The organism is Burkholderia sp. Nafp2/4-1b (assembly GCF_003635165.1).
GTDB lineage: Bacteria > Pseudomonadota > Gammaproteobacteria > Burkholderiales > Burkholderiaceae > Burkholderia.
This window is the reverse complement of record NZ_ML058599.1, coordinates 227,744-284,030: the sequence shown is the minus strand read 5'-3', so window position 1 is coordinate 284,030 and position 56,287 is coordinate 227,744. Positions and strand designations below refer to the sequence as shown.

The following is a 56,287-nucleotide window of genomic DNA, read 5'->3' as shown; positions in this document are numbered from 1 at the left end:
ACACCGGTCGGCAGGCGCGTCGCGTATGCGCTGATCACGACGTCGTTGTCGCCGTGCTTGCGCACGAGGTACGGCAGCGTGCCGGTCTCGGCGTACGCGACGCGCGTATGGTTGCCCGCATCGGCCGCCGCGCGTGCGAACACGACGCTGCCGAACGTGCCGGGCGGCAGAAACACGACCTGGCCGTCTTCGAGCAGCGGCGCGACCTGCGCGGCGAGCGCGTCGTGCGAGACGGCCGGCAGCGGTACCACGACGAGCCGCGCGCCGCGCAAGGCGGCCGCGAGATCGTCGGTCATGCGGATCGCGCCGCGGGCGTCGCAGAGCGGCACCGCGCGCTTGCCGCGGTAGTCGGTCACGTGCAATGCCCCGAGCTCGCGCAGCCGCGCATGCGGTTCACGGTCGCGCCGCCACCACGTCACGTCGTGGCCCTTCTCGAACAGGTCGATCGCCGCCGCATGGCAGCCGTGGCCGCCGCCCAGTACACATACCTTCATCGTTGCCTCCCGTTGAGTGAGTGGTGTCGAGACTACGCGGCGGCACGCAACACGTCGCTTCAAAACGCGCAACGGCACGCCCGTTCGCGCAACGCAATCGCGGCGGCACGCACGGCGCCGCGCCCCATCAACGCATCCGACACGAGGCCACCGCATGGATATCGCCCTCTCCCGACATGCGCCGAACCGGCTCGGCACGCTGCATGCGCCCGACGAAGTCGAACGCGCGGTCGCGCATCGGCTCGGGCCGCACCGGATGGCCACGCACGGCCGCGCTCCGTTTCATGCGGAGCTATACGAAGTGCCGCTGCATCACGGCGCGCTGCTCGAGCTCTGCTACGGCCGTGAGACACGCATCGATTTCGGCGACGATGCCGGGCATTTCCTGTTCCGGCTGACGCTGGCGGGCGCCTGCGAGCTGCAGGCCGGCCAGACGGTGGCCCGCGCCGGGCCGGGCGAGCTGACCGTGTCGTCGCCGGCGCTCGCGAGCCGCCTGAGCACCAGCCCCGATTGCCGCAACCTGGTGCTGCGGCTCGAGCGCGGCGCACTGGAGCGCAAGCTGCAGGACATGCTGCACGCGACACTCACGCGGCCGCTGCAGTTCGAACTCGCGGCCGGTGGCAATGGCGCAGGCGCCGCGCTAATGCTGCCCACTTTCGAATACCTGTGCCGGCTCGGCGTGCAGCCGCGCATCGGCACGTCGGCGGCGACGTTCGGCGCCGATCTGACCGCGTGGCTGATGTCGCTGCTGCTCACGCATCTGCCGCATTCGTACAGCGACGCGCTCGCGCGCGGCACGCCGCCGCCGCTGCCCGCGCACGTACGCCGCGCCTGCCACCACGTCGACGCGCATCTCGGCGAACCGCTCGCGCTCGATGCGCTCGCAGCCGTTGCAGGCGTCGCGCCGCGCACGCTGCAGCATGCGTTCCGCGCGTTCCTGAACACCACGCCGGCCGCTTACGTGCGCGAACGCCGGCTGGCCGCGGTGCACGCGGCGCTGCAACGCGGCGATGCGCGCAGCGTGACGGACGTGCTGATCGCGCACGGCATCCACGGCTTCGGCCATTTCGCGAAGGCGTATGCGCGGCGTTACGGCCACCCGCCTTCCGTCACCGCGAGGCAAGCACCATGACACACGCCGCCCCCGGCCGAGCGCCGGCTCGCTCCGATCCCGCGCCGCATGATGCGGACGCGCCTGACGGCCTGCGCGTGCAGGACCTCGACCTGAACCTGTTGAAGACGTTTCGCGCGGTGTACGAAGAACGGCACGTCGGCCGTGCGGCGTTGCGGCTCGGCGTCACGCAGCCGTCCGTCAGCTATGCGCTCGGAAGGCTGCGGCTGATGTTTCGCGACGCGCTGTTCGTGCGCACGGGCACCGGCGTCGAGCCGACGCCGCGCGCGCAGCGGCTCGCGGGTTCGGTGGACAAGGCGCTCGCGATCCTGCAGCACGTGCTCGACGAAGGTTCGCGCTTCGCGCCGGACACCACGCAACGCGTGTTCCGGCTGCACATGAGCGATTTCGCGGCGAGCGCGTTCCTGCCGACGCTGCTGGCAGCATTCGACCGGCGCGCACCGGGCGCGGTGATCGAGACGCTGCACGTCGACGAATGCCAGCTCAACGTCGCACTCGAATCGGGGCGTATCGACTTCGCGCTCGGGCATTTCGCGGACGCGTCGAGTCATTTCCAGCGCACCGCGCTGCTGCACGAGCGCTGCGTGCTGCTGATGCCGCGTCGCACCGCGCAGCGCGTCGCGCTGCCCGACGATTTCGTGCTCGACGGCGACGCCCCGGACGCGCTGCGCTTCGTCGCCGTGACGTCGCATCCGCAGTCGATGCAGTTGCTGCAGCGGCACGGCCTGATGCCGCGCGTGCGGGCGGCGCTGCCCGACTTCATGGTGGTGCCGGCGCTGCTCGAACACGGCGATTACGCGCTGATCCTGCCGGAGACGATCGCGATCACGTTCGCCGCCCGTCAACCGTGCACGCTGTACGAGATCGCCGGTGCCGTCGAATGGGCCGTCAACGCGTACTGGCACCGGCGCTTCGATGCGGACCCCGGCCATCGCTGGCTGCGTGCGCTGCTGACGGAACTCTTCGATATCGGCCGACAAGCGCCGTTCGATGCATGGCTTGCGCCGCAGCCGCCCGCCTGCGCATGACGACGCAAGCGGGGGCGGACCGCCCTCGATCAGAACGCCGTGAGAATGCCCGCGACGATCGAGCTGGCGGTCGCGCCGGGCTTGGCAACGGCAACACCGCCGCCGGCCGCGCCATTGACGACGAAGCGCGCATGCGCACCGTTGCGCACCATCGCCGCACCCGTGTACAGCACCGTGCGCTTCGACAGCGGATAGTCGAAGCGGATGCCGTACGAATCGGCGTTGCCGTCGCTGTCGGCGACCTTCCGGTAATGGCCGACGCTCAGCAGCAGCGATGCCCGCCCGATCGGTACTGTCGCGCTGAGTTCCATCGTGTCGCTGTGCGGATATGCGCTCTGGCTGTCGATCGCGGCCGCGACGTCGGGGCCGCCGCGATGCCGCAGGTACAGCGCGGCGACCTTGAGGACGTTGAAGTCGTACGAGATCGCACCGAGCGTGTAGTTGCCGTTCGCCGCCGTGCTCGCGGCCCCGAGTGTCGATGCGGCTACCGGGCTGAACTTCTGCTGCATGTAGTCGACGTCGACCGACAACCCGCCGCGCACGTAGTTGAGCCCCGCGCCGTACGTGTCGCCGAGCGTCGCCGGCTGGCCGGCCGCGCCGTTGGTGCCGCGCGCGGCCATCGCGCGCAACATGAAACCCGCGTAGCGCGGCGACGTATAGCGCATCGAGTTGCGCACGCGCAGGAACGCGGGGCCGACGAAATTGTTCGTCGCGTTGCCCCACGCAAGACCCGCGCCGAGCCCGGGCAGGCTGTACGTGACGAGCGTCGTGTGCAGGATCGTGTAGAGCTCGCCGAACTGCACGCCGCCGAACGGCCCGGTGATGCCGACCCACGCTTCGCGACCGAACAGCGCAGTGCTGTTCGACAGCGCGCCGCTCGCCGCGTTGAAGCCGTCCTCGAGCTTGAAGATCGTCGCGTAACCGCCGCCGAGATCCTCGACGCCCTTCAAGCCCCACTGCGATGCCCACAGGTTGCCGCTGCCCATGCGCGTCACGTGGTTCGGCCCGGCGTTCGCGTATTCGATCGACGTGTCGATGCGGCCGTAGAGCGTCACGCTCGATTGCGCGAATGCCGGCAGCGCCGCGCTCGCCAGGAGCGCGGCCGCCAGCGTGGCAAGGGGTGCGGCAAGCCGGTCGGCTCGCCCGTTCGGATGGTTCATCTGCGTCGTCCCGTAGAAATTGCAGCGCCCGTCGGCATCGCGCCGCTTGATGTGAAACGTGATGTGAAGCGCGTTCGCCTTCGGTGGCGAACGCTGCCGATCAAAACCGGGCCGAGTCTAGGAACGACAATTTCGGACGTCGACGCAATCCGCTCTATAACGCTTATAGACGGGCTGCATGACGCGCGCGCGCCCCGCCGCACGTGCGCTGCGCGGCGGCTCGCGCGCACGGCCTCGGTGTTTTCTTTATCCGGGCCGGTAAAGGTCCGTGTGGCGCGGCTGTCACTCCGGCTATGGCGGCCGAATTTGGCCGACTACGCTGCGTCTCCGATCGTGTCACCCGCACGCTTTCGCGCCGGGCCGGCGCGCGGCCCGCAAGGCCGACGCCGACGCCCGGCTTCCCCACCGCCCGCTCCTGGAGAATCCGCATGTCCGCACCCATGGCCCGCGCTGCCGACGGCAAGCGCTATACGTACGAATGGTATGTCGTCGTCATCTGCATGCTCGCGTATGTCTTTTCGTTCGTCGATCGCCAGGTGCTCGTCCTGATGATCGAACCGATCAAGCGCGACCTGCACCTGACCGACACGCAGTTCAGCCTGCTCAACGGCTTCGCGTTCTCGCTGTTCTACGCGGTAATGGGGCTGCCCGTCGCATATCTCGCCGACCGCTACGCGCGCCCGCGCATCATCTCGATCGGCATCGCGCTGTGGAGCGTCGCGACCGCCGCATGCGGAATGAGCCAGCATTTCGTGCAGATGTTCATCGCGCGGATGGGCGTCGGCGTCGGCGAGGCCGCGCTGTCGCCCGGCGCGTATTCGATGCTCGCCGACTACTTCCCGAAGGAGAAGCTCGGTCGCGCGATCGCCGTGTATTCGCTCGGCTCGTTCATCGGCGGCGGCGTCGCGTTCCTGATCGGCGGCTACGTGATCGCACTGCTCAAGCATGCGAGCGCGTTCACGCTGCCGATCGTCGGCCAGGTTCATGCGTGGCAGGTCACGTTCCTGATCGTCGGCCTGCCGGGCCTCTTCGTCGCGCTGCTGTTCGCGGCGACCGTGCGCGACCCCGAGCGCAAGGGGCTCGCGCAGGATCGCTCGGGCGCCGTGCGGCGCGTGTCGATGCGCGATTCGCTGCGCTTCGTCGGCACGCATCGCGCGACCTTCGCGTGTCACTACCTCGGCTTCTCGTTCTACGCGATGACGCTGTACTGCCTGCTGAGCTGGACGCCCGCGTTCTATATCCGCCGCTTCGGGATGACGGCCGTCGAGGCCGGCTACACGCTCGGCATCGTGCTGCTCGTCGCGAATACCGCCGGCGTGTTCTGCGGCGGCTGGCTCAACGACTGGCTGCTGCGCCGCGGCCGCATCGACGCGCCGATGCGCGCCGGCGCGATCGGCGCCGCCTGCATGGTGATTCCCGCGACGCTGTTCACGCAGCTCGACAGCTTGCCCGCGTCGCTCGCGATGCTGGTCGTCGCGATGTTCTTCGCATCGTTCCCGATGCCGACATCGACCGCCGCGATGCAGACGCTCGCGCCGAACCAGATGCGCGCGCAGATCTCCGCGCTGTTCCTGCTCGTGTCGAATCTGATCGCGCTCGGGATCGGCACGACCGTCGTCGCGCTGTTCACCGATCGCGTGTTCGGTGCGCCGGCAGCGGTCGGTCATTCGATGTCGATCGTCAACGTCGCGGCGGCCACGCTCGCCGCGCTGCTGCTGACGCTCGGCTGCCGGCACTACCGCCGCAGTCTCGAACGCGAGCGCGGCCATGCGGCGGCGGCTTCGGCTTCGGCTTCGGCTGATGCGGCCGTCGCCGGCGGCGACGCCATTGCCGCTCGCTGAAGTCGCGCGGTTCACCGATCGCGTGTTCGGCGCACCGGCCGCGCGATCGTCGGCATCGCGGCGGCCACGCGGTCGCCGCACGTTGACCGGCGACAATCGGACCGCCGACGATTATCCATCCCACTGATTCCGGCATAACTTTTTTATCGATTTGATTTATGCGATGCCCGTCCCTATTCTCGGTTGCATGACGGCGCGGCATCAGCCGCGCCGGTTTTCCCCTACCCCACGGAACATTCCATGCAAGCGAACCGCCACCAGGTCCGGATCGACGCGCTGATCGACGCGGCGCTGGACATCCGCTGCTTCCGGGTCTCGCGCGTCGACGGCCAGCCGTTCGACGCGTATGAACCCGGTGCGCATATCGACGTCACCGCTCCGTCCGGCGTCACGCGGCAATACTCGCTGTGCGGCCGCCCCGACGAGCGCGGCAACTATCTGTTCGCGGTGAAGAAGGAAGCGCAGTCACGCGGCGGCTCCCGTTCGCTGCACGACGATGTGTGCGTTGGCGCCGAACTGTCGATCGGTGCGCCGCGCAACCTGTTTCGCCTGACGGATGACGCGAGCGAGCACGTTCTCATCGCAGCCGGGATCGGCATCACGCCGTTGCTGTCGATGGCGTACGCGCTCGTGCAACGCGGCGCGCGTTACCGATTGCACTACTTCGCACGCAGCCGCGAGCATGCGGCCTTCGTCGACGAGCTGTCGGCCGAGCCGTTCGCGTCGCACGTGACGTTTCATTACGGGATCGAACCGGCTGTACTCGCGGCCGAACTCGCGCGCTGCGTCGAATCGATCGACTCGAATGCGCATGTCTACACGTGCGGCCCTGGGCCGTTCATGGATGCAGTCGTCACCGCGGCGGCGACGCGGATTCCCGAGGATGCGATCCATCTGGAACGCTTCGCGGCCGGACCGGCCGCGGCGGACGCCGCTGCGAATTCCGCTTCGGCATCGGCTGAAGGCTTCGAAGTGCGGCTGCAACGCAGCGGCCAATCGGTGCGCGTCGCGCCCGACACGTCGATCGTCGACGCACTCGCCGGCATCGGCATCGAGGTCGATACGTCATGCGGCGAAGGCGTGTGCGGCACCTGCATGGTGACGGTGCTCGACGGCGAACCCGATCATCGCGACCACTGCCTCAGCAAGGCCGAGCGCGCGAGCAACGCCGTGATCTGCTGCTGCGTGTCGCGTGCGCGCTCGGCCGTGCTCGTGCTCGATCTGTGAGGTGCTGATGTGTTGTCGCGTTGGTGCGTTGGTGCGCTAATGCGCTAATGCGCTAGTGCTTTGCTGCTTTGCTGCGTTGCTGCCTTGCTGCGCTGATGCGGTGTTGTGGTGTTGCGCTGACGCGGTGTTTCGGTGTTGCGGTGTTGCGGTGTTGCGCTGATGGACCGATGCGCCGCGATGCTCGCGGCTCCCCCTCAGCCACGGCGACCCGCAGGAGCCGCCGCAGCGCACCGCCCCAGCCTTCATTCGTCGAAACGCTCGACGATCTCGGCGAGCAGCGCGCGCATCCACGCGATTCCCTCGTCCTCGTGAAAGTGCTCGTGCCAGTGCATCGTGACCGGCGCGGGCGGCAGCGTCACCGGCAGCTCGTACAAGCGAAACGCGTTGTCGCGGTTCAGGATCTGCGCGAGCCGCTTCGGCAGCGTCGCATAGAGATCGGTGACCGACAGCACGCTCGGCAGCGCGACGAAGTGCGGCACCTCCAGCGCGATGTTGCGACCGACGCCCTGCGCGCGCAACGCATCATCGAGCGCGTGGTGACTGTGCTCGACCGATTTCACATTGACGTGCGAGGCGCGCACGAACTGCTCGAGACTCAGCGCCGCACCTGTCGGCACGCCGCGCCGGCGGCCGGTCATGCACACGTAGGTTTCCTCGAACAGCACCTGATGACGCGTGCGCGGCATCAGCTCCGGCAGGTTGCCGATCGCGAAGTCGAGCCGGCTCACGCGCAGCGCCTCCTCGATCTCTTCCACCGGCAGCGGCTGCACGCTGAGCGTCACGCGCGGCGCACGCTCGCGCAGCGCCTGGCAGATCGCCGGCAGATACGCCATCTCGCCCGCGTCCGACAGCGACAGCCGGAACGTGCGCGTGCTCGTCGCCGGATCGAAACGCTCCGCATAGCGCAGCGCGACGCGCACCATGTCGAGCGCCTTGCCGACGATCCCCGCGAGTTCGAGCGCGACGGGCGTCGGCTGCATCCCGGCGCGCGTGCGCACGAACAACGGATCGTCGAACAGCGTGCGCAGCCGGCCGAGCGAATAGCTGACGGCCGGCTGCGACAGCGCGAGCCGCTCGCCCGCCTTGGTCAGGCTGCGCTCCTCGACGATCGCCTGGAACACCCGCAACAGGTTCAGATCGAGATGATCCACCGATGTCATCGTGACCTCCATCATTTGCCGTATTTATTTGACCATCAATTTTAGATCAATTTGACGGATATGTAGCAGAAGACGAGACTGGTCTCCCGACGCTGCACCCCACGCGCAGCCCGATTTCGCGACTCTTTCCCCACGACGACGATGAGCGACATTTCCTACCAGACGATCGACACCCGCGCGTTGCACGGTCTCGCGCAGCCCGATCGCATCGCGCCCGCGATGTATCACGACCCCGCGCTGTTCGAGGCCGAGCTCGACCGCATTTTCTACCGCACCTGGATCTGGGTCGCGCACGAGAGCGAGCTGCCGAAGCCGGGCGACTTCATCACGACGACGATCGGCCGTCAGCCGGTGATCGTCGTGCGCGACAAGACCGGCGAGATCAACGTGCTGCAGAACCGCTGCCGCCATCGCGGCGCGACCGTGTGCGAATCGCACAAGGGCAACGCGAAGGGCTTCACGTGCCCGTATCACAGCTGGTCGTACGCGCTCGACGGCACGCTGCGGGCGCTGCCGTACGGCGACGGCTACGAAGGCGTGTGCGAGAAAGGCGACCTGCCGCTCGTGAAGCTGCGCGTCGGCGTGTACCAGGGGCTGATCTTCGCGAGCTTCAACGACGCGATCGAACCGCTCGACGATTTCCTCGGCGGCGCGAAGCCGTGGATCGACCTGTTCATGAAACAGGGCGCCGGCTACCCGATCAAGGCGAACGGCGAGCACAAGTTCAAGTTCAAGGGCAACTGGAAGATCCAGCTCGAGAACACGACGGACCTCTATCACTTCCCGGTCGTACACAAGTCGTGGATGAAGTCGATCGACGACGAGACGGCCGCCGCGATCACGAGCTTCATGACGAGCGAGCACGCGTTCTGCCGCGCGCTCGGCAACGGCCACAGCCTCGCGGTGCTGATGCCCGAGCTGATCGATCTCGACGAAGACGACGGCGCGCCGCTGCCCGAACGCTTCGCGCCGCTGGCGGCAAAGCTCGCCGAGCGCCATGCGCCGGACGAAGTGCGCCGCATCGTGCGCTCGCTGATGGGTGTCGGCTTCAACCTGAACCTGTTCCCGAACCTCGCGCTGTCGATGGCGTTCTTCCGCGTGCTGCGGCCGATCTCCGCGAACGAGACCGAGATCCGCCACGTCGCGCTCGCGATGGACGGCGGCCCGGACGAAGCGAACCGCGAACGGCTGCGGATTCACGAGCATTTCCAGGGCCCGTTCGGCTTCGGCAGCCCCGACGATGCGGAAGCGTGGGAGCGCGTGCAGCGCGGCGCGCATGCGGGGCCCGACGTGCCGATCCTCGTGAACCGCGGGCTGAACCGCGAGACGACCGCCGCGAACGGCGAAAAGACCGCGCATGCGACCGACGAAACCGGGATGCGCGAGGCGTACCAGCAATGGCGCACGATGATGGAGCAACAGTGATGGACGACCGCAACGCCCTATTTTCCGAGCAGACCTTCGCCCGCGCAGTCGAATTCGTGTGGCGCGAAGCCGAGATGCTGGATCGCCGCGACTATCGCGCGTGGCTCGACCTGTGGGATCCCGCCGGTCATTACGTGGTGCCGATCGATCCCGACACGACCGACTTCGCCGCGACGCTGAACTACGTATTCGACGACCACGACATGCGCGAGAAGCGCGTGCAGCGGATGGTGTCCGGTTACTCGGCGTCGGCGACGGACGCGGCGCGCACGGTGCGCACCGTGTCGCGTTTCACGCTCGAAAGCAGCAGCGCCGGCATGGTCGAGCTGAAATCCGCGCAGGTCGTCGTCGCGTACAAGCGCGGCGCCGCGACGCTGTTCGCCGCCGACGTCACGCACAGGCTGCACGTCGATGCCGACGGCGAGATGCGGATCGCCGAGAAGGTCGTGCGACTGATCGATTCGACCGAAGCGCTCAGCGCGATCGGCTTCCTGCTGTAAGCGGCCGCCGGTTCACCGTTGCCAACGCAATGGTGAGCCGGGCACCTTCACCTTTGAGCGGCCACCCGTTCGCCATCGCCAATGCAACGGTGAGCGGCGACCTTCACCTGTGAGCGGACACTGGTTCACCATCGCCAGCGCAACGGTGAGCCGGGCACCTTCACCTTTCCGGACGACCATGCCCACACTCGAAGTTTTCCTCCCCGCCGGCCATGACGACGCGCGCAAGGCCGAGCTGATCGCGCGGCTCAGCGGTGCGACCGTCGACGCGATCGGCGCACCGCTCGAATCGGTGCGCGTGCTGCTCACCGAATTGCCCGCGACGCACATCGGCCTCGGCGGACGCACGGCCGCCGACGGCGCGCCGCCTTCACTGCCGGTGATCGTCGCGATCCTGATCGCCGGCCGCACCGATGAACAAAAGCGCGCGTTGATCGCCGCACTGTCGAACGCCGCCGCGAACGTGCTCGATGCACCGTTGCAGGCGACGCGCGTGATCATCAAGGACATCCCGAACACCGATTTCGGGATCGGCGGTCAAACCGCGCGGGCGCTGGGGCGCTGATCGTGTGCCGCGCGTCGGTGCCCGGCCGTGATGCGCTTGGCTCTCGTTACGCATGTGACAGCCGAGACGCACGCGACATCCGGGGTGACACATGTGACACCCGTGGCGTACGTGACGAAGCGCGGCGGTTACGCTTGCGCGTCGGCAAGCGGCAGCGTCACGCGGCAGTCGAGCCCGCCGCCTTCGACCGGGCTCGCGCCGATGCGCCCGCCATGACGCGTGACGATGCTCTTGCACAGCGACAACCCGATCCCGTTGCCGCCGACCTTCGAAGACGAGAAGCCGTCGAACAGCCGATCGTGCGCGCCTTCGGCGATACCGGGCCCGTTGTCGATCGCGCGCAGCTCCGCGTGTCCGCCGACGTTCGCGGTGCCGAGCGTGAGCAGGCACGGCGCACGCTCGCAACCAGCGAATGCCTCGATCGCGTTGAACGCAAGGTTCAGGATCACCTGCCCGATCAGCACGCGCTCGCAGCGAATCGGCAGCGGCGCCTCGCCCTGCACGATCTCGACCGTCACGCCCGCCTCCTTCGCGCGCAGCTCGATGAAATACGCGACGTCCGCGAGAATCTCGCGCAGGTCGGCGAGCGCGACGACCGGTTCGCGCTTCACGATGAACTCGCGCACGCTCTTGATGATCAGCGCCGCATGCTCGGCCTGGCGATCAGCGCTGCGCAGCCCCCAGATCGCGTCGTCGACGGCGCCGCGCGTGTTCAACCGCTGCACCGCGCCCTCGATGAAGTTGCGCACGGCCGCAAGCGGCTGGCTCAACTCGTGCGCGATCACGCTCGCCATCTCGCCCATCGCGTTGTAGCGGCCCGCGTATTCGAGCATGCGCGCCTCGGCGCGGCGCGCGTCCTCGATCGCGACTTCGTCACTGACGTCGCGGAACTGCACGAGCAGCCCGTCGAGATCGCCTTCGATCTCGACCTGTCGGCACAGGATGCGCAGCCAGCATGGCGAGCCGTCGCGCCGCACGATCCGGTAGCGCTGCGGCGCGGACGGATACGCCGACGGCGCGTCGCGCAGCTGCGCGACGAGCCGGTTGCGATCGGCCTCGCAGCAGTAGTCGAGCACCTCGCCGAGCGGTTCGTCGGGCGCGAGCTCGAGCACGCGGCGGCCCGACTCGCTGATGAACTGCACGCCGCCATCCGGCGTGACGACCGCGATGCCTTCGTCGAGATCCTGCATGAATTCGCGCAGCCGCGCCTCGTAGCGGCGCAGCTGCTGGCGGACCGCCTCTTCCGCGCTGATGTCGCGGAACTGCACCATCACGACATCGCGCCCGCGCAGCGGCACATAGGTCGCGGTGGCCTCCGACAACATGTCGACGCCCGTGCGCGATCGATAGCACCACTCGTACACCTGCGGCCCGTCGACGAGTGCGCGATCCCATGCGCTCACCGCGATCTCGCGCTGGTATTTCGGCTCGGGACGCGTCATGTCCGGCGCCTTCAGCGGCAGCAGCTCCTCGACGGAAAAGCCGAGCGCGATGCACGCGGCGCGGTTCGCCCACACGATTGCGCGGGTCCGCGCATCGTGCAGCAGCACGCAGGTCGTCAATGCATCGAGCAGCCGGTGGAAATCGTCTTCGTCGGGAAAACTCATGATCGGATTCGAATGAAGGCGCGCGGCGCCGCGCGGCCGGATGTCCAACATAGCACCGGCGTGCGCGGCCCGCATCTGAAGATTTCTTTAGTCCGGCCCGGAGCGACACCAGTCGCGCGGCCCTACGCACCAATTGCTGCGTGTTTTCGGCGTTTCTAGACTGGCTGCATCGTCTTGCCCCGCAATCGAACCCTATCCCCAGGAGACAGTCATGCCCAACGCCGCCCTCGCCATCGACGCCGCGTCCCCGTCGCTGCATGCGGTCCGCGAAGCGGCCGCGCGGATATCGCCGCTCGATGCGGTGATCGAGACCGTCGCCGCGCGCCGCGATGAATTCGACCGCCTGTCGCACGTGCCGCGCGACGTGATCGCGCTGTTCAAGGAGGCCGGCATCTATCGCGCTGGCACGCCCCGCCGCTTCGGCGGCGATGCGCTCGCGCCGACCGCGTTCCTCGACATGATCGAGCGGATCGCGACCGCGGACGGGTCGGCCGCGTGGGTCGCGAGCTTCGGCTCGGCCAACGTGTATCTCGCCGCGCTGCCGCTCGAAACGCAGGCTGAGCTGTACGCAAGCGGCCCCGACCAGGTGTTCGCCGGCGGGCTGTTTCCGGTGCAGCCGGCGCACGCGGCACCGGGCGGCTGGCGTGTGAACGGAACGTGGAAATTCGCGAGCGGCTGCAAGGGCGCGGACTGGCTCGGCGTCGGCATCGCGGTGCCCGGCGCGCAGGACGCCGCACCGAACAAGCCGCGCACGGCCGTGTTCCGCGCCGCCGACGTCGAGATCGTCGAGAACTGGAGCGTGGTCGGGATGCAGGGCACCGGCAGCCACGACCTGCGCGTCGCCGACCGCTTCGTGGCCGAAGCGTGGACCTTCGTGCGCGGCGGCGAGGCGACCGTCGACGAGCCGCTGTACCGCTACCCGACCGTCGCATACGCAGCGCAGGTGCTGGCCGTGGTCAACCTCGGGCTGGCGCGTGCGGCGCTCGACGTCGTGAACCGGATGTCGGGCGGCCGCCAGACGACGACCGGAGCACCGCGCCTCGCCGACCGTGCGTACTACCGCATCGAGCTCGCGAAGGCCGAGGCGCAGCTGCGCTCGGCGCGCGCGTTCTTCTACGACGCGACCGATTCGGTCTGGCAATCGATCCTCGCCGGGAATCCCGTGACCGCCGAACAGATCAGCCTGCTGAGACTCGCCGCGACGCATATCGCCCGCGAAGGCGCGAGCGTCGTCGAACGCGCGTACCGGCTCGGCGGCACGGCGGCGATCTATCGCACGCATCCGCTGCAACGGCTGCTGCGCGACGCGATGGTCGTCACGCAGCACGCGTTTCTCGGCGAAGGCAACTTCGACGGCGCGGGCGCGGTGTTCACCGGTGTCGCGCCGTTTCCCGGCTATCTGTAACCGGCATCGACCGAAGCTTTTGATGAACGCGCATGAAGCCGAACCCGACGCGCCGTCACCGGCCGGTTCGTGCGCCTGACGAATTCCTCTGGAGAACCTAATATGTCCGACTCGAATCCGCTGCCGCTGCGCGTGCTGTTCTGCTGCGGCGTGTCGCAAAACTTCTTCGACCTGCCGCGCGAGAAGATTGGTGAAGTGTGGCAGGCGTACGGTGCGATGCTCGCCGCCGTCGAGGCCATGCCCGGCGTGCGCGTGCTCGGCGTGATGGATGACGACCGCCTCGTCGTCGGCCAGGCCGACGGCGCGCCGTGGACGTTCTACATCATGGCCGACGTCGCCGACTTCGACACGACGGTCGCCGTGTGCAACCTGTACCGCACGACACCCGTCGGCGAATACAACCTGTGGCGCTACGGCAAGATCGAGGCGCGCGTCGGCCGTGCGCTGACCGTGCCGCCGGCCGCGAAGCCCGCCGCGTGAGGCTTGCGATGACCGGACCCGATTCGACGCGCGCGATCGAAGCACTCGAGGCACTCGCGCGGCGCGTGGCCGCGCTCGACGCCGAACGCGCGGTGCGCGCGACGATCACGCGCTACATGGCGCTGTGCGACGTGCCCGAGGATGCCGGCGACGGCGCGACGCTCGCAGCGCTGTTCACGCCCGATGCGGTATGGGAAGGCATCGGTCCGCAGTACGCGCACAAGTTCGGCCGTCTCGAAGGCACGGACGCGATCGTCGCGATGCTGCGCCGCTATCTGCCGCCCGCTCCGCATTTCGCGGCGAACCTGCACTTCCTGACGTCGGAGGCGATCGACGTCGACATCGATCGTGCGACCGCGCGCGGTCGCTGGATCATGCTGCAGGCATCGCGCTACGCGGATGGCACGGCCGAGCTGATCGCCGCGCGGCTGACGATCGATTTCGCCCCGGCCGACGACGGCCCGACCTGGCTGATCCGTCATTTCCGGACCGAGCGTGTGCTGAGCGGCCCGTGGCCGCTCGCCGCCGCACCTCGGTCCTGAACCCTTTTACCGTGCTCGCACGCCATCGCACCATGACAGGCTTCATCGACACCTTCACGCTGGGCGGCCCGGGCCCGACGATCGCGATCAAGGATACGATCGACATCGCCGGCCATCCGACCCGCGCGGCCAGCCGCGCGCTCGCCGACGCACCGCCCGCCGGGCAGCACGCGGACGTGGTCCGCCTGCTGCTCGACGCCGGCTGGCAAATCGCCGGCAAGGCGAACATGCACGAACTCGCGTTCGGCATGACCGGCATCAACGACACCACCGGCACGCCGGTCAATCCGCAGGATCCGACGCGCATTCCGGGCGGCTCGTCGAGCGGGTCCGCGTCGCTCGTTGGCCTCGGCACTGTCGATGCGGCGCTCGGCACCGATACCGGCGGCTCGATTCGCGGGCCGGCCGCGTGCTGCGGCGTGGTCGGCCTCAAGCCGACGTTCGGCCGCGTGTCGCGGCGCGGCGTGGCGCCGACGGACACCACGCTCGATTGCGTCGGGCCGTTCGCACGCGATGTCCGCACGCTCGCGGCCGTGATGGCGGCCATCGCGCCGGGCTTCGATCGAACGCGCGCGACAGCGGCGGCCGCCGGCTGCACGATCGCGCGCGTGATCGTCGACGCCGATCCGGCGATCGCCTCCGCGCTCGACGCGGCGATCCTTGCGTCGGGCCTGCGCGCGCACGATGTCGTGCTCGATGCGATGCCTGACGCGTTCGCGGCGGGGCTCGCCGTCATCAACGCGGAAACGTCGCGCGCATTCGGCCACCTCGTCGAAACCGGCAAGCTCGGCGCGGATCTCGATGCGCGGCTGCGCATGGCCGCGAAGACGACACCGGACGCGCTCGCGCAAGCCGAAACCGTGCGCGCGCGCTTCACCGCACAGGTCGACGCCGCGCTCGAACAGGCGGACGTGCTGGTACTGCCGACGCTGCCCGCGTTGCCGATCACGCTTGCGCAGGCACGCGACGGCGTGTCGGTCATCGCGATGTCGTCGCTGATCCGGCCGTTCAACCTGAGCGGCCATCCCGCCCTCAGCCTGCCGCTGCCGCTCGCGGGCACGCCGCTGAAGGCCGGACTGCAGATCGTCGGACGCAAGGGCGCGGACGAACAAGTGTGCGCGATCGCCGCGCACGTCGAGGCGGCGCTCGCCGCATGAACCACGATACGGGCGCCGCTTCAGCAGCGCGCCCGCGAACCAGGGAAGCACGCACCATGTCAGACCGAGTCGTCCTCGTCACCGGCGCCGCGCGCGGCCTTGGCGCCGTCATCGCCGAACGCTTTCATGCGGCCGGCTATCGCGTCGCGCTGGCCGACATCGCCGTCGATGCCATTCATGCCCATGCGCGCGACCTCGATCCGAGCGGCGAACGCGCGATCGCGCTGCCGCTCGACGTCACGTCGAAACGCGATTTCGAAGCGGCGCGCGACGCGCTCGTCGCGCGCTGGGGCGCGATCGACGTGCTCGTCAACAATGCGGGCGCATCGAAGGTCGTGCCGGCGATGGAGATCACCGCCGAGCAGTTCGACCAGGTGATCGACGTGAACCTGCGCAGCGTGCTGTTCGGCTGCCAGGTATTCGGCCAGTTCTTCGCGACGCGCGGCGCGGGCCGCATCGTCAACATCGCGTCGCTAGCCGGGCAGAACGGCGGCTCGGCGACAGGTGCGCACTACGCGGCCGCGAAAGGCGGCACGCTGACGCTGACCAAGGTGTTCGCGCGCGACCTTGCCGCGCAGGGTGTGACGGTCAACGCGATCTCGCCGGGGCCGCTCGATTTGCCGATCGTCTACGAAAGCGTCGCACCGGAAAAGCTGCGGCAGGTGCTCGCGAGCCTGCCGGGCGGCAAGCTCGGGTCGGCGAGCTTCGTCGCCGATGCGGCCGTGCTGCTCGCGTCGGGCGAGGCGCATTTCGCGAACGGTGCGTGTTGGGATATCAACGGCGGGTTGTACATGCGTTGAACGGCGGCACGCCTCTAGCGCGCGGTGCGTGTGCGTCGGCTGCGTCGCTTCGCTTGGCTTGTGCGCGCAAAACCGTCCGCGTCCACGCCGACCACTAGCGCGACGATTCCCCATCGTCGCCCCACACGACCATCACGTCGCGCACCAGCGCGGCGATCGACGTCGCGCCGAGCTTCTCCTTGATGCTCGCGCGATGCACGTCCACCGTCTTCACGCTGATCGACAGATCAGACGCGATCTGCTTGCTGCCCTTGCCGTCGACGACGCCGCGCAGCACTTCCTTCTCGCGCGCGGTCAGCGCATCGAGCCGCTGGCGCAGTTCGCGATGACGCTGATCGACCGCGTGCCGCTGCTGCGCGAGCCGCAGCGCGCGTTGCACGCGCTCGAGCATCTGCTGCGAGTTGTACGGCTTCTCGACGAAATCGATCGCGCCGTTCTGCAATGCGCGCACCGACATCGGAATGTCGCCGTGCCCGCTGACGAAGATCACCGGCAGCGTCGCGCCGCGCGCGTTCAGCTCGGCCTGCACGTCGAACCCGCTTTTCTCGGGCATCCGCACGTCGAGCACGAGGCACGCGGGCAGGTTGACGTCGAAGCGCGCGAGAAAATCGGCGGCATTCGCGAACCCTTCGGACGCGATGCCGACCGATTCGAGCAACCAGGCGAGCGACGTCCGCATGCCGCTGTCGTCGTCGACGATGTATACGATCGGTGCGGGTGACGTCATCGGGTGTCTCGCAAGATATCGGTATCGGTATCGCACGCGCCGCAGGTGAAGCCGGCGTCGTTCGTGGGGGGTGTGCGGCACATCATAACGAGCCGAAAATCCGCTGAATACCCCTTACGTACCGCACGAACGCGCAATCTTGCTTTTTTTCGCCCGCGGCGCCGGCGCATCTAGGTAGAACCTTTAGACACGTTGGCGCGAACGCCAGCTTCGACATCATTCGTGCGAATGGTCGGTCGCATTTTCGCGACGTACGCTTGGGTCATCGTCGACGATTCGCTGCCGCATCCATCGCATGCACGATCGCCGCCCTCATTCACCCTGGAGCGCCCATGTCCGCAACGACCGATACCCCGCAACCGGCGCGCGCCGAACCGACCGACGCGCAAAAGGCCTTCCGGCAAGCGATGGCCCACCTCGGTGCGGCCGTCAACGTGATCACCACCGCGGGGCCGCACGGGCGCTGCGGGATCACCGCGAGCGCCGTGTGTTCCGTCACCGACGCGCCGCCGACGCTGCTCGTGTGCCTGAACCGGTCGAGCGCGATGCATGCGATCTTCGAGGGCAATCGTCACGTGTGCATCAACGTGCTGCCGGCCGAGCACGAACTGCTCGCGCGGCATTTCGCAGGGCTCACCGAGCTGCCGATGGAGCGCCGCTTCGAACTGCCGGTGTGGGAGCGCGGCGAGCAGGAGGTGCCCGTGCTGCGCGATGCGCTCGCGAGCCTGCAGGGCACGATCGCCGAGATGAAGGAAGTCGGCTCGCATTCGGTGATGTTCATCGAGGCGACGTCGATCCGCGTGCGCAACGACGGCGACAGCCTGATCTACTTCAGCCGCGCGTTCCATCGTGTGGCGCGTACGGGCTGCGTGCGGTAACGGTCACGTACGTCGCCGCGTTCGCCTGACGCGAACCCATACCCGCACCTGCGCTACGCCGCCGCCCGCAACGCGCGCTGTCCGGCCGCGAGCGCCGCGCCGGCGAACAGCGTCAGCGCCGAATACACGAGCCCGCGCGCAAGCCCCGCGCTGTCGGACACCCAGCCGATCGCGACCGGCCCGGCGATCTGCCCGAACGCGAAGATCGTCGTGAACGCGCTGATGCCCTTCGCCCAGCCTTCCGGCGGCAGGTTGTGGCGCACGAACGCGGTCGTCGCCGCGACCGCCGACAGGAACGTCGCGCCGAACAGCACGCCCGACGCGAACGCGGCGGCCGGATGCACGAACAGCGCCGGCATCAGCGTCGCGACGCCGAGCAGCGCGTTCAGCACGGCAAGCGCGTGGCCGCCGCGCATCCGGTCGAGCAGCCCCGACCACAGCCGCGCCGACACGACGGTCGCGACGCCGAGCATCACGTAGAACGCGGACACGACCGTGCCGCTCATCCCGCGCCGCGCAGCAGCGCGACGATGAACGTCATGTAGCCGATATAGCCGACGCCGAAGAGGCCATAGCCGGCGAGCGCGAGTGCGAAGCGCGCGGGGCTCGCAGTCTCGGCCGGCGCCGCACCGTCGCGCCGTGCGGCGGGCGCCGCGTGCGCGTGCTCGATCCGCCGCGCCGCCGCGACGGCCACCGCCGAAAACAACACGCACGCGAACGCGAGCGCGAACCATGCGGGCTGCCAGCCGTGCGCGCGATGCACGAGCGTCGCGGGCACGAGCACCGACGACGCGACGATGCCCCACCCCGTCCCGCCGTAATAGAGGCCAAGCAGCAACCCCGCATCGCGCGGCGACGCGGACGCGAGCCGCGCGGCCAGCAAGCCGCCGCTGACGAAAATCAGCGCGCTGCCGACGCCCGTCGCGAGCCGCTCGACGAGCAGCGCGTTCATGCCGGACGTGAGCCCGCATGCGGCCATCAGCAACGCAGTCAGCGCGCAGCCGGCCGCGAACAGCGTGCCGGTGCGCCAGCGCCGCGACAGGAACGGGAACGTGAGCGCGCCGATCAGGTAGCCGGCCGCGTTGGCCGTGTTCAGTGCGCCGGCCTGCGCGAAGGTCCAGCCGAGATCGGCCTTCATCGGCGGCAGCAGCAGCGCATACGAGAAGCGCGCGAGGCCCAGCGCGATCGCGCTGCCGAGCGACAGGCAGATCGCGAGCCGCCACGCGGCCATGCGGTCGGGTTCAGTCACGCCGGCGTCCGGCCGTGCTCGGCCGGCGTGCTCCGGTTGCGGCGCTGCGCGCATTGCGGTGTCTCCATCGTGGTTCGAGGCCGACCCGGCCTCGGGCCCGCAACGTCGACGCCAATGTGGCGTCGTCGGTACGGCGTCCGTATTGTGGCGGCCGTCGATTTCGATTGCCGAAACCGCTGCGCCGATCGACCGATGATACTTGACCGACCGCGCGCCGAGCACGACAGGCGTCGCGCCGCGCACCGCCGCCCACGCGATCGCAAGCATCGGCCGGTCGCCGAACTCGCGGTCCGGCAAACGTCGACGCAAACCAAAATGATCGATGCAATTGAACTCAGATTTAAAAATATTAGGCGTCGATTAATTCGACATGGCCCCGATATTCGATAAAAAACACGGCCCCATCGCCGTAATTTATTGATTCTCATCGCTAAATCAGCCGAAGAATCCGTCTGTTTAGCATGCCCCGGCTAAAAACCTTGCAATGCATTGCATTCGCCAAATCGTCAGACTAATATCGACGCCACTCGTCCGGCATTCAAAAAATGCCGAATGAGCGGCGGTAAATCATTTACCGCGCTTTCATGTTGAATCACTCATGTTCACCACAGGAGAATTGACATGCAGGAAACCCAGCAGATCGAATTGCTTGACTGGATGCAGGAAGATACGCACCCCGAGGCCGTCGACATGATGGTCGAGGATGCCGTGGTGCCGTTCGGCACCGCGCTCTGGCCGGTCTGAGCGGCCAGCCCGTTCCCGCGGAAGGGCTGCGGCCCTTCCGCCGCTTCCGGAGACACGCATGCTGAACCTGCACCGCGCGCTGGGCCATCACCCCGCGCTGCGCGACAAGCTCGCACGCGGCGAGACGGGCAAGCTGCTGGTCGGCTACGACAGCCGCAACCGCGACACCGCGTTGCGCGCGTTTTCCGCCCTGCCCGACTCGCTCGACGCGACGACCCTCTGCCTCGAAAGCACCGCCCCCGCCGACATCGCCGCCGCGCTCGCGCAGGCCGATCTGTTCGTGCTGCTGTACGACTCGTCATGCCTGCCGACGCCGTCGCCGAGCGGGCCGCCGTTCCTCGCCGCGATCCGTCCGGCGATCGTCGAGCACTGGGGCAAGTCGGTACTCTTCAAGGATTACGGCCCGCATCTCGACGAGGCGTTCGCCGAATCGCTCGACGACATCGCCGCGCGCAACGCGCGGCTGATCGAAGCGGCCTCACGCGCATCGCAGGTCCGCTTCATCGACGAAGCCGGCAACACGCTCACCGGTTCGCTGTCGCCGGACCAGAAATGGACGAGTGTCGACGGGATGGGCAATCTCGACGTCGTGCCCGGCGAAATCGCGACGCACGTCACCGACCTGCGCGGCTCGATCGTGTTCAGCGGCACGTTTCTCGGCACCGTGCCGTTCGCGATCAAGTACCGCGTGGCCGAGCGGCTCGCGACGCTGCACGTCGAAGACAGCCTGATCGTCGATTTCGACAGCGACGACGCGGGCTTCCGGCGCGACTTCGGGGCGTATCTCGACCGGCACGACAATCATCGGCGCATCGAGGAATTCGGCATCGGCACGAACCTGGGCATTCGAGGCCTGTACGGCCGCAACGCCGGGTTCGAGGAACGCCATCCGGGCCTGCATCTCGGCCTCGGCGGCGGCGCGAACGGCAGCCACCATCTCGACCTGATCTTCGCGCGCGGCACGCTCGCGTTCGACGAGCGGATCGTGTTCGACGGCGCGTTCGCCGTCTGACGGGGGAATCAGGCTTCGGCGGCCGCCGCGTCGCCGAGCCACTTGAACATCACGAGGCAATCAACGAAGCCGAGCCGCGCATGACGGTACGCGCGCGGCAAGCGGCCGACGATCTCGAAGCCGAGCTTCTGCCACAGCGCGACCGCCACCTCGTTCGTCGCGACCACCGAGTTGAACTGCATCGCGAGGAAGCCGCGGTCGCGCGCGATCTGCTGCGAGTGCTCGCACATCAGCTTCGCGACACCCTTGCCGCGCGCGGCTTCGTCGACCATGTAGCCGCAATTGCACACGTGATTGCCGGGGCCGGCCGCGTTCGCCTTCAGGAAATACGAGCCGAGCAGCACGCCGTCCTCTTCCGCCACCCACGTACAGAGCGGCGCATCGAGCCAGATCGCACGTGCGGCTTCGCGCGTCGGCGCCGGATCGAATGCGTAGGTCTCCTGCGCGGCGACGATCGCCTGGTACGTGGGCCAGAAGCGGGGGAAGTCGTCTTCGGTCATCGGGCGAAGCGTGATCATGCGGGTCCTTTCAGGTGACGGATTGGAGCGGCGTCCTGTGCGCAGGCGTGTGCCCACGCGGCGCCTGTCTCGCGATGGTGCCAGAAACACGTGCGGATGGGTCGCGCGTTGCTTCGCTCGGTTCGACGGCGCCGCCCCGCCCTGCCCGGCCCCTCTTGCAACCATGCGACACCGTCTTGCCAAAACCTGCCGTTTATTTTTTTCCGGCACGCGCGGCCGGCATGATCTCCGCACGCCCGGCGCGATGCCGCGGTGACAACAAACCAACTGGCGGAGACACGCATGAAAAGAAGCCACACCCTCAACGCACTTGCGCTCTTCTGTTGCGTCGGCATCCAGTGCGCGACGTCGGCATTCGCCGACGAACCGAAGAAGGTCGCGTTCGTCGATACGGGCAATACCGGACGCAGCGTGATGGCCGAAGCGATCGCCGGACAACTGATCGCGCAACGGCACGCGCACATCGCGGTGATCTCGCGCGCCGTCGATGAAGATCCGTATGACGAGAAGCCCGAGGAAAACGGCGTGATCCTGATGAAGCGGCGCGGAATCGACACGTCCGCGCATCGCGCGGTGCAACTGAATGCGAACGACATCAAGCACTCCGACGTGGTCCTGACGATGACCGACAAGCACAAGGAGAAGGTGCTCGCACTCTATCCGTCGGCCGCGGGCAAGGTGTTCACGCTCGCCGAATACGCGACCGGCGCGCACAAGGACGTGCCCGATGCATGGGGCAAGCCGATCGACTTCTATGAATCGGTGACCGCGCAGCTCGACGCGTTCATCCCGGCCGCGCTCGACAAGGTCGCGACGGCCGCGCCCGCGAAGCAGTAACACGGTTGCAGCTGCCGGGTCGCCCGTCGCATCGTGCGAGGGCGACCGGCGGATCGACCGTTCGAGTAGCCCCCCCAAACGGCGCGTGTCCCGTACGCGCCAATGAGATCGGCCGTTCGGTCGAATCGCCATCGCCCGCGCCGAATGAAAGAATGATCGTCGTTCGGAAAGCCGGCCTCAATGCCCGAAACCCCCAAGCCACGACGGCGCCGGACACATTCCCGTGCAGCGCCTTCACGTTGCGCTTCGTCTCGATCCGGTAGTCGGCCGACGGGCATTTCGCTTCATCGGCTCATCCGACACATCCCCCGACCACGTCGATACCTCTACCCATCATGTAACTTATAAGCTACAATGCTCTCCAAGTTCGAATTGCTTCGCTACCAACGCGACGACGGTCGCGAGCCTTTCACGGAATGGCTGAACGCCGTGCGCGACAAAGTCGCCCAGGCGCGGATTCGGGAACGCCTCCGCCGCGTGCAGACCGGCAATTTCGGCGATTGCGAGCCCGTCGGCGACGGCGTCATCGAACTGCGCATCCACGTCGGTGCCGGCTATCGCGTGTACTTCGCGCGGTACGGCAGTGCACTAGTTCTGCTGTTGTCCGGCGGCGACAAGCGCAGTCAACCGGACGACATCAGGCGTGCAAGGGAACACTGGTTGAACTGGAAACGGAGGCAGATGTGAAGAAGCTCAAAGGCGCGGTATCTCACCACGATGCGGAAGTCGCCGAACTCGGCGCCGACCGCGAGCTCGCGGTGGCTTATTTGCGCGTCGCGATGGAGTCACTCGACGATCCCGACAACCGAGCGGCCGGGCTGCTCGCGCTGCGCACGGTCGCGGAAGCGTACGGCGGACTCGGCGCGGTCGCGGCCGAAGCCGGAATCAGCCGCGAATCGCTGTATCGCACGCTGTCGCCCAGCGGCAATCCCACGCTCAAAACCCTGCTCGCCGTACTCAAGACGGTCGGGCTGCGCCTGTCCGTCGTCCCCGCGCAACCGGCGCAACCCGCCTGACCGTCGCACGCATAACGCGGCGCGCGCGCTTCAAGGCTGCACCATCCACACGAGCAACATCGCCGGCGGCGCCGCGCTCGTTCCCGCCGGCGGCCGCTCGATCTTCGGCTCGACGTCGAGCGCCTGCGCGATCGTCGCCGCATCGTCAACCGTCGTCGTGCGCACGATCGTCATCAGTCGCGCGGGCCGATGCAGCGTCTCGCGATACAGCGCGCCATACCACAGCGGCCGCATGCCGAGCGCATCCTGCAGCACGTACGGATAGCGCCACAGCCGCAGCACGAGGCGGCTGTCCGGATGCGCCGGATCGACGCGCACGAACACGCGGCGCGTGCTTTCGCCGTGCGTGTAGCGCGGCAACACCGGCAGCGCATCGGCCGGCGCCTGCGGCAACAGCCAGCGCGACGCGGCGGCAAGCGACCACGGCGTCGCGCGCTGCCAGCCGGCCAGCGACAGATGACGATCGAGCGTGTCCGACGTCGCGCTCCATTGCAGCGGCAAGAATTCCTCACGATCGCCGCCGATCTCGGTGCGCCGCGTCGGCACGCGCTGCCAGCCGCCACGCATCCATTGGTCGACAGTCATTGCGACGACATCGCCCACATGCGGACGCGCCGCACGATCGAGCTGCCACTGCGCGGGCACCGTCCAGACGCCGGCCGTCGCGAGCACGACGAGCACCGCGACGAGCGCGCCGCGCGGCTGCACGTGCTCGCGCACCTGCCAGTACGCATAGGCGCCCGCCAGCACCGCGAACCACGCAAGCCCGAGGCTCCAGCCGCCGAGCAGGCCCGACAGCCACGTATCGCCCACATAGAGCCGCGCGAAGCCGCCGAGCACGATCCACAGCACGACGCCCGTCACCACCGGAATGCGCCACAGCGCCGGCCGGTCGCGCGCGAGCACCCAGCCGATGCCGCTGCTCGCGAGCATTGCGAACGCTGCATCAGCATCCGGCAGCGGCATGTGCAGCGCACCGGGCGGCAGGCTCGCGGGTGTCGTGCCGGGCGGCCCGGCGCCGAACGCCGGCACGAGCACGACCGCGATGCCGATCGTCCCGAGCCACCATGCGGACGTCACCCAGCAGCGATGAATCAGCAGCCACACGAGAAACGCGGCCGAGACGATCAGCCCCGTATCGTGTCCGTGCAGCACCGCGAGCGCGCGCATCGCGGCATCCACCGGCGGCGTGCGCAGGTTCTGCAGGAACGCATACAGCGTGCCGTCGGCGTGGATCAGCGGATCGTTCGCGACGATGTCCTGCACGATGCCGGCGAACAGCCACACGCAACCGACGAACAGCAGCGCGAACACGGGCACCGCGCCGGGCAGGCGGCGCACCTTCACGATCGCGTCGTGCAGCCACGCGCCGAAGCGCGGCCAGCGGCGCAGGCATGCATGGACGGCCGCGCCGGCCGCACGGCCCAGCAACGGCCAGCCGCGCCGCAGCGCCAGGCGCACGCCGTACCACACGAGCACGACCAGCGCGGCGACCACCAGCAGGATCGCGGCGACCCGCACGCTGATCGCCGCGGCCAGCGCCGCCGACGCGCCGAACAGGATGCCCGGCGCGACATGCACGGGCGCCCAGATCAGCGCCGACACGACGTTCACCGGATAGAACGACCGGCGCGGCAGCGTCGCGCAGCCGACCACGACCGGCACCACCGCCCGCACCGGCGCCAGGAAGCGCGCCAGCACGATGCTCTTCATTCCGTGGCGCAGCACGAACTGCTCGCCGCGCGCAAATGCCTCCGCGTAGCCGAGGCGCGTCCAGCCGTTGCGGATCGTGCCGCCGTAGTGGCGCCCGAGCTCGTAGCTGATCCCGTCGCCGACGATCGCGCCGGCGGCCGCGACGCCGATCGTGACCCACGGGTCGAGCGCGCCCGCACCGATCAGCGTGCCGGCCGCGAACATCACGGCGCCGGCGGGCACGAGCGTGCCGATCAGCGCGATCGCTTCAGCGCAGGCGGTGACAAACACAATCGCCAGCACCAGCGCCGGGTGCGCGCCGATCGCGCCCAGCCAGGCGTGGATCGTCTCGCTCATCGTGGGCCGCGCGGGGTGGCGGCTCGGCGGCCCGGCACCGTGCCGACGGCGGCGTTGGAGAGGTTCATGGGCGTGTGCGGGCGATCGCGCCGGCCGGCGGCGTCAGTCGAATTCGTGCTGCCGCGCGTCGGCTTCGAGCGGCGCGTCGTGGTAGCCGACGGTGGCGATCTCCTGCAGATAGCGCGCGAGAAACGCGCCGATCGACCCGGCTTGCTCGTACTGATGCACATGGCGGAATTCATGCGTAAGGAGGCGTCGCGTGTCGTGGCCGCGCAGCACGAACACCGCATGGCCGAGCGTGAGCCCGATCGTGCCGGGCGACAGCAACCCCGTGTCGCGCGCGATCGCGCCCAGCGTCGGCGTGTCGGGGAACGGCAGCCGGTCGGCCACCACGACGCGGATCCGCTCCGGTTGCGCGACGCCCACCGTACGCGCGTCGTCGGCCTGCGCGGGCGTCAGCGGCACGCCGTTTGCGAGCCCGTTCGCCGCTTGCGTGTCGGCCCAGGCAACGGCGTCGGGCAGCGCGGACGGCAGGATGTCGGCGAGATCGATCATCGGGGAGGCTCCTCGGGTCGGGACGGTGCATCAGGCACCAGTTTATCTCTGAATCAGTCCGCTCCGCGAGGCGCCGCGCCCGGCGAAATGCGCCGGTTCCTCGGGAATACCCGCCCCTTCTGGCCCTATCGCCTGTACCATCGCAATCCGATTATTTCGCTGCAAGACACATTCAGCACCCGGATGTCTCAAAAATGTTTCGAATGTGCACCGTTCGGGGCTTGGGCGGAATATATTGATCAGAAGAACGGCCGCGGCGACAACCAGCAGAACCGCTTGCGGCGTCATCCCGAAGAGGACGCTAGATGATCAGGGTAATCCTGGCTGACGATCACGCAGTCATGCGGGACGGACTGCGTCACATCCTGGAAGTGGCCGGCGGTTTCGACGTCGTCGGCGAAGCGAGCGATGGCGCGGCCACGCTCGCGCTGGCCGAGCTCGGCATCGCCGACGTGCTGCTGCTCGACCTGTCGATGCCTGCACCGACCGGCATCGACCTGATCCGGCTGGTCAAGGCGCGTGCGCCGTCGCTGCGCATGCTGGTGCTGACGATGCATGCAGAGACGCAGTACGCGGCGCGCGCGTTCAAGGCCGGCGCGACCGGCTACCTGACGAAGGACACCGCGACCGCCGAGCTCGTCGAGGCCGTCACCAAGGTCGCGGCGGGCGGCGTGTACGTGAGCCCGTCGGCGGCCGAGAGCCTCGCGCGCACGCTGCGCGCACCAGCCGACACACTGCCGCACGAACGGTTGTCCGCCCGCGAACTCGACGTGATGCGCCGCATCGTCGCGGGCCAGACGGTCACGCGAATCGCATCGGAACTCACGCTGAGCGCGAAGACGGTCAGCACCTACAAGACGCGCATCCTCGAGAAAATGGAGCTGCCGCACGAAGCCGCGCTGGTGCGTTACGCAGTGCGTCACGATCTCGACCTCGGCCTGGACGACGCATGATGTCCACCTTCAGCTTCCGCTCCGCTGCCGGCGAAGGCGACGACGACGCGTCCGATCCGTCACGCCTCTTCATGTCGTCGCTGCCGCCCGGCCGGCGCGAGCAGCGGCTCGCGATCGCGACGGTGATCGTGTCGGCCGCGATCTTCGTTGCGCTCGCACCGTTCGCGGGCACGCCGCTTGCGCGCGTGTGGGGCTTCATTCCCGTGTACCAGTCGGCGATCGTCATCAACGACATGGTGACGGCCGGCCTGCTGCTCGGCCAGTTCGCGATCCTGCGCGAGAAATCGCTGCTCGTGCTCGCGGGCGGCTATCTGTTCACGGCCTTCATGGCCGGCACGCACATGCTGACCTTTCCGGGGCTGTTCGCGCCGGCGGGGCTGCTCGGCGCGGGCGAACAGACCACCGCGTGGCTGTACCTGTTCTGGCACGGCGGCTTTCCGCTGGCGGTGGCCGCGTACGTAGTGCTGCGCAGGGCGCCGCGCGCGCGTCCGCCGTCGCTCGAACGGCGCCGCGCGGCGATTCCGATCGTGCTGTGCATCGTGCTGACGGCCGGCGCGACCGCCGCGCTCGCGCTGCTCGCCACCGCCGGCCACGACCTGCTGCCGCGGATCATGCAGGGCAACCGGATGACGCCGACGATGACCGATGCGATCGTCGTCGTATGGATGCTGAACCTCGGCGCGCTCGTGCTGATGTGGCGGCAGCGGGGCCGCCATTCGGTGCTCGACCTGTGGGTGATGATCGTGCTCGTCGCGTGGCTGTTCGATATTGCGCTGGCGTCGATGCTGAACCATGGGCGCTTCGACCTCGGCTTCTACGCCGGCCGCACCTACGGTCTCGTCGCATCGGGCATCGTGCTGTTCGCGCTGCTGTTCGAGAACGGCCGGCTGCATGCGCAGACGGTGCGTGCGCTCGCCGGTGCGCGCTATCAGCATCTGCTCGTCGTGCAGAAAAGCGCGCAGTTGAACGAAGCGAACGAGCGGCTCGAACAGCGCGTCGCGGCGCGCACCGCGCAGTTGAGCGCATCGAACCGCGACCTGCGCCGGGAAGTCGAGGAACGGGTACGCGCGGAGCGGGCGCTGCAGGCGTCGCGCGAAGAATTGCGCGAAATCGCGGCGATCAGCGCGACCGCCCGCGAGGCCGAGCAGCGCCGCATCGCGCGCGAACTGCACGACGAACTCGCGCAGACGCTTGCGACGCTGAAGAACGATCTCGAATGGCTGCTCGACCACGTGCCGCAGGACGACGCGGCGCTTGCGCGCAAGATCGCGGCGATGCATGCGCTCGCGCGCGGCGCGGTGACGGCCACGCGGCGCATCGCGTCGGACCTGCGTCCGCTGATGCTCGACGACCTCGGGTTCGCGGCCGCGATGCAGTGGCTCGTGGAGGATTTCCAGCGCCGTCACGGGATGGCGTGTGCGCTGCGCGTCGAGCCTGGCGAGCTGCACCTCGACGAGCCGTATGCGACGGCCGTGTTCCGCATCGCGCAGGAAGCGCTCGCGAACGTCGCGCGGCACGCGGCCGCGTCATGCGCGACGGTCGAACTCCTTTACCGCGACGAGACGATCGCGCTGACGATTCGCGACGACGGCGCGGGCTTCGATCCGGGCGCACCGCGCAAGTCGGGTTCGTTCGGGCTGGTGGGGCTGCGCGAGCGCGCGTATCTCGTCGGCGGCACGCTGCGGATCGATACGACGCTCGGCGAAGGGACGACGGTGGAAGTCGATATTCCGGTGGCGTCCGCGCATGTGGCGATCGCGCATGAAGGAACCGGGGCGGCGCGGACGAAGGGGTAACGCGGTCAAGGCAGCGGAAGCGAGGACTGCAGAAACCGCAGCCCCCGGCTTTCGCCATCCCTCACGCCCGCGCCGCCACCATCCCCCGCTCCGAACGCGTCCACGCGACCAGCGCGCCGATCCCGAGCAGCGCGAGGCACACGATCGGCACGATCATCGGCCCGAACGCGGTGCCCGTGACCTTGCCCGCGAACGGCATCAAATTCTGGCTGAAGAAGCCGCCGAGGTTGCCGATCGAGTTGATCGCCGCGACGCTCGCCGCCGCCCGCGCGCCGGTGAAGTAACGCGGCGGCATCGACCAGAAGCACGGATACAGCAGCGGAATGCACGCACCGCCGAGCACGAGCGCGATGAAGCGCAGCGGCGTCGACGGCAGCACCAGGCTCAGCAGGAAGCCGAGCGCACCGAGCGCCGCGACGATCGAGATCGTGCGCAGGATGCTCTTCGCGCGGCGCAGCTTCGACGGCAGCCACACCAGCAGCACCACCGCGAGCGCCCACGGCAGCATGCTCAGCAAACCATTCGTCGTGCTCGACACGCCGAACGATTTCACGATCGTCGGCAGCCAGTACGTGACGCCGTACAGCGATGTCGACATCAGCATGTAGGTTGCCGCGAACAGCATCACGCGCGGATCGAGCAGCGCCTTCCACGGCTGCCCATGCTCGGCCTGCGCCGGCTTCTCGCGCTCCAGCGCGGCCGCGACGATCTGCTTCTCGCGTTCGTCGAGGAACGGCGCTTCGCGGAACGACGCCGGCAGCACGCGGAACACGACGATCGCGACGAGCACCGCCGGAATCCCGGTCGCGATGAACACCCACTGCCAGCCCGCGAGCCCCCACACGCCGTTCAGGCTCAACAGCACGCCGCCGACCAGCGAGCCGAGCATGTTCGCGAGCGCGCTGCCGAGCGTGAAGATGCCGAGCACCTTCGCGCGGTAGCTCTGCGGGAACCACAGCGTCAGGTAATAGATCACGCCCGGATAGAAGCCGGCCTCGGCGATGCCGAGCAGGAAGCGCAGCGAACAGAACGCGGGCATCGACGTCGTGAAGCCCATCAGCACCGTGATGAGGCCCCACGTCAGCATGATCCGGGCGAGCCAAACGCGGGCGCCGTAGCGATGCAGCGCGAGCGTGCTCGGCACCTCGAACAGCAGGTAGCCGATGAAGAACAGCGACGACGCGAGACCGAACGCGGCCTCGGTCATCCCGAGGCTGTGCACCATCTGCAGTTTCGCGAAGCCGACGTTCTGCCGGTCGATGAACGCGATCAGGAACATCACGACGAGGATGGGCAGCAGGCGCCGCGCCATCTTCGACATGATGCGCTGCTCTTCGGCGGACGCGGGGTCCAGGGTTTCGGTGGCATTCACTGCGGGCTCCTCCGTGAAACGGTTGCTTGTCGGTTGAATCGGCGCCGCGCGCGATGCACGCGCGGGCGCGGTGGTGTTGGAGAAATCGGGAACATCGGGGTTCGGCGACGACGCATGGCCGCCGTCAGCCGGTCCGGTAGTCGTCGAGCATCGGCGCGAACATCTCGTGCCACGCACGCGGCTTCGCCTTGATCGTGCCGGCGAGATACAGGAATTCGACGTAGTCCATCAGCTGGTTCGGCCGCACCGAGAACCGCGTGTCTGGCGCGGCGAGCATCTGCATCACGTCGTCGTGCGACACGCCGACACCCGACGACGCCGCATACAGCGCCGCCGCCGCGCGCGGATCCTGCGCGATCAGGCGGTTCGCTTCGTCGAGTGCGCCGAGGAACGCCGCGGCCAGCGCGGGCTCCGTATCGACGAGCCGCTTCGGCGCGAACACGACGTCGAGCGTCAGCGGGCCGAGCACGTCGACCGAATTCACGACGCGATGAATGCCCGGCTGCCGCAATTCGAGCGTCGAGAACGGCGGCGACGTGAAATGCGCGGTGACGCCGTTCTCGCGGCGGATCAGCGCCTGCATCGCCTGTGGATGCGGCAGATTCACGGTGATCGAATCGAGCTGCGCGAAATGCGTCGCGCCGAGCTGCCGGCTCGCGACCATCTGCAGCACGACCGCGGACAGCGACGTGCGGATGCCCGGCACCGCGATCCGGTCGGACGGCGTGAAGTCGCGCAGCGAGGTCAGGCCCGCGCGATTCGCATTGAGCGACAGCGACGTCGTCGACAAGCCGCTGATGCCGATCACCTCGACGTTCGGAATTCCGCGCGCCCGCGCCCACAGCTCGATGAAGCCCGGCGCGCCGGCGCCGGCGAAATCGAGCGTGCCGGCCATCATCGCGTCGTTGACGGAATTGCCGCCGTCGAGCAGCACCCATTCGACCGCGACGTCGCGCAGCCCGTGCCGGGCCGCGTGCCGCTCGAACAGCCGCTGCTTCTCCATCACGAGCAGCGGCAGGTACAGCACGCCATATCCTTTCGAGATCCGCACCGTGCGCGGCTTCGCGCGCACCAGTGACGGCACGCCGAGCACGCCCAGTGTGCCGAGGCCGGCGGCGAGCAACGCGCGGCGGCGCAACGACGGGGTCATGGTCATGCGCGGGCCTCCGTGCAGCGCACGGCAAGCGGCAACGCAACGGCCGGCGTCGCGCCGTGCCGTGCACGCGACCGCACCTTCGTCGTGCCCGTGACCTGCTGCATGTTGCCGTCTCCTCTGGTATCTCTGGTATTAATGCCGTCGTCACTTCTCTCGGCTGAACACAGGTTATCGAGCGAGTCTGAGAAAATGCTGACATCCCGGCCCCGGGAAAACCCCTAACCCATCTACCTGCAAACGGCACCATGCGCATTCTCGTCGTGGAGGACGATGCCGAAATCGGCGCGGCGATCCGCAGTCGCCTCGCACGGCTCGGCCACGCCGTCGATCTCGAAACCGACGGCTCGACCGCGAACAGCCTGCTGCGCGTCGAGCGCTTCGATCTCGTCGTGCTCGATGCGAACCTGCCCGGCCTCGACGGCTTCGCGGTGCTGCGCAACCTGCGCGCGTCGGGCAGCACGACGCCGGTGTTGCTCGTCACCGCACGCTCGGCGATCGACGATCGCGTGAGCGGGCTCGGCCTCGGCGCCGACGACTATCTCGTGAAGCCGTTCGACTACCGTGAACTCGATGCGCGCGTGCAGGCGCTGCTGCGCCGCAACAGCGGCCATGCGAACGACGTGCTGACGCTCGGCGGGCTCGTGATCGATCGCAGCAGCCGTCTGGCGGAACTCGACGGCCAGCCGCTGTCGCTGTCGCGCCAGGAGTTCGCGCTGCTCGAGATTCTCGCGAGCCGCCCGCAGCGCATCTTCTCGAAGGACGAACTGCTGAACCAGCTGTTCAGCTTCGGCAACGAGCCGACCGCAAACGCGGTCGAGCAATACGTGACGCGCGTGCGCAAGAAGCTGCAGGGCAGCTCGGTCGAGATCCGCACCGCGCGCGGGATGGGGTATCAGATTGCCGCGCATTGACTGGTTCCCGAAGACGCTGTTCGGTCGCACGCTGCTGTTCATCGCGCTCGTCGTCGCGACCGGCGCGCTCGCGCTGGCCGCGATCGCGCGCTACTACGCGGGCGTCGCCGCCGAACGCGCGTACGACCAGCTGCTCGCCGGCGCGTCGATCCAGGTTGCGGAGAATCTTTACGTGCAGGGCGGCGTGCTGGCGCTGAACCCGCCGGTCGCCGCGCTATCGACGCTGTCGCGCTACGACCTCGTGTACTACAAGGTCGTCGATTCGCGCGGCGTCGTGGTGGCCGGCTACCACGATCTCGCGAGCCCCGCGACGCTTGCCGCCGCAAAACAGGGGCCGGCGTTCGCGGACGCGGTTTACCAAGGCCACCAGATTCGCACCGCGACCATCGCGCGCTACATGCCCGAGGAAAGCACGCCCGGCTGGGCGCTCGTGACGGTTGCGCAGACAACCAATGCGCGGCAGCAGCTGGCGAACGACATGAGCATCAAGGTGTGGACGCTGATCCTGCTGATGAGCGTGCTCGCGATCGGCGCGAGCGGCCTCGCGATCCGTCGCGGGCTGCGCCCGCTCGCGCAGATCGGCACGATCATCGCCGCGCGCGATCCGGCCGACCTGCGGCCGGTGGCCGTCGATACGCCGAGCGAGATCGACGCGATCATCGGTTCGATCAACGGGCTGATGCACCGCCTGGCCGAGAGAATCAACGCGATGCAGCGCTTCATCGCCGATGCCGCGCACCAGATGCGCACGCCGCTCGCGCGGCTCGATGCGCAGATCGAATTGCTCGACGGCGAGGACGATCCCGCGCGTCATGCGGCGCGGCTCGACGCGTTGCGTGCGACCTCCTCGGATGTCGGGCGTCTCACCGGGCAGTTGCTCAATCATGCGATGGTGATCCATCGCACCGAGGCCGTGCCGCCGCAACCGGTCGAACTCGTCGCGCTCGCGAAGGACGTGCTCGGCCGCACGATTCCGCTCGCCGGCGAGCGCGACGTGGCCGTCGCGTTCGCGAGCGATGCACCGCACGCATGGATCGACGGCGATGCGATCAGCTTGCAGGAAGCGTTGTCGAACGTGCTGCACAACGCGCTGCTGCACGGGCATGCGGACGATATCGTCGTGTCGGTCGCCTCCGCGGGGAATGCAGACGATGCCGTGACGCTGACCGTCACCGACAACGGCTGCGGGATCCCGCGCGAGCATTGGGACGCGGCCTTGCAGCCGTTCGTGCGGATCGCGCCGGACGGCAGCGAGCGCCGCACCGGGTCGGGCCTTGGGCTCGCGATCGTGCAGGAAGTGATGAAGGCGCACGGCGGGCGCGTCGGGTTCGCGTTCCCCGATGCGGGCGGGTTTGCGGTGGTGCTGACGTTCCCGCGGCCAATGACGATGCGCGCCCCCCGGGGATGAGGCGGTACGTGTCGCGTCGTTGCGCCGCCTACGCCGCCACTGCCTCCCCGCCGAGATACGCATCGCGCACGCGCTCGTCGTCGAGCAGCGTTTTCGCGGGCCCCTGAAGCACGACGCGCCCGGTCTGCAGCACGTAGCCGTAATGCGCGATCTCGAGCGCGAGGCTCGCGTTCTGCTCGACCATGAACACCGTCACGCCCTGCCGGTTGATCGTGTCGATCAGTTCCAGCACCTTGTCGACGTAGAGCGGCGACAGCCCCATCGTCGGCTCGTCCATGCAGATCAGTTTCGGCCGCGCCATCAGCGCGCGCGCCATCGCGAGCATCTGCTGCTCGCCGCCCGACAGCGTGCCCGCCCGCTGCGCGAGCCGCTCGCGCACGCGCGGAAACAACTCGAGCACGCGTTCATAGTCTTCGGTCACTGCGGCCCGATCGCCGCGCGTGTATGCGCCCATCAGTAGATTTTCGCGCACGCTCATGTCGCCGAACAACCGCCGCGCCTCGGGCACGGCAGCGATCCCGCGCCGCACGCGCTGCGGCGTCGCGAGCGCGGTCACGTCGTCGCCGTCGAAGCGCACGACGCCGCGACGCGGCCGCATCAGCCCGAGGATCAGCTTCATCGTCGTCGACTTGCCGCTCGCGTTGCCGCCGAGCAGGCTGACGATCTGCCCGCGGCCGACCTCGAAATTCACGTCGAAATGTACCTGCACCGGCCCGTAGAAGGTGTCGAGGTGTTCGAGTTTCAGCAGCGCGTCGGTCATGGTCGTGTCGGGTGCGGAATACTGTGTGCTCATGCGGCCGCCTGCACGGTGCGCTCGGCGGCCGTGGCGCCTGCATGGCGGCGGCCGAGATAGGCTTCGATCACGCGCGGATCGTGCCGCACGTCGCGCGGCGCGCCTTCGGCGATCTTCACGCCGTTGTCGAGCACCATCACGCGATCAGACACGCGCATCACGAGTTCGAGCTTGTGCTCGATCAGCAGGATCGTCAGCCCGCGCGTCTTCAGCGACTGGATCAGTTGCAGCATCTCGGCGGTCTCGGTCTCGTTCATCCCGGCCGTCGGTTCGTCGAGCAGCAGCAGGCGCGGATGCAGCGCGAGCGCGCGGCCGATTTCCACGCGCCGCCGGTTCGCATACGACAGGCTGTGCGCCGGATGATCGATGCGCGGCGTGAGCCGCTCGCCGAATCCGGCGATGATGTCGCGCGCCTCGTCGCGCAGCGCCGCTTCCTCGCGCCGCACCGATGCGGGCCGCAACAGCGCGCGCCACACCTCGGCCGCCGCGCCGAGCGCCGGCCAGCCGGGCCGCGCCGCGCGCAGCCGCGCATGCGCACCGAGCAGCACGTTGTCGAGCACGCTCAGGTTGCCGAACACGCGGCCATGCTGGAACGTGCGCGCGATGCCGAGCGCCGCGAGCCGCTCCGGCGCCGTACCGGTGATGTCGCGGCCGTCGAACCTCACGCGGCCGGCATCGGGCCGGTCGGCGCCCGCGATCAGGTTGAACAGCGTCGACTTGCCGGCGCCGTTGGGGCCGATCACGCTCAGCAGTTCGCCGTCGGCGAGCGTCAGGCTGGCGCCGTCGAGCGCGGTCACGCCGTCGAAGCGGCGTGTCAGGCCCTGCACGTCGAGCAGGGGTCTAACAGCGGTCATCTCATTCCTCCTTACACCGTGCCGAGCAGACCCTGCGGCCGGAACCGGACGAGCAACAGCAGCACGAGGCCGTAGATCAGCATCCGGTAATCGGCCGCCCAGCGAAACAGCTCCGGCAGCCCGATCAGCGCGATCGCGCCGACAACGCCGCCGAGCACGTTGCCGAGCCCGCCGAGGATCACCATCGTCAGCGCGAGGATCGACACCTGCGAATCGAAGGTCTGGTGATTGATGTAGCTGTACAGGTGCGCGGCGATGCCGCCGCTCACGCCGGCCGCGACGCCGCCGACCGCGAACGCGATCGCCTTGTAGCGGTTCGGCGCGATGCCGTGCGCACGGGCGGCGACGTCGTCCTCGCGCACCGCGCGCAGCGTGCGGCCGAGATGCGAGCGCAGCAGCCGCACCTGCACGAGCGCGAACACGATCAGCACGGCGAGCGTGAACCAGTACGCGGCGCGCGCGGTCGTCGCCCACGGCAGCGGCGCGATGCCGGTGACGCCGAGCGGGCCGCGCGTGAGGCCGTCCCAGTTCAGGATCACGAGGCTCACCACTTCGCCGATCCCGAGCGTCGCGATCGACACGTAGTGCCCGCGCAAACGGAATGCCGGATAGACGAGCAAGGTGCCGAGCACGGCGGTGATCGCACCGGCGCACGGAATCGTCACGGCCGGCGACCAGCCGAGATCCGACGACAGCAGCGCCGACGCATACGCGCCGATCACAAGCAGCGCCGCATGCCCGAGCGAGATCTGCCCGACCGTGCCGGCAACGAGCGTGAGGCTCAGCGCGAGCAGGCCGTACAACCACGCGTTGGTCAGCGTCTGCAGCACGTAAGGCGATGCGGCGAGCCACGGTAGTACGGCCGCCGCCACGATCAGCACGAAGAGCACCGGGCGCGGTATGCGCACCGCCTTCGCGGCCGCAAGGAAAGTTCCCGTCATCGGCTCCGGCGGCAACGCGCGATTCGCGCTGAACAGCCCGTTCGGCCGCCACACGAGGAATACGATCAGCAGGCCGAACGCGAACAGGTCGCGATAGCTCGTGCCGAACAGCGCGACGCCGTAGCTTTCGACGAGACCGAGCAGCAGGCTGCCCGCGATCGCGCCCGGCACGTTGCCGAGGCCGCCGATCAGCAGCGCGACCACGCCCTTCAGCGTCGCCTGGAAACCCATCGCCGGATCGATGCTGTTGTAGTACATGCCGACCAGCAGCCCGCTCACGCCGCCTAGCGCACATGCGATCGCGAACACCGTCTGGTTCACGCGATCGACGTCGACGCCCATCTGCAGCGCCGCGTCACGATCCTGCGCGGTCGCGCGCACGGCCCAGCCGAGCCGCGTGAAGCGCAGGAAACCGTACAGCAGCGCGGCCGCCGCGATGCCGATGCCGGCGATCAGCAGGTCGAGCGAACCGAGCGTGGCGCCGGCGATCCGCAGGTGCCAGTCGGGCAGCGGCGTCGGCACCGCGCGCGGGTCCGCGCCGAATGCGAGCTGCGCGAGCTGGTCGAGAATGAAGCTGATGCCGATCGTCGCGAGCAGCGGCGCGATGCGCGCCGCGTGGCGCAACGGCCGCAGCCCGATCCGCTCGATGGCGATGCCGAGCGCGCCGCAGCCGACGACGACCGCAGCGAGCGCAACCGGCAGCGGCAGCCCGAAGCGCGTCAGGCACAGCCAGCCGATGAACGCGCCGACCATGTAGACCGAGCCATGCGCGAAGTTGATCAGGTGCGACACGCCGAAGATCAGCGCGAGCCCGACCGCGAGCAGCGCGTAGATGTTGCCGACGATGAGGCCGTTGAGCGTGTAGTCGAGCCAGGAAGCCATCACGATCCGTCCGTGGTGTTCAGCGCGCCGCGAGCTGCGGCTTCGCGCCGTCCCACAGCGCCCACTGCCCCTGCTTCACGACGAGATACACGGTGCGTGCGCCCGCGACGCGGCGCGTCTGCGGATCGAAGCGCACCTTGCCGAAGATCACGCTCGGCACGTCGCTCACTTTCGCGAAGCCGTCATGCGCGGCCTGGCGCGTGGTCCCGTAGCGGCGCAGCACCTCGGCCGACAGGATCAGCGCGTCGTACGCACGCGCGACGAACGAATCGGGATCGGCGTGGAATTTCGCGCGATAGCGCTGCACGAACGCCTGTACCTCGGGGCGCGGTTCGGCCGGGAAGAAGTTCGATTCCGTATAGACGCCTTCGACCGCCGTGCCGCCGAGTTCGAGGAACTTCGGCGAATACACGGAGCCGACCGCCGCGATCGGCAGCGTGAGCCCCGACGTGCGGGCCTGACGCACGATCTGCGCGCCGTCCGCGTAGTAGGAAATCAGCACGATCGAATCGGGCTTCGATTCGCCGATCCGCACGAGCGTCGAGCGGAAATCCTTCTCCGTCGGCTGGTAGCCTTCGGCCGCGACGACCTGTGCGCCGAGCCCCGTCACCGCCTTCGCGAAGATGTCCTTGCTGGTGCGGCCCCAGTCGGTGTTCAGGTACAGCACCGCGATTCGCTTGAAGCCGAGTTCCTTCACCGCGTAGCGCGCGAGCAGCGGCTGCTCCTCGGCCTGGCTCAGCGCGGTGCTCCACAGGTAGTCGCCGCCCTTCGTGAAGTCAGGATGCGAGTTCGTGAAGCCGAACTGCAGCAGTTGCGCGCGCTGATAGATCGGCGACGCGGCCATCGACGTCGCGCTGGAGAAGTCGCCGAGTTCGATCACGACACGCGGGTCGGCCACGAACTTCTGCGCGATCGCCACCGCCTGGCGCGGGTCGCTGCGGCTGTCCTGGAAGTCGATCGCGAGCGGCCGGCCGTGGATGCCGCCGCTGCCGTTGATCTCGTCGAGCGCGAGATCGAAGCCGCGCTTCCACTGCTCGCCGTATTGCGCGTCCTGGCCGGTGAGCGGCCCGCTCACGCCGATTACCACCGGCTCGCCCGCTACGCCCGCCGCGAGCGCCGCGCCCGTCGACAATCCCCATGCGGCAGCGAGTGCCGCCACCGTGCCCAATACGCGCCGCCATGCGCCGCGTGCGTCGTTCCCCGAACCGTTCATGCGTCCCCCAGCTTCAGTCGATCGAAAAGAGTGAGGGCATGTAACCATCCGGCTTGGGGCGTTCCAACGAAGTTTTGCGCATATCGATATCGCGTGCGGCGCGAAGCGAAACGCACTGCTTGCCGTGTCCCGTGTATCGCGCGTCGCGCGACGCATCGGCACGCGGCGCAGCGCGTTGATTCGATTGACCTTTGACGTGCGGCACCGCTTGTTGCCGATGCGCATGCATGCAACGCTCGTCATCCCGGCACGCATGCCCTTCGCATTTTTCGCGCGGTCGATAGCAAAAATCATTATATGAATCGCGCATGCTCGCACTCCTACAATGCGCAAATCGCATCATCGGAACGCGTCATGGAGTCGCATCAACTCGAAGCCTTTTCCGCGGTCATGTCGGCCGGTAGCGTGACCGGCGCGGGCGAACTGCTCGGCCGCTCGCAGCCGGCCGTCACGCGGCAGATCCAGGAACTCGAAGCCGATCTCGGCTACGCGCTGTTCGACCGGCACGGCCCGCGCGTCACGCCGACGCGCCGTGCGTTCCTGCTGTGCGAGGAAGTCGAACGCTCGCTCGTCGGCCTGCGCGCGATCGAAGCGCGGGCGCGCGCACTCGGCGACGATACGGCCGAACCCGTGCGCATCGCGGCGACGCCGTCGCTCGCGGCCGCGCTCGTGCCGGCCGCGCTCGCCGCGCTGCCCGACGACGCGCACGCGCCGCACTACCAGCTGCGCAGCGAGTCGGCCGAACACGTCGTGCACGAAGTCCTGGCGGGGACGGCCGATATCGGCGTGGTCACGCTGCCGATGGCGCATGCGGGGCTCGACGTGCACTGGATCGCGCAGACACCCTGCGTCGCCGTGCTGCCGGCCGACGATCCGCTCGCCACGAAGCCGCGCATCGCGCTGCGCGATCTCGCGCGCCGCCGCATCGTGACGGTCGCGAACCGGCACCGGCTGCGCCAGCGGATCGATGCGGCATTCGCGGCCGCGCGTGTCGATGCGCACGTGTTCGTCGAAACCAATGCGTCGCTGAATGCGGTGATGGCCGCGCGTGCCGGCATCGGGATCGGCATCGTCGATCCGGCGATCGGCGTCGCACTGCCGGTGGACGGCGTCGTCGCACGGCCGCTCGACGTCGACATCCCGTTCGCGTTCGGTGTCGCGACGCCCGCCGGCAAAGCGCGCACGGCCGCCGTCGACGCACTGCTCGACGCGTTGCACCGCACGACGCGCACGCTGCTCGACGACGTGGTCTTTCACGACGCATCCGTGCATGACGCGCTGCTGCGCGGTGACCGGTTGCGCACCGAACGCTCGACCCGAGCGACGCGCACCGCGGGTCCCGCACGCACGCGCCGTACGCGCCCGGAGGCTGCATGACGACGCCCGCCACACTCGAAGCGCTCGAAGCACTCGAAGCACGCCTGGCGCAGGATCTTCGCTGGCTCGACCTGCCCGCACCGTCGTGGGTTCCGCCACGCGACATCGACGGCACGCGCGTGCTCGATGTCGCGATCGTCGGCGGCGGGATGGCCGGGCTCGCGGCGTCCGCGGAACTTCGGCTGCTCGGCATCGACAACCAGTGCGTGATCGATCGCGCGCCGGCCGGCTACGAAGGCCCGTGGGTCACGTTCGCGCGGATGGAGACGCTGCGCTCGCCGAAGCAGCTCACCGGCCCCGCGCTCGGCCTGCCCGCGCTGACGTTCCGCGCGTGGTTCGAAGCGCAACACGGTCGCGACGCGTGGGACGCGCTCTACAAGATTCCGCGCCCGCAATGGATGGACTACCTGCGCTGGTATCGCCGTGTGCTCGACCTGCCGGTGCGCAACGACACCGCGCTCGTCGCACTGCGGCCGCGCGAGGACGGCCTGCTTGCGCTGGATCTGCACGCAAACGGCGACGCGCACACCGTACTCGCGCGGCACGTCGTGCTGGCGACGGGCCGCGACGGACTCGGCGGCCCGTACGTGCCGCCCGTCGCGCAACGCACGCCGCGCACGCGCTGGGCCCATTCGTCGGAGCCGATCGATTTCGCGGCGCTCGCCGGCAAGCGCGTGGGCGTGGTCGGCGCGGGCGCGTCCGCGTTCGACAATGCGGGCACCGCGCTCGAAGCGGGCGCCGCGCGGGTGGACCTGTTCTTCCGTCGCGCGGACATTCCGCGCATCAACAAGCTGACGGGTATCGGCAGCCCGGGCCTCGTGCACGGCTACGCCGAGCTCGACGATGCAACGAAGTGGCGCTTCATGCACTACGCGCTTACGTCGCAGACGCCGCCGCCGCGCGACAGCGTGCTGCGCGTGTCACGGCACGCGCACGCGCATTTCCATGCGGCCAGCCCGGTCGAAACGCTGGCTGCTCACACGGATGGCCTCGACGTCGTCACGCCGCGCGGCCGCCATACGGTCGATTTCCTGATCTTCGCGACGGGCTTTCATTCGGACTGGACGACCCGCGCGGAATTCGCGTCGTTCGGGCCGCAGGTGCGGCGCTGGAAGGACCGCTATCAGCCCGAACCGGGCACGTGGCTCGACGAGCTCGCGGAGTCGCCCGATCTCGGCCCCGCGTTCGCGTTTCAGGAACGCGAGCGCGGCGCGTGCCCGGCCGTCACGCGCATCCATTGCTTCAACCATGCGGCGAGCCTGAGCCACGGCAAGCTGTCCGGCGACATTCCCGCGATCAGCGCGGGCGCCGAGCGGCTCGCGCGCGGCATCGCGAGCCGGCTGTTCGATGCCGATCGCGATCGCCACTACGACGCGCTCGTTGCATACGCGAATGCCGAACTGCAGGGCGACGAATGGCGCGATGCCGATGCGATCGACGACTCCCTCACGATGAACGGAAGCCACCACGATGACTGAACCCACCACGCCGGCCACCGTGCCGGACACGATCGACACGGTCGCCGGCCTGCGCGACGGCGATGCGGTCGCCGCACTGCGCCGCGCACGCGACAAGGTGCTGCGCCACACGCAGCTCAGCGAAGCCGCGCTGTTCGACCCTGCATTGCGCGATCTTTCGTTGATCGAACGACTGCATGCGGCGCGCTATGTGGCACAGCGGTCGAATGCACACGCGCTCGCCGCGACCTATCGCACAAGACTGATCGATGCGGGCGGTACGCCCGACGACATCGCCCGGGCGGACGCCGATTCATTCGACGCGTTGCCTGGACGCCTCGGCGCGCTGCTCGTGCATGCGCGGCGCCTGACGCTCTCGCCCGTCGACGCACGTCCGGCCGACCTCGATGCGCTGAAGGCAGCCGGATTCACGACACCCGCGATCGTCGCGCTGTCGCAGCTCGTCGCGTTCGTTGCGTATCAGTTGCGTGTCGCGGCAGCCGCACAGGCATTGCAGGCGCGCGCCGCACGGGAGGCCGCATGAGCGCGCCGACCACCCACGGCTTCACGTCCGACACGCTCGGCTGGCGCGCATGGCTCGATACCGTGTCGCTCGATGCCGCAACGGCCGACCAGCTCGCGGTGCTCGAAGCGAGCCATCCGCAGGCGAAGACGTCTGACTATTACCTGCTGCTCGTCCATCTGCCGGAGATCCTGCGGCAGCGCTCGGGCGTGTTCAACGCGATCATGTACGGCCCGGGCGCACTGTCGCGTGCGGAGCGCGAGCTGGCGAGCACGGCCGTGTCGCGCGTGAACGGCTGCGTGTATTGCGCATCGGTGCATGCGCAACGCTTCATGCAACTCGCGAAACGTACCGATGCGATCGATCAGGTGTTCGACGATCCGGCCACCGCCGGCACGACCGCGCGCGAACGCGCGATCATCCGCTATGCGATCGCGCTGACCGAACGGCCCGACGCGGTAGATGAGCGCGATATCGCGGCGCTCGAAGCGGAAGGGCTCACGCATGAGGACATTCTCGACCTGTCGCACGCCATCGCGATCTTCGCATGGGCGAACCGGTTGATGCTGACGCTGGGCGAGCCAGTGTTTCCCGAACCGCACGCGGGCGACTGACACGCTGACACGCCGATACGCCGACGCGCGGGCCGGCACGCAAGCCGCCGTGCGTCACGCCTTGTGCGTCGACAACAGGATGCTCGTCTCCGTGCTCGCGATCCCGTCGATCAACCGGATCGCGCCGAGCACGCGGTCGAAATGCTCGAGTGAATCGGCGTGCAGTTCGGCAACCAGATCCCAGCGCCCGTTCGTGCTGTGGATCGACGCGACGTTCGGATGCCCGCGCAGTACCTTCACCACTTCCGCGCCGCGATTGCCCTGCACGGCAATCGACATCAGCGCGCGGATCCGGTGCCGCTCGGCCGCCGGCTTGAGCCGCACCGTATAACCGACGATCACGCCGTTCTTCTCCAGCCGCGTCAGCCGGTTCTGCACGGTCGCGCGCGCGACGCGTAACGCTTTCGCGAGGGCGACGACGGGCAGCCGTGCGTTGTCGCGCAACAGCGCGATGAGCTGCCGGTCGACGTCGTCGAGCGTAATCATGAACGGACCTTCCTGTTGAGTACGAGAGCGTGAACCGGCCGCCAGCGTGCCGGACACCGCACATTTCGACCAGTGGGAACTGAGCATATTGCCGGATATGGCCAGCAATCTGCCAAGTCTATCGAGAAATCTGCCATTTTTGCCGTCTTTTTGTTGGCCCGACTCCCGGAAATAATGACTCATCGACCGGCCCGATACGCCGCGCCGCTGCCCGCACCCGCTGCCCGCACCGCTGCTTTTCATGGAGCCGGGGCCCGGGCCGACGCGCCCGCCCCGGTCGACCAGAACGCCAGGACACCCTTCCCGGTAACAAAATGGAGACAGACCGATGACTCGCTTCCTCGACGTTCCCGCCACCGCCCGACTGATCGCCAAAACCGGCGTCACGCCGTTCCTGCGTGAGCTCGTCGACACGCTGCGCGCCGATTACCTGCACTGGGCCGACTTCGACAAGTCGCCGCGCGTCGCGTGCCACTCGCGCGACGGCGTGATCGAACTGATGCCCGTCGCGAACGCGTCGCTGTTCGCGTTCAAGTACGTGAACGGCCACCCCGTCAACGCCGCGCGCGGGATGCACACGGTGATGGCGTTCGGCGCGCTCGCCGAAGTCGATACCGGCTATCCGCTGCTGCTCGCCGAACTGACGCTGACCACCGCGCTGCGCACGGCCGCGACGTCGGTGCTCGCCGCGCAGGCGCTCGCCCGCCCCGACTCGCGCACGATGGCGCTGATCGGCAACGGCGCGCAGAGCGAATTCCAGGCAATCGCGTTCCACACGCTGCTCGGCATCGAAGAGATCCGCTTGTTCGACGTCGATCCGCTCGCGACCGACAAGCTCGTGCGGAACCTCGCCGCGTACCCTGAACTGCGCGTCGTGCGTGCCGCGTCGACAGCCGATGCCGTGCGCGGCGCCGACATCGTGACGACCGTCACCGCCGACAAGGCGTACGCGACCATCGTCACGGCCGACATGATCGAGCCCGGCATGCACCTGAACGCGGTCGGCGGCGATTGCCCGGGCAAGACCGAGCTCGAGGCGGGCGTGCTGCATGCGGGCCGCGTGTTCGTCGAGTTCGAGCCGCAGTCGCGCATCGAGGGCGAGATCCAGCAGATGCCGGCCGACTTCCCGGTGACCGAACTGTGGCGCGTGCTGCAAGGCGAAACGACCGGCCGCGAACGCGCGGACGAAGTGACGGTGTTCGACTCGGTCGGCTTCGCGCTCGAGGATTACTCGGCGCTGCGCTACCTGTACGCGCTCGCGCAGCAGCACAACGCGGGCGTCGAGATCGCGCTGATTCCGCCGGCCGTCGATCCCAAGAACCTGTTCGCGCTGATCGACGATCCGGCCGCGATCGCGCAGGGTCACTCGGCGTTCGTGACCGAAGCCGTCGCCGCGTTCGCACGCTGATCGTCGTCCCGGGCGGCGTGCGCGCTGCCCGGCTCCCCGCCTCTCGCCTCTACCTTCATGAACCTCGTATCGATCCAGGCGCCGGCCGCCGTCGTGATGATCCGGCCGCACCGCTTCCTGCCGAACCCGCAGACCGCGGCCGACAACGCGTTCCAGCGCACGGCCGCAGGCGGCGTGCACGACCCGTCGTCGGTGTCGGCCGCCGCGCGCGACGAAGTCACGGCCGCCGCGCAGACGCTCACGGACGCCGGCGTGCGCGTGCACGTGTTCGACGACCACGGCGAGCGCGACACGCCCGACTCCGTGTTCCCGAACAACTGGTTCTCGACGCATCCGGGCGGGCACATCGCGCTGTTTCCGATGCATAGCCCGAATCGCCGCCGCGAGCGCCGGCACGATGTGATCGAGATGCTGAAGGCCGAGTACCGCGTGCAGGACGTGATCGACTACTCCGGGCTGGAATACGACGACGTGTTCCTGGAAGGCACCGGCGCGATGGTGCTCGATCATGTCGCGCGGATCGCATACACCGCGCGTTCGCGCCGTGCCGATCCGGTGGCGCTCGAACGCTTCTGCACGAACTTCAACTTCGAGCCGATCTGCTTCGACACGGCCGACGCGAACGGGAAGCCGATCTATCACACGAACGTGATGATGAGCGTCGCGACCGAGTTCGCGATGGTCGGTCTCGACCTGATCGCGGACCAGCGCCGCCGCGACGAAATCGCGCAACGCCTGGCCGAAACGGGGCGCACCGTGATCGCGCTCGATCACGCGCAGATCGCGAATTTCGCGGGCAATACGCTGGAGCTGTCAGGCAAGGACGGACGCGTGCTTGCGCTGTCGCGGCGGGCATTCGACTGCCTGACGAGTGACCAGCGCGCGACGATCGAACGCTCCGCGCGGCTGCTGCCGCTCGACGTGCCGACGATCGAACTCGCCGGCGGCTCGGTGCGCTGCATGCTCGCGGGGATTCATCTCGCGCGGCGCGCGGCGGCACATGACGTGAAGAAAATGGATTCGGTGGCGCGGCAACCCGAACCGCTGCCGCACGCGTGAGAGAACAAGCCCGGTGGCACAATCGGGCGATGCTTCGATCTGCGAACGCGATCGAAGCATCGCGCCTTTCGATCAACCGCCCAGCAGCTTCAACCCGGCCGGCAGCGTTTCGCCGAACACGCGCGCCGTGTCGGCTTCGTCGAACGCAATCGCTTCGCGCACCATGTCGATCCACGTCGCCGACGCATTCGCGGCCGACAGACGCTTGATTACCGCTTCACGCGTGTCGTCCGGCAAATCGCGCTCACGATCGCCCGTCATCCGCGCGATCTGCGCGACCGCGAAAGCGGCGGGTTCGACCTGCTTCCAGTCGAGTGCGAACAACGCGTCGAGCCAGCGGTTCGCGACGTCAGGCGGCACGACACTGTGCGCGCTGCCGTAGAACGGCCGGCGCGCACCGATCCGCCCGAGCGCCCATGCACACAGCGTGCGCTCGGCCGGCTTCTGCAATTGCACGATCAAGCGTTCGGCCAGTTCGATCTTGCGCTCGACGGGCAAGCGTTCGAGCGATGCCGACAAGCGCGTCATGTCGGCCGGGCCGACCTTGGCCGGATCGAACGGCAGCTTGCGGCGCTTGTCGTCGGACGGTTCGAGGAATGCAATCGCGTCGCGCACCTGCGTCTGCGCGTCGTCGTCGAGGCCGCCGGCCACGCGCCGCCACAGCGTCCACCACTCGGACCACACCTGCGCGTCGTTCACGTACTGGATCCCGTCGTCGAACAGCGGCCACAGCTGCTCCATCCGCCAGGCGTCGAGCGGATGGCCGAAGCCGGGGCGCAGGCAATAGCCGGCGAGGTTCAGCCACGCACGTTCATGATCGGCCGAGCGCCGCCGGCGTCGCGCACGTGCGAGCAACGCGTCGAACAGTTCGCGCGCGAGACCGACGTCCCACTCGTCGCGCGGGCCGAGCACCTGCTCAAGTTGCGCGCGCAACCGTTTCGTGTCCTTCGGCGTGACGTTCGCGGCCTTGCTGCCGAACGAGCGATCGATCAGTTCGATCGCATGGTCGACACGCGGGTGACGTGCGAGCGCTGCATCGTCGCCTTGCGCGGGCGCATCGCCGCGCAACTGGAATTCGAGCCGCCAGCGTCGTGACGGATCGTCGGTCGCGATGCAGTGCATTTCGAGCGTGCCGACCTCGGTCAGCGACGCGGTGAGCTTCACCGGCGTTTCGCGCGCGTCGCTGCCCGCCTTCGCGTCGACGACCGTCGCGATCGGCGGCAGCCGCACGAAATCGCCGCCGTCCAGTTCGACGAGATCGCCGGGCTGGTACACGGTGTCGGCCACCGTCGACACGAGGTGGAAACGCACCGGCTGTCCGAGCTGCAGTGCGAACGTGCGCGCGTCGAGCCGGATCTCTCGGCCCTCTTCCGATCCGCGCGGCAGCAGGCAGACCCCGCGCGGCGCCGCGGCGCCTTCGCCATCGTCGAGCACGAGGAAATAGCTGCGCGCGGAGCCGCCGCCGATGCGCGGCGCATGTCCCGCACGCGCGAGCCCGTACGCCACCGCGCCGCGCGCGACGGCCACATCCGGATGCGCGTTGTGCAGCACGTCGAGCGGCGCGCCGCGCCATGCGCCGAGCGTCTGCGCGAGACGGCCGGCGAGCGCGCCGGCGCGGAACACGCCGCCGTTGAGCAGCAGCGTGTCGGGCAGCGGGCCTTCCGCATGACGCTTCAGGAACGCGGCGACGTGGCGCGTGACGGCCGCGTCGCTCGCATACGGCAAACCGAATTCGACGATCGCGGCCCGCGCACGGCGCGGCAGCTCGCCGGCGTCGACCTGCGGAAAGAACCCGTCGACGACGATCTGCTCGACTTCCTGCCGCGTCAGCTCGGCCGAACGCGCGCCGCCGACGAGCTTGCTGCCCGCGCCGAGCAGCGTCACGGTGACGGACGCGGGCGCGTCGTCGCCGAGCAGCCGCTCCTTCGCCGCGCGGCAGCGTTCGACGAGCTGCGACAGGCTCGCGGCGGACAGCCGCGTGCCGGGCTCGGTCAGCCGCGTCTCGACCAGGCGCGCGAGCGCGAGGTCCATGTTGTCGCCGCCGAGCATCAGGTGATTGCCGACGCCGACGCGCGAGAAAGTCGGCTCGCCGTCGTCGCCGGGTGCGACGTCGACGAGCGTGAGATCGGTCGTGCCACCGCCGACGTCGCAGATCAGCACACGGCGCGGCGCGGCGAACGTGTCGCGCAATGTCGCGCGCTGGCCGTACAACCAGTCGTAGAACGCGGCCTGCGGCTCTTCCAGCAAGCGCAGCGCCGGCAGTTTCGCGCGCTTGGCCGCCTCGACGGTCAACGCGCGTGCGCCGTCGTCGAACGACGCGGGCACCGTCAGGATCACGTCCTGCTTCGCAAGCGGCGCATCGGGAAAATGTGCGTCCCACGCGGCCCGCACATGCGCGAGATAGCTCGCGCTCGCGTCGACCGGCGACACCTTGTCGACGCCGTCGGCCGCGCCCCACGGCAGGATCGCCGCGAGCCGGTCGACCGACGCGTGCGACAACCAGCTCTTCGCGCTCGTCACGAGCCGGCCCGGCACCTGCGCGCCGAGCGTGCGCGCATAGCGGCCGATCACGGCCGGCAGTGCACCGGCCGCATTCGCGTTGGCTTTCGGATCAGCCTTCGCGTCGGCCTTCGAATCGGCCTTCGCATCGGCCTTCGCATCAGCCTTCGAACCAGCCTTCGCATCAGCCGCCCACGGCAACCGCAGCGCATCCGGCGGCAATTCGCCCGCCGCCGGGTGATAGCGCACCGACGGCAGCAGCGGCTGCGCGGCCACCGCACCGGGGCCGACCAACTGGTCGACGTCGAACACGCGGATCGTGTCGGAGCCGGCCTCGACGTATGCGACGACCGTGTTGCTCGTGCCGAGGTCGATGCCGACCGTATAGCGTTTCATCGCGCTCAGGCGGTGCCGCGCACGTCGAACTCGACCTTCCAGCGCTCGTCCGTGCCGCTCGGGATCGCCTCGAGCTCGAGCGTGCCGGCTTCGGTCACGCGCGCATGCAGCTTCACCGGCACGACCTCGCCGACCGTGCGCCCTTCCGCAGGCAGCGTCGCCTGGATTTCCTCGAGTTCCTGCAGTTCTTCCGGCGACCAGTAGTCGAGCAGCGTGCCGACCTGGTCCTGACGCCGCACCGACGAGCCGAAGAAACGGAACTGCACCGGTTCGCCGACCACGAGGCCGAACTCCTGCGGCGGCAGCGCCGCGTCGGTGCCTTCTTCCATCCCGAACGGCGCGACGCACAGCGCCTGCACCGGCGGCTCGAGTCCCGGCACCGCGGGCATCGCCGATTCGATCGCGACGTAGTACGCGCGCGCCGTGCCGCCGCGAATGCGCACGCCACGACCGCGCTTCACATAGCCGTAGTAAGCCGCGCCACGCGCGACCGCGAGATCGAGATCCGCGCCTTCGAGCAGGCGCGCGGCCGGCGCGCCTTCCGCGGCGAGCCAGCTGTTGAGCGTATCGAGCACGCGCTGCGTGAGCAGCGTCGACTTGAACACGCCGCCGTTGAACAGCACGGCGGTCGGATGCAGGAACGTCGCGCCTTGCGGCAGCGTGCGCTGCACGCCTTCGAGCGTGTCGAGCGCCGCGACCTGACGACCGAGGAACGCCGCGAGATGGCGCGTGATGCCCGCATCCTGCGCATACGGCAGGCCGAGCTGCGTCAGGCCGACACGCGCACGGCTCACCGGCCGCGCCGCCGCATCGACTTGCGGGAAGAAGCCTTCGAGGATCGTCTGCGTGAGTTCCGCGCGCGTGAGCTCCGTGCGGATCGAGCCGCCGATCAGCTTCGAGCCGCGGCTCGGCACGACGAGCGGCACCGCGTCGGTCGTCGGGTCGGACAGCAGCGTTTCCTTCGCCGAGCGGCACGCGTAGGTCAGCGCGCGCAGTTGCCACGGATCGGGCTGCGTGCCCTGCTGCGCGAGCTTGCGCGCGACCACGTGCGCGAGCGCGAGATCCATGTTGTCGCCGCCGAGCAGGATGTGCTCGCCGACCGCCACGCGATGCAGCTCGAGATTGCCTTCGCGCTCGACCACCGCGATCAGCGACAAATCGGTCGTGCCGCCGCCGACGTCCACGCACAGGATCAGGTCGCCGACCTGCACCTGCTTGCGCCAGCCGCCTTCGCTCTTCTGGATCCAGCTGTAGAGCGCCGCCTGCGGCTCCTCCAGCAGCGTCATCCGCGTGTAGCCGGCGGCACGCGCGGCTTCCGCCGTCAGTTCGCGCGCGGCCGGATCGAACGACGCGGGGATCGTGACCGTCACGTCCTGGTCGGCGAACGGCGCGTCGGGATGCGCGTGGTCCCACGCTTCGCGCAGGTGCGTGAGATAACGGATCGAGCTTTCCAGCGGCGACACGCGCTCGACTTCGGGCGGCGCATCGCTCGGCAGGATCGCCGCGCGGCGATCGACGCCCGGATGGCACAGCCAGCTCTTCGCGCTCGACACGAGGCGGATCGGCGTGCCGGCGCCGCGCGTGCGTGCCATCTCGCCGACCGCGAACGCGCGCGAGGCCGTCCAGGGCAGCGTCAGGTCGCCCTGCGTCAGTTCGCTTTCATGCGGCAGATAGAGGAACGACGGCAGCAGGTCGCGCGCCTCCAGCGCGCCGGGTGCGGTCAGCTGCGCGATCGGCAGCACCTGCTGGGTGATCTTTTCGCCGTCGCTCGCGGCGCTGTCGACGTACGACAGCGCGCAGTGGGTGGTACCGAGGTCGATACCGATCGAATAGCGCGGATCGCTCACAGTTCCACCTCCGCCGGTGCGACCACCGATGCGTCGTGGCTGCCCGTCAGCTTCGGCAGGCGCACGTCGGCCACCCGCCAGCCGCGATGGCTGACCGTGCCCGTGAACGGCGCGGAGCCCACCACGTTGCCCGTCACGCGAACCGCGGTCGCGTCGAAGCCGGCCGGCAGCGTCACGCGGCTTCCTTCGGCTTCGTCGCGCACCGGCACGATCGTGAAGTGCTCGCGCAGCGCGGCGCGGCAGCCGTCGTGCACCAGGCGCGCGGCGGCGCCGATGTCGGCATCCGCGTAGCCGGCGATGTCTTCCTCGACGAAATCGATGAAGCGCGCATCGCGCTGCAGCAGGCCAAGCAGTTGCAGCGCGGCTTGCGGGCTCGCTTCGCGCAGCTCGGGCGCCGGGGCCTTCACGGGCGTGGGAGCCGGGGCCGGCGCGGCGGCGGGGGCCGGCGCAACTGGGGCCGGCGCGACAGGCGCCGCGACGCCGTTGCGCAAGCGCAGCACATCGGCCGCGAACTCGCGGTTGCCGAGCACGGAGAAGAACGTGCCGACGGCCAGCGATAGCCGGCCGAAGAAGGACAGGTTGGATTCGGGCATGGATCTGGACTCCTGTGAGCTCGCGACACCGCGAGCAGCTTGCCTGGGCGCCCGGCGGCGGCGTGCGATTGCGCACTGCCGCCGCCCGGCGCGTGATTCGGACGCGCCCTCTCGGGTGCGGAAAACCCGTATTTTGCCCTGTGGCGGGCGAACCGGGCAGAAGTTGGGGGACAGAACGGGACGCCGCGCGGGTTTTGCGTCGTGCCGAGGGCCGCGCCGATTACGTCGGACTGCCGGCTATCGGGCGGGAATCGCGATGTTGCGGCGCGTCAGCGCGGCTGGCGGCCGCGCGCCGCGTTCGCTTCGAAAGCGCGCGACAGCCGCCGCACGTGAAGCCCATGACGCGCATGCAGCGCCGTGTTGCGTTGATGGATTCGACACCCGATGTGATGTCTAATTAACGCCCGGCAACGCCAGCATTAAAGGAAACGTAATGCTCGACTTCGACGATCTTCGACTCGTGCGCGCGATCGGCGCATCGCGCTCGCTCGCATCCGCCGCGCGGCTGCTCGATCTCACGCCGCCTGCGGTCACGATCCGCCTGCAGCGGATGGAGGCGCGCCTCGACGTCAGGCTCGCCGTGCGGCAGCCGAAAGGCATCGAGCTGACCGACGAAGGGCAGCGGCTCTATCAGGAAGCCGTCGAGATTCTCGCGCGTGTGGATGCGCTGCCGGGCAACATCGCGGGCGACGCCGGCGACGTGCAAGGTACGTTGCGCGTCGTCGCGCCGTTCGGCTTCGGGCGCAAGTACGTCGCGCGGATCGTGCGCGACGTGCAACGGGCGCACCCGAAGCTCGAAATCGTGCTGCATCTGTCGGAGAGTCCGTTGACGAGCGCGTCCGGAGCGGATGTCGTCGTCCACGTCGGCAGCCTGAAATCGTCGTCCTGGATCGGCTATCCGCTCGCGCCCAACGAGCGCTTCCTGTGCGCGAGCCCCGGCTACGCACGTCGCATCAAGGAATTGCACCATCCGTCCGACCTCGCGCAATACGACTGCCTGTGCCTGCGCGAGAACGACGAGGACGTGCCGCGCTGGCGCTTCTCGCACGCCGGCGACGGTCAGGGAGAATCCCGGCGATCGGCGGTGATCCGCGTCACGGGCGCGCTGTCGTCGAACGACGGCACCGTCATCACCGACTGGGCGCTGGCCGGGCTCGGCATCGTCGAGCGCTCGGAGTGGGACGTCGCGCCGCTGCTGGCGAACGGCAAGCTCGTCAGGTTGCTGCCCGACTGGCAGCTGCCGCCCGCACCCGTGACCGCGCTGCTGCCGTCGCGCACCGGCCGCTCCGCGCGGCAACGGGTCTTTCTCGAAGCCGCGAAGCAGTTTCTCGATCCGCCGCCGTGGCGCGGGAAGGCGTGAGCGCCGTTGCGGATTAAATGCCCCTTAATGATTCATTTGGCCAGCGTTAAACCTGCGGGAGACCCAACGCCCTACGATGTCTGCATCGGCCACCCCGGCCACCGTCGAGGCAACCCATCATGGGCATCCCACCCGTCAATACCCCCGCCGCGCTGATCGACGTCGATCGCATGCGCGGCAACATCGCACGCATGCAGGCGCATCTGGACGCGCTCGGCGTCAGGTTCCGGCCGCACGTGAAGACGACCAAGTGCCGGCAAGTCGTCGACGCGCAGATCGCGGCAGGCGCGCAAGGCATCACGGTATCGACGCTGAAGGAGGCCGAACAGTTCTTCGCGGGGGGCGTGCGCGACATCGTCTATGCAGTCGGGATGATTCCCGTGAAGCTCGGCCAGGCCCTCGCGCTGCGTCGGCAGGGTCGCGACCTGAAGATCGTCGCCGACAGCCTGCAGACCGCGCACGCGATCGCCGCATTCGGGCGCGAACACGGCGAGCGCTTCGAAGTCTGGATCGAGGTCGATGTCGACGGCCACCGCTCGGGGATCGCACCCGACGACGACCTGTTGATCGCCGTCGGGCATGCGCTGGCCGACGGCGGCATGATGCTCGGCGGCGTGCTCGCGCATGCCGGTTCCAGCTACGACTACGACACCCGCGACGCGCTCGTCGCGATCGCCGAGCAGGAGCGCAGCCGGACCGTGCGCGCCGCCGAGCGGCTCCGGGCCGCCGGGTTGCCGTGCCCCGTCGTGAGCATCGGCTCCACGCCGACCGCGCTGTCCGCGCAGAACCTCGACGGCGTGACGGAAGTCCGCGCGGGCGTGTACGTGCTGTTCGATCTCGTGATGCACAACATCGGCGTGTGTGCGCTGTCCGATATCGCGCTGTCGGTGCTGACCACCGTCATCGGGCATCAGGAAGAAAAAGGCTGGGCGATCGTCGACGCGGGCTGGATGGCGATGAGCCGCGATCGCGGCACGCAGCGGCAGGCGCGCGATTTCGGCTACGGGCAGGTCTGTACCGAGGACGGCGACGTGCTTGGCGAGTACGTGATGAGCGCGGCCAATCAGGAGCACGGGATCGTGTCTCGCGTCGGTACGACCGACACCGGCATCGCGCAGCGTTTTCCGATCGGTACCCGTTTGCGGCTCCTGCCGAACCACGCATGCGCGACCGGCGCGCAGCATCCGGAATACCACGCAGTGAGCAGCGACGGCACGCTCCAGACCTGGCCGCGCTTCTACGGGTGGTGAGGGCCGCAGGCAGGGGTGGCCGCGGGTTGATGCCCCGCTTTCCGGCGGCGTCACTGTCCACGACCACCCGCGCGCCAACCGATTTGACTATTTGTCTAAACCTGTACAAACTATAAAACCGCGCTTCGCGTTGCCCCTCTATAACCTCTACAGGCTCGCCCACCATGCCGACAGACGCCCAACTCCTTCTGCTCGACCGCGATGTCGTCGAGCCGGCCCTTCGAGCCGAGCAGGTGATGGCGGCCGTGCGCGAAGCCTTCGTGCTGCACAGCGAACGCGCCGGCCGCGTGTTCCCGGTCGTGCGCGAGAAGCTGCATACGGGCGGCGTGTTCGGCATCAAGTCGGGCGACGTCGGGAGCCAGGACCTGCTCGGTTTCAAGGCGGCCGGGTTCTGGCCCGGTAATCGGACTCGGGGCGGCGAGCCGCATCAGGCGACGATCGCGTTGTTCGACCCGGCCACCGGCCGCCCGCTCTGCATCATGGACGGCAACGCGATCACCACCGCCCGCACCGGCGCGGCCGGCGGCCTCGGGTTGCAGGCGCTCGCGCGCCACGACAGCACGCGCGTCTGCGTGTTCGGCACCGGCGTGCAGGCGCGCGTGCAGCTCGACTATGCGATCAGGCTGCTGCCGCAGCGATGCACTGTGCAGTACGTGAACGTCCGCGGCGAGCCGGATCCGGTATTCGAAGCGGCATTCCGCGACCGCTGCGACATTCGCGTCGCACGGGACAAGAACGATGCGGTGGCCCATAGCGACGTCGTCATCACGGCGACACCCGGCGGCGGCCCGCTGTTCGATGCGGACGCCGTTCAGCCGGGCACGCACCTGACCTGCGTCGGAGCCGACACGGCGGGCAAGCGCGAATTGCCCGAAGGCGTGCTGCAGCGTGCGCGCATCTTCGTCGACGACCACGAGCAGGCGCGCAGCATCGGCGAGTGCCAATGGGCGCCCGATCTGCCGCGCACCGAAATCGGCGACGTGCTCGCCGGCACCGTGGCGGTCGATCGCACGTCGAGCGAGATCACCGTGTTCGACATGACGGGCCTCGCGCTGCAGGACCTGACCGTTGCGCGTTTTCTGTATCGGCTGGCCGCCGATAACGGCACGGGGCGCTCGATCGCGTGGCCGTGGTGAACGGCAGCCGCGTGGTATCTTCCGTCGCCATGCCCCTGACCCACGTTTGCGCCATCTCGTTCGACCTCGACGACACGCTCTGGCCGTTCGGCCCTTCCGTCGCGCGCGCCGAGGCGTCGCTGCATGCGTGGCTGATCGCACACGCACCCAATACCGCGAGCGTGCTGCCCACGTCGCAAGCGCTCAGCGACTTGCGCGACGAATACGAACGCTCGCGGCCGGATCTCGCCAGCGACTATCGTGCGCTGCGCATCGGATCGATCCGGCTTGCACTGGAACGCGCGAACGAAGACGTCACGCTGACCGAGCGCGCCTATGACGCGTTCTACGCCGCGCGGAATCAGGTCGAGTTCTTCGACGATGCGCTGCCCGCGCTCGCATGGTTGAGCGCAAGGTTTCCGCTGATCGCGGTGACGAACGGCAACGCGGATCTTCGCTTGACCGGCGGCGGCGAGTTCTTCCGCGAGACGCTCAGTGCGCGGTCGTTCGGATTCGCGAAACCCGAGCCGGAAATCTTTCATGCGGCCGCCGCGACGCTTGGCGTGCGGGCGGCGGAACTGCTGCACGTCGGCGACGACTTCCACCTCGATGTCGTCGGTGCACTGAATGCGGGGCTGCAAGCCGCGTGGGTCGTGCGCCACGAACGGCCGGAAACCGAGCACGCTGCGCATCGTGCCCCGTCCCCGCATCTGACCGTGCGCGACTTGTCGATGCTGTGCCGTGCGCTCGGTGGGCCTGTCGAGGCGTCGTAGCCGCAAGCCGGCTAACACGCGCAATCGCGCGATCGACCGCCGACTCACGCCGCCTTGCGTGCGTCCGCGATCCGTTGCGGCGCCTTCGGCCGTGCATACAGCCGCTCGAGATACGCCTGCAATTGCGGGAACGCATCGAGCAGGTGGCACTCGCCGGCCCAGTCGACCAGATACGCGGTCACGCAATCGGCCACCGTCAGCGTGTCGCCGACGATGAATTCACGCCCTTCGAGATGCCGTTCGAGAATCACGGCCATCGCCTTGAAATCCTCGCGCGCGAGTTCGATATCGGCAGGCAGCCGCTTCTCCGGCGGATAGAGGAACGTATGCCGCGTGATGCGCCACAGCGGCTGCTCGAGCTCCGTCACCGCGAACATCACCCACCGGTACGCCTGCGCACGCAGCGCCAGGTCGACGGGCAGCAGCGCCTTCTCCGGATACTTGTCCGCGAGATACAGCACGATCGCGGCCGACTCCGGAATCACGAGATCGCCGTCCACCAGCACGGGCACCTTGCCGACCTGATTGATTTTCAGGAATTCGGGCCGCTTGTGCTCGCCCGCCAGCAGGTTGACCGACACGAACTCGAAATCCGCATCCAGTTCCTTGAGCCCCCACAGCGCGCGTTGCGAGCGCGTGCCGGCGAATCCGTAAAGTTTCATCGCAATGTCTCCAGCGAAGATGTCGGGGAACAGCGCCGCACGCAGGCGACGGCCGAGCAATCGCTTCGAATGCGGCGACTGCCTCGGCCATCCCGGCCGCTTCCGCCGCGCGCGCAACGCGTGTCGTCGTTCACATGCCGGGCACCGCGAGCACCGGCATCACGTCGATTGTCTCGCCCGGGAACAGCGTGAAATGCGGATGGCCTTCGAACAGCGCGGCGGCCGCGTCGTGCGATGCCGCGCGCACGACGGTAAAGCCGCTCATCGCATTGGCGGTGTCCGTCACGCCGCCCTTGCCGATCGTCTTGGTCTTGCCGAGCGGGCCGCCGAGTTCGACGATCGCGTCGCGATGGCGTTCGACCCACGCATGCCAAGCGGCGATCCCGTCGCGCTCCCGCGTGCGCCGCTCGTCCTCCGGCAGCGCCATCCATGCCTTCATGGCCGGGCTGTCCTTGCTGCCGAGGAATACCGCGAGATACAA

Annotated in this window: 53 protein-coding genes and 1 pseudogene (2 of these 54 cut by a window edge); 32 read left to right on the top strand and 22 right to left on the bottom strand. The window is 68.7% G+C overall.

Going from position 1 to position 56,287, the window contains the following annotated elements:
- Positions 1–494, bottom strand: partial view of an NAD/NADP-dependent octopine/nopaline dehydrogenase family protein gene (locus tag C7H84_RS07815; RefSeq protein WP_121858255.1) — the beginning only. Its footprint begins 613 nt before the window's first position; 494 of the gene's 1,107 nt are visible here — the first part of the coding sequence; the start codon lies at positions 492–494; the stop codon falls past the left edge of the window.
- 154 nt (positions 495–648) lie between these two features.
- On the opposite strand from C7H84_RS07815, the gene C7H84_RS07810 reads away from it, so the two are divergent.
- Positions 649–1,626, top strand: a complete 978-nt coding sequence (locus tag C7H84_RS07810) for an AraC family transcriptional regulator (protein WP_121858254.1) — start codon at positions 649–651, stop codon at positions 1,624–1,626.
- Positions 1,623–2,654: a LysR family transcriptional regulator gene (locus C7H84_RS07805; RefSeq protein WP_121858253.1), complete on the top strand. Its 1,032-nt coding sequence runs from the start codon at positions 1,623–1,625 to the stop codon at positions 2,652–2,654. Before C7H84_RS07810 ends, C7H84_RS07805 begins: the two co-directional genes overlap by 4 nt.
- Positions 2,655–2,683: 29 nt before the next feature.
- Here C7H84_RS07805 and C7H84_RS07800 read toward each other — a convergent pair whose 3' ends face one another.
- Positions 2,684–3,814, bottom strand: coding sequence for a porin (locus C7H84_RS07800; RefSeq protein WP_121858252.1), 1,131 nt, complete (start codon positions 3,812–3,814; stop codon positions 2,684–2,686).
- 428 nt (positions 3,815–4,242) lie between these two features.
- On the opposite strand from C7H84_RS07800, the gene C7H84_RS07795 reads away from it, so the two are divergent.
- Positions 4,243–5,655 (top strand): MFS transporter, encoded by a 1,413-nt coding sequence (locus C7H84_RS07795; RefSeq protein WP_121858251.1) that lies wholly within the window; start codon positions 4,243–4,245, stop codon positions 5,653–5,655.
- A 240-nt stretch (positions 5,656–5,895) separates the two neighbouring features.
- A complete protein-coding gene (locus tag C7H84_RS07790; protein WP_121858250.1) occupies positions 5,896–6,882 on the top strand; it encodes a PDR/VanB family oxidoreductase in 987 nt (328 codons plus the stop codon).
- Positions 6,883–7,124: 242 nt separating this feature from the next.
- On the opposite strand, the gene C7H84_RS07785 is transcribed toward C7H84_RS07790, so the two are convergent.
- The gene (locus tag C7H84_RS07785; RefSeq protein ID WP_121858309.1) at positions 7,125–8,042 is read right to left on the bottom strand and encodes a LysR family transcriptional regulator; all 918 of its coding nucleotides are present in this window, start codon (positions 8,040–8,042) and stop codon (positions 7,125–7,127) included.
- Positions 8,043–8,183: 141 nt separating this feature from the next.
- On the opposite strand from C7H84_RS07785, the gene C7H84_RS07780 reads away from it, so the two are divergent.
- The 3 genes from C7H84_RS07780 (at position 8,184) to C7H84_RS07770 (ending at position 10,532) form a co-directional block, all read left to right on the top strand.
- Positions 8,184–9,467, top strand: a complete 1,284-nt coding sequence (locus C7H84_RS07780) for an aromatic ring-hydroxylating dioxygenase subunit alpha (RefSeq protein ID WP_121858249.1) — start codon at positions 8,184–8,186, stop codon at positions 9,465–9,467.
- Complete coding sequence (locus C7H84_RS07775) at positions 9,464–9,967, top strand: aromatic-ring-hydroxylating dioxygenase subunit beta (protein WP_121858248.1); 504 nt, start codon at positions 9,464–9,466, stop codon at positions 9,965–9,967. Before C7H84_RS07780 ends, C7H84_RS07775 begins: the two co-directional genes overlap by 4 nt.
- A gap of 178 nt (positions 9,968–10,145) precedes the next feature.
- Entirely contained in the window at positions 10,146–10,532 is a 387-nt protein-coding gene (locus C7H84_RS07770) for a 2-hydroxymuconate tautomerase family protein (RefSeq protein WP_121858247.1), read from the top strand.
- A gap of 128 nt (positions 10,533–10,660) precedes the next feature.
- Here the strand turns inward: C7H84_RS07770 and C7H84_RS07765 are convergent, their stop codons facing one another.
- Entirely contained in the window at positions 10,661–12,214 is a 1,554-nt protein-coding gene (locus C7H84_RS07765) for an ATP-binding protein (protein ID WP_121858246.1), read from the bottom strand.
- A gap of 136 nt (positions 12,215–12,350) precedes the next feature.
- Here C7H84_RS07765 and C7H84_RS07760 point away from each other — a divergent pair, with 136 nt between their 5' ends.
- The 5 genes from C7H84_RS07760 to C7H84_RS07740 all read left to right on the top strand — a co-directional run bounded on the left by C7H84_RS07760 (position 12,351) and on the right by C7H84_RS07740 (position 16,523).
- On the top strand, positions 12,351–13,544 hold the full coding sequence (locus C7H84_RS07760) for an acyl-CoA dehydrogenase family protein (protein WP_121858245.1): 1,194 nt from the start codon (positions 12,351–12,353) through the stop codon (positions 13,542–13,544).
- Positions 13,545–13,646: 102 nt separating this feature from the next.
- Positions 13,647–14,024 carry a hypothetical protein gene (locus tag C7H84_RS07755; protein ID WP_011356094.1) on the top strand — a complete coding sequence of 126 codons (378 nt, stop codon included), beginning with the start codon at positions 13,647–13,649 and terminating at the stop codon, positions 14,022–14,024.
- A gap of 8 nt (positions 14,025–14,032) precedes the next feature.
- Positions 14,033–14,566, top strand: coding sequence for a nuclear transport factor 2 family protein (locus tag C7H84_RS07750; RefSeq protein WP_121858244.1), 534 nt, complete (start codon positions 14,033–14,035; stop codon positions 14,564–14,566).
- A 32-nt stretch (positions 14,567–14,598) separates the two neighbouring features.
- A complete protein-coding gene (locus C7H84_RS07745; protein ID WP_121858308.1) occupies positions 14,599–15,723 on the top strand; it encodes an amidase in 1,125 nt (374 codons plus the stop codon).
- A 56-nt stretch (positions 15,724–15,779) separates the two neighbouring features.
- Positions 15,780–16,523, top strand: coding sequence for an SDR family NAD(P)-dependent oxidoreductase (locus tag C7H84_RS07740; RefSeq protein WP_121858243.1), 744 nt, complete (start codon positions 15,780–15,782; stop codon positions 16,521–16,523).
- Between the two features lie 94 nt (positions 16,524–16,617).
- Here the strand turns inward: C7H84_RS07740 and C7H84_RS07735 are convergent, their stop codons facing one another.
- Positions 16,618–17,250, bottom strand: coding sequence for a response regulator (locus C7H84_RS07735; protein WP_121858242.1), 633 nt, complete (start codon positions 17,248–17,250; stop codon positions 16,618–16,620).
- Positions 17,251–17,582: 332 nt separating this feature from the next.
- On the opposite strand from C7H84_RS07735, the gene hpaC reads away from it, so the two are divergent.
- A complete protein-coding gene (gene hpaC / locus C7H84_RS07730) occupies positions 17,583–18,128 on the top strand; it encodes a 4-hydroxyphenylacetate 3-monooxygenase, reductase component (RefSeq protein ID WP_121858241.1) in 546 nt (181 codons plus the stop codon).
- Between the two features lie 53 nt (positions 18,129–18,181).
- Here the strand turns inward: hpaC and C7H84_RS07725 are convergent.
- Positions 18,182–19,431 (bottom strand): annotated as a pseudogene (locus C7H84_RS07725) (YbfB/YjiJ family MFS transporter).
- 567 nt (positions 19,432–19,998) lie between these two features.
- Here C7H84_RS07725 and C7H84_RS37555 point away from each other — a divergent pair.
- Both C7H84_RS37555 and C7H84_RS07720 read left to right on the top strand, forming a co-directional pair.
- Positions 19,999–20,121 (top strand): hypothetical protein, encoded by a 123-nt coding sequence (locus C7H84_RS37555; RefSeq protein ID WP_006479692.1) that lies wholly within the window; start codon positions 19,999–20,001, stop codon positions 20,119–20,121.
- Positions 20,122–20,179: 58 nt separating this feature from the next.
- Positions 20,180–21,133: a leucyl aminopeptidase gene (locus C7H84_RS07720; RefSeq protein WP_121858240.1), complete on the top strand. Its 954-nt coding sequence runs from the start codon at positions 20,180–20,182 to the stop codon at positions 21,131–21,133.
- A gap of 8 nt (positions 21,134–21,141) precedes the next feature.
- On the opposite strand, the gene C7H84_RS07715 is transcribed toward C7H84_RS07720, so the two are convergent.
- Complete coding sequence (locus C7H84_RS07715; protein ID WP_121858239.1) at positions 21,142–21,651, bottom strand: N-acetyltransferase; 510 nt, start codon at positions 21,649–21,651, stop codon at positions 21,142–21,144.
- 282 nt (positions 21,652–21,933) lie between these two features.
- On the opposite strand from C7H84_RS07715, the gene C7H84_RS07710 reads away from it, so the two are divergent.
- From C7H84_RS07710 to C7H84_RS07700, 3 genes are all read left to right on the top strand, one after another.
- Complete coding sequence (locus tag C7H84_RS07710) at positions 21,934–22,488, top strand: protein tyrosine phosphatase (RefSeq protein WP_121858238.1); 555 nt, start codon at positions 21,934–21,936, stop codon at positions 22,486–22,488.
- Positions 22,489–22,842: 354 nt separating this feature from the next.
- On the top strand, positions 22,843–23,175 hold the full coding sequence (locus tag C7H84_RS07705) for a type II toxin-antitoxin system RelE/ParE family toxin (protein ID WP_121858237.1): 333 nt from the start codon (positions 22,843–22,845) through the stop codon (positions 23,173–23,175).
- A complete protein-coding gene (locus C7H84_RS07700; protein WP_121858236.1) occupies positions 23,172–23,504 on the top strand; it encodes a transcriptional regulator in 333 nt (110 codons plus the stop codon). Before C7H84_RS07705 ends, C7H84_RS07700 begins: the two co-directional genes overlap by 4 nt.
- Positions 23,505–23,534: 30 nt before the next feature.
- On the opposite strand, the gene C7H84_RS07695 is transcribed toward C7H84_RS07700, so the two are convergent.
- Both C7H84_RS07695 and C7H84_RS07690 read right to left on the bottom strand, forming a co-directional pair.
- Positions 23,535–25,553, bottom strand: a complete 2,019-nt coding sequence (locus tag C7H84_RS07695) for an LssY C-terminal domain-containing protein (RefSeq protein WP_121858235.1) — start codon at positions 25,551–25,553, stop codon at positions 23,535–23,537.
- Between the two features lie 102 nt (positions 25,554–25,655).
- Positions 25,656–26,108, bottom strand: coding sequence for a hypothetical protein (locus C7H84_RS07690; protein ID WP_121858234.1), 453 nt, complete (start codon positions 26,106–26,108; stop codon positions 25,656–25,658).
- 305 nt (positions 26,109–26,413) lie between these two features.
- Between C7H84_RS07690 and C7H84_RS07685 the strand changes: the two genes are divergently transcribed.
- Positions 26,414–27,061: a response regulator transcription factor gene (locus C7H84_RS07685; protein WP_121858233.1), complete on the top strand. Its 648-nt coding sequence runs from the start codon at positions 26,414–26,416 to the stop codon at positions 27,059–27,061.
- On the top strand, positions 27,061–28,857 hold the full coding sequence (locus tag C7H84_RS07680) for a sensor histidine kinase (protein WP_121858307.1): 1,797 nt from the start codon (positions 27,061–27,063) through the stop codon (positions 28,855–28,857). The genes C7H84_RS07685 and C7H84_RS07680 overlap by 1 nt, the downstream gene beginning before the upstream one ends.
- Positions 28,858–28,918: 61 nt before the next feature.
- On the opposite strand, the gene C7H84_RS07675 is transcribed toward C7H84_RS07680, so the two are convergent.
- Complete coding sequence (locus C7H84_RS07675; protein WP_121858232.1) at positions 28,919–30,229, bottom strand: MFS transporter; 1,311 nt, start codon at positions 30,227–30,229, stop codon at positions 28,919–28,921.
- A 124-nt stretch (positions 30,230–30,353) separates the two neighbouring features.
- On the bottom strand, positions 30,354–31,379 hold the full coding sequence (locus tag C7H84_RS07670; protein ID WP_121858231.1) for an ABC transporter substrate-binding protein: 1,026 nt from the start codon (positions 31,377–31,379) through the stop codon (positions 30,354–30,356).
- 251 nt (positions 31,380–31,630) lie between these two features.
- On the opposite strand from C7H84_RS07670, the gene C7H84_RS07665 reads away from it, so the two are divergent.
- A complete protein-coding gene (locus C7H84_RS07665; RefSeq protein ID WP_057925865.1) occupies positions 31,631–32,296 on the top strand; it encodes a response regulator transcription factor in 666 nt (221 codons plus the stop codon).
- Positions 32,283–33,704 carry a sensor histidine kinase gene (locus C7H84_RS07660; RefSeq protein ID WP_121858230.1) on the top strand — a complete coding sequence of 474 codons (1,422 nt, stop codon included), beginning with the start codon at positions 32,283–32,285 and terminating at the stop codon, positions 33,702–33,704. The genes C7H84_RS07665 and C7H84_RS07660 overlap by 14 nt, the downstream gene beginning before the upstream one ends.
- Before the next feature lie 28 nt (positions 33,705–33,732).
- Here C7H84_RS07660 and C7H84_RS07655 read toward each other — a convergent pair whose 3' ends face one another.
- The 5 genes from C7H84_RS07655 to C7H84_RS36280 are packed head-to-tail and all read right to left on the bottom strand — an operon-like array spanning position 33,733 to position 38,697.
- A complete protein-coding gene (locus C7H84_RS07655; RefSeq protein WP_121858229.1) occupies positions 33,733–34,497 on the bottom strand; it encodes an ABC transporter ATP-binding protein in 765 nt (254 codons plus the stop codon).
- On the bottom strand, positions 34,494–35,351 hold the full coding sequence (locus C7H84_RS07650) for an ABC transporter ATP-binding protein (protein WP_121858228.1): 858 nt from the start codon (positions 35,349–35,351) through the stop codon (positions 34,494–34,496). Before C7H84_RS07650 ends, C7H84_RS07655 begins: the two co-directional genes overlap by 4 nt.
- An 11-nt stretch (positions 35,352–35,362) precedes the next feature.
- Positions 35,363–37,174 carry an ABC transporter permease gene (locus C7H84_RS07645; protein ID WP_121858227.1) on the bottom strand — a complete coding sequence of 604 codons (1,812 nt, stop codon included), beginning with the start codon at positions 37,172–37,174 and terminating at the stop codon, positions 35,363–35,365.
- 19 nt (positions 37,175–37,193) lie between these two features.
- Entirely contained in the window at positions 37,194–38,387 is a 1,194-nt protein-coding gene (locus C7H84_RS07640; protein WP_121858226.1) for an ABC transporter substrate-binding protein, read from the bottom strand.
- A gap of 13 nt (positions 38,388–38,400) precedes the next feature.
- Entirely contained in the window at positions 38,401–38,697 is a 297-nt protein-coding gene (locus C7H84_RS36280; protein WP_205611405.1) for a hypothetical protein, read from the bottom strand.
- Positions 38,698–38,741: 44 nt separating this feature from the next.
- Between C7H84_RS36280 and C7H84_RS07635 the strand changes: the two genes are divergently transcribed.
- Genes C7H84_RS07635 through C7H84_RS07620 form a run of 4 tightly spaced genes read left to right on the top strand, consistent with a single transcriptional unit; the run spans position 38,742 to position 42,358 of the window.
- Positions 38,742–39,764, top strand: a complete 1,023-nt coding sequence (locus C7H84_RS07635; RefSeq protein WP_121858225.1) for a LysR family transcriptional regulator — start codon at positions 38,742–38,744, stop codon at positions 39,762–39,764.
- A complete protein-coding gene (locus C7H84_RS07630; RefSeq protein ID WP_121858224.1) occupies positions 39,761–41,242 on the top strand; it encodes an NAD(P)/FAD-dependent oxidoreductase in 1,482 nt (493 codons plus the stop codon). The genes C7H84_RS07635 and C7H84_RS07630 overlap by 4 nt, the downstream gene beginning before the upstream one ends.
- Positions 41,235–41,765, top strand: coding sequence for a hypothetical protein (locus C7H84_RS07625; RefSeq protein ID WP_121858223.1), 531 nt, complete (start codon positions 41,235–41,237; stop codon positions 41,763–41,765). Before C7H84_RS07630 ends, C7H84_RS07625 begins: the two co-directional genes overlap by 8 nt.
- A complete protein-coding gene (locus C7H84_RS07620) occupies positions 41,762–42,358 on the top strand; it encodes a peroxidase-related enzyme (protein WP_121858222.1) in 597 nt (198 codons plus the stop codon). The genes C7H84_RS07625 and C7H84_RS07620 overlap by 4 nt, the downstream gene beginning before the upstream one ends.
- Before the next feature lie 54 nt (positions 42,359–42,412).
- On the opposite strand, the gene C7H84_RS07615 is transcribed toward C7H84_RS07620, so the two are convergent.
- Positions 42,413–42,844 (bottom strand): Lrp/AsnC family transcriptional regulator, encoded by a 432-nt coding sequence (locus C7H84_RS07615; RefSeq protein WP_121858221.1) that lies wholly within the window; start codon positions 42,842–42,844, stop codon positions 42,413–42,415.
- Between the two features lie 328 nt (positions 42,845–43,172).
- On the opposite strand from C7H84_RS07615, the gene C7H84_RS07610 reads away from it, so the two are divergent.
- Both C7H84_RS07610 and C7H84_RS07605 read left to right on the top strand, forming a co-directional pair.
- On the top strand, positions 43,173–44,252 hold the full coding sequence (locus C7H84_RS07610) for an ornithine cyclodeaminase (RefSeq protein WP_121858220.1): 1,080 nt from the start codon (positions 43,173–43,175) through the stop codon (positions 44,250–44,252).
- 57 nt (positions 44,253–44,309) lie between these two features.
- Positions 44,310–45,311, top strand: coding sequence for an arginine deiminase-related protein (locus C7H84_RS07605; protein ID WP_121858219.1), 1,002 nt, complete (start codon positions 44,310–44,312; stop codon positions 45,309–45,311).
- Positions 45,312–45,383: 72 nt separating this feature from the next.
- Here the strand turns inward: C7H84_RS07605 and C7H84_RS07600 are convergent, their stop codons facing one another.
- The 3 genes from C7H84_RS07600 to C7H84_RS07590 are packed head-to-tail and all read right to left on the bottom strand — an operon-like array spanning position 45,384 to position 50,646.
- A complete protein-coding gene (locus C7H84_RS07600) occupies positions 45,384–48,206 on the bottom strand; it encodes an Hsp70 family protein (protein ID WP_121858218.1) in 2,823 nt (940 codons plus the stop codon).
- Positions 48,207–48,211: 5 nt separating this feature from the next.
- Positions 48,212–50,053: an Hsp70 family protein gene (locus tag C7H84_RS07595; protein WP_121858217.1), complete on the bottom strand. Its 1,842-nt coding sequence runs from the start codon at positions 50,051–50,053 to the stop codon at positions 48,212–48,214.
- Positions 50,050–50,646, bottom strand: coding sequence for a DUF2760 domain-containing protein (locus tag C7H84_RS07590; protein ID WP_121858216.1), 597 nt, complete (start codon positions 50,644–50,646; stop codon positions 50,050–50,052). Before C7H84_RS07590 ends, C7H84_RS07595 begins: the two co-directional genes overlap by 4 nt.
- Positions 50,647–51,079: 433 nt before the next feature.
- Here C7H84_RS07590 and C7H84_RS07585 point away from each other — a divergent pair, with 433 nt between their 5' ends.
- From C7H84_RS07585 to C7H84_RS07570, 4 genes are all read left to right on the top strand, one after another.
- Positions 51,080–52,006 carry a LysR family transcriptional regulator gene (locus C7H84_RS07585; protein ID WP_121858215.1) on the top strand — a complete coding sequence of 309 codons (927 nt, stop codon included), beginning with the start codon at positions 51,080–51,082 and terminating at the stop codon, positions 52,004–52,006.
- A 119-nt stretch (positions 52,007–52,125) separates the two neighbouring features.
- On the top strand, positions 52,126–53,256 hold the full coding sequence (locus tag C7H84_RS07580) for a DSD1 family PLP-dependent enzyme (RefSeq protein WP_121858214.1): 1,131 nt from the start codon (positions 52,126–52,128) through the stop codon (positions 53,254–53,256).
- Positions 53,257–53,420: 164 nt separating this feature from the next.
- The gene (locus C7H84_RS07575; RefSeq protein WP_121858213.1) at positions 53,421–54,392 is read left to right on the top strand and encodes an ornithine cyclodeaminase family protein; all 972 of its coding nucleotides are present in this window, start codon (positions 53,421–53,423) and stop codon (positions 54,390–54,392) included.
- 29 nt (positions 54,393–54,421) lie between these two features.
- Positions 54,422–55,144 carry an HAD-IA family hydrolase gene (locus C7H84_RS07570; RefSeq protein WP_121858306.1) on the top strand — a complete coding sequence of 241 codons (723 nt, stop codon included), beginning with the start codon at positions 54,422–54,424 and terminating at the stop codon, positions 55,142–55,144.
- Between the two features lie 44 nt (positions 55,145–55,188).
- Here C7H84_RS07570 and C7H84_RS07565 read toward each other — a convergent pair whose 3' ends face one another.
- Together C7H84_RS07565 and C7H84_RS07560 are read right to left on the bottom strand one after the other, a co-directional pair.
- Complete coding sequence (locus C7H84_RS07565) at positions 55,189–55,806, bottom strand: glutathione S-transferase family protein (protein WP_121858305.1); 618 nt, start codon at positions 55,804–55,806, stop codon at positions 55,189–55,191.
- A 130-nt stretch (positions 55,807–55,936) separates the two neighbouring features.
- Positions 55,937–56,287, bottom strand: partial view of a hypothetical protein gene (locus tag C7H84_RS07560; protein WP_121858212.1) — the 3' portion only. It continues 18 nt past the right edge of the window; only the last 351 of its 369 coding nucleotides appear in the window; the start codon falls outside the window, past its right edge — the gene reads right to left on this strand; the stop codon is at positions 55,937–55,939.

Coding starts and splice junctions, on each gene's coding strand:
- C7H84_RS07695 (WP_121858235.1), bottom strand. CDS start 25,553: ATGAGCGAGACGATCCACGCCTGGCTGGGCGCGATCGGCGCGCACCCG.
- C7H84_RS07735 (WP_121858242.1), bottom strand. CDS start 17,250: ATGACGTCACCCGCACCGATCGTATACATCGTCGACGACGACAGCGGC.
- C7H84_RS07740 (WP_121858243.1), top strand. CDS start 15,780: ATGTCAGACCGAGTCGTCCTCGTCACCGGCGCCGCGCGCGGCCTTGGC.
- C7H84_RS07585 (WP_121858215.1), top strand. CDS start 51,080: ATGCTCGACTTCGACGATCTTCGACTCGTGCGCGCGATCGGCGCATCG.
- C7H84_RS07705 (WP_121858237.1), top strand. CDS start 22,843: ATGCTCTCCAAGTTCGAATTGCTTCGCTACCAACGCGACGACGGTCGC.
- C7H84_RS36280 (WP_205611405.1), bottom strand. CDS start 38,697: ATGCGCGATTCATATAATGATTTTTGCTATCGACCGCGCGAAAAATGC.
- C7H84_RS07715 (WP_121858239.1), bottom strand. CDS start 21,651: ATGATCACGCTTCGCCCGATGACCGAAGACGACTTCCCCCGCTTCTGG.
- C7H84_RS07590 (WP_121858216.1), bottom strand. CDS start 50,646: ATGCCCGAATCCAACCTGTCCTTCTTCGGCCGGCTATCGCTGGCCGTC.
- C7H84_RS07670 (WP_121858231.1), bottom strand. CDS start 31,379: ATGACCCCGTCGTTGCGCCGCCGCGCGTTGCTCGCCGCCGGCCTCGGC.
- C7H84_RS07620 (WP_121858222.1), top strand. CDS start 41,762: ATGAGCGCGCCGACCACCCACGGCTTCACGTCCGACACGCTCGGCTGG.
- C7H84_RS07720 (WP_121858240.1), top strand. CDS start 20,180: ATGCTGAACCTGCACCGCGCGCTGGGCCATCACCCCGCGCTGCGCGAC.
- C7H84_RS07615 (WP_121858221.1), bottom strand. CDS start 42,844: ATGATTACGCTCGACGACGTCGACCGGCAGCTCATCGCGCTGTTGCGC.
- C7H84_RS07755 (WP_011356094.1), top strand. CDS start 13,647: ATGTCCGACTCGAATCCGCTGCCGCTGCGCGTGCTGTTCTGCTGCGGC.
- C7H84_RS07800 (WP_121858252.1), bottom strand. CDS start 3,814: ATGAACCATCCGAACGGGCGAGCCGACCGGCTTGCCGCACCCCTTGCC.
- C7H84_RS07745 (WP_121858308.1), top strand. CDS start 14,599: ATGACAGGCTTCATCGACACCTTCACGCTGGGCGGCCCGGGCCCGACG.
- C7H84_RS07625 (WP_121858223.1), top strand. CDS start 41,235: ATGACTGAACCCACCACGCCGGCCACCGTGCCGGACACGATCGACACG.
- C7H84_RS07795 (WP_121858251.1), top strand. CDS start 4,243: ATGTCCGCACCCATGGCCCGCGCTGCCGACGGCAAGCGCTATACGTAC.
- C7H84_RS07610 (WP_121858220.1), top strand. CDS start 43,173: ATGACTCGCTTCCTCGACGTTCCCGCCACCGCCCGACTGATCGCCAAA.
- C7H84_RS07650 (WP_121858228.1), bottom strand. CDS start 35,351: ATGACCGCTGTTAGACCCCTGCTCGACGTGCAGGGCCTGACACGCCGC.
- hpaC (WP_121858241.1), top strand. CDS start 17,583: ATGTCCGCAACGACCGATACCCCGCAACCGGCGCGCGCCGAACCGACC.
- C7H84_RS07790 (WP_121858250.1), top strand. CDS start 5,896: ATGCAAGCGAACCGCCACCAGGTCCGGATCGACGCGCTGATCGACGCG.
- C7H84_RS37555 (WP_006479692.1), top strand. CDS start 19,999: ATGCAGGAAACCCAGCAGATCGAATTGCTTGACTGGATGCAGGAAGAT.
- C7H84_RS07655 (WP_121858229.1), bottom strand. CDS start 34,497: ATGAGCACACAGTATTCCGCACCCGACACGACCATGACCGACGCGCTG.
- C7H84_RS07680 (WP_121858307.1), top strand. CDS start 27,061: ATGTCCACCTTCAGCTTCCGCTCCGCTGCCGGCGAAGGCGACGACGAC.
- C7H84_RS07580 (WP_121858214.1), top strand. CDS start 52,126: ATGGGCATCCCACCCGTCAATACCCCCGCCGCGCTGATCGACGTCGAT.
- C7H84_RS07630 (WP_121858224.1), top strand. CDS start 39,761: ATGACGACGCCCGCCACACTCGAAGCGCTCGAAGCACTCGAAGCACGC.
- C7H84_RS07565 (WP_121858305.1), bottom strand. CDS start 55,806: ATGAAACTTTACGGATTCGCCGGCACGCGCTCGCAACGCGCGCTGTGG.
- C7H84_RS07750 (WP_121858244.1), top strand. CDS start 14,033: ATGACCGGACCCGATTCGACGCGCGCGATCGAAGCACTCGAGGCACTC.
- C7H84_RS07570 (WP_121858306.1), top strand. CDS start 54,422: ATGCCCCTGACCCACGTTTGCGCCATCTCGTTCGACCTCGACGACACG.
- C7H84_RS07575 (WP_121858213.1), top strand. CDS start 53,421: ATGCCGACAGACGCCCAACTCCTTCTGCTCGACCGCGATGTCGTCGAG.
- C7H84_RS07805 (WP_121858253.1), top strand. CDS start 1,623: ATGACACACGCCGCCCCCGGCCGAGCGCCGGCTCGCTCCGATCCCGCG.
- C7H84_RS07640 (WP_121858226.1), bottom strand. CDS start 38,387: ATGAACGGTTCGGGGAACGACGCACGCGGCGCATGGCGGCGCGTATTG.
- C7H84_RS07645 (WP_121858227.1), bottom strand. CDS start 37,174: ATGGCTTCCTGGCTCGACTACACGCTCAACGGCCTCATCGTCGGCAAC.
- C7H84_RS07770 (WP_121858247.1), top strand. CDS start 10,146: ATGCCCACACTCGAAGTTTTCCTCCCCGCCGGCCATGACGACGCGCGC.
- C7H84_RS07685 (WP_121858233.1), top strand. CDS start 26,414: ATGATCAGGGTAATCCTGGCTGACGATCACGCAGTCATGCGGGACGGA.
- C7H84_RS07760 (WP_121858245.1), top strand. CDS start 12,351: ATGCCCAACGCCGCCCTCGCCATCGACGCCGCGTCCCCGTCGCTGCAT.
- C7H84_RS07785 (WP_121858309.1), bottom strand. CDS start 8,042: ATGACATCGGTGGATCATCTCGATCTGAACCTGTTGCGGGTGTTCCAG.
- C7H84_RS07765 (WP_121858246.1), bottom strand. CDS start 12,214: ATGCGGGCCGCGCACGCCGGTGCTATGTTGGACATCCGGCCGCGCGGC.
- C7H84_RS07600 (WP_121858218.1), bottom strand. CDS start 48,206: ATGAAACGCTATACGGTCGGCATCGACCTCGGCACGAGCAACACGGTC.
- C7H84_RS07635 (WP_121858225.1), top strand. CDS start 38,742: ATGGAGTCGCATCAACTCGAAGCCTTTTCCGCGGTCATGTCGGCCGGT.
- C7H84_RS07810 (WP_121858254.1), top strand. CDS start 649: ATGGATATCGCCCTCTCCCGACATGCGCCGAACCGGCTCGGCACGCTG.
- C7H84_RS07605 (WP_121858219.1), top strand. CDS start 44,310: ATGAACCTCGTATCGATCCAGGCGCCGGCCGCCGTCGTGATGATCCGG.
- C7H84_RS07665 (WP_057925865.1), top strand. CDS start 31,631: ATGCGCATTCTCGTCGTGGAGGACGATGCCGAAATCGGCGCGGCGATC.
- C7H84_RS07780 (WP_121858249.1), top strand. CDS start 8,184: ATGAGCGACATTTCCTACCAGACGATCGACACCCGCGCGTTGCACGGT.
- C7H84_RS07690 (WP_121858234.1), bottom strand. CDS start 26,108: ATGATCGATCTCGCCGACATCCTGCCGTCCGCGCTGCCCGACGCCGTT.
- C7H84_RS07710 (WP_121858238.1), top strand. CDS start 21,934: ATGAAAAGAAGCCACACCCTCAACGCACTTGCGCTCTTCTGTTGCGTC.